Below are 56764 nucleotides of genomic sequence, written 5' to 3'. Positions count from 1 at the left end.
CCAGGCTGCAAAAGCGGAAGATACCAAAGTAATTATATTGAGTTCCAGCGCGGACAGTAAATTTTTGGCTCCTATCCTAACCGCGAAATTGACCGCAGGATATGTACCCAACGTAGTGGCCGCACCCGAAAGCACTTCACCTTTTATAGTAAAACGAACCGCTTTCAGTAACAAAGGGTTTGCCTTGACAGAGATTTCGTCAGATATAAAGATTATAGGTGTTTCCAGCAACGCTTTTGGAGTTGTTGAAAACAATGTATCTGCTTCGGTGGAAGATTTTGGCCCATCCTTGGGCGACAACGCCTTTGCCGTTAAATCGGTAGAAGTGGATCGTGTGGTCGGAAAAGCGACCATCGCCGATGCCGATATCGTTGTCTCAGGAGGTCGCGGACTCAAAGGACCTGAAAATTGGGGCATGATAGAAGAATTGGCCGATGTTTTGGGGGCTGCCACAGCATGCTCCAAACCAGTTTCGGATATGGGGTGGCGTCCGCACAGCGAGCACGTTGGCCAAACAGGTAAGCCGGTTGCGAGCAATCTGTACATTGCCATCGGAATTTCCGGAGCCATTCAGCATTTGGCAGGTATCAACGCTTCCAAGGTAAAAGTGGTCATCAACAACGACCCAGAAGCACCTTTCTTTAAGGCAGCGGATTACGGAATAGTCGGGGATGCCTTCGAGGTAGTGCCCGAACTCATCGAAAAATTAAAAGAATTTAAAGCCCAAAACGCTTAAATTTTGTTAATTTGCCCATTGCAAGGGGCTGTTCAGATAACTGGTAAAGCCACTTATTTGAACGGCCCTTTTGCTTTAGGAGGAGATATATGAGTTTAGTACGATTAAAAATAAAGGGAATATCATACAGCCAAACACAAAATGGCGCGTACGCCCTTATTTTAAATGAAGAAGAGGGAGACCGAAAACTCCCCATTGTTATTGGCGCATTTGAAGCACAGTCCATTGCCATTGCATTGGAAAAAGAGATAAAACCACCCAGACCCTTGACCCACGACTTGTTTAAAAACTTTGCGGACAGATTTCAGATTGTGGTCAAGCAGGTGATTATCCACAAATTGGTGGATGGCGTTTTTTATTCCAGTATTATTTGCGAGCGTGATAACAATGAGGAAATCATCGACGCCCGGACCAGCGATGCCATTGCGCTTGCACTCAGGTTTAACGCTCCTATTTTTACTTACAAGACCATTTTGGACAAAGCTGGAATCTTCCTAAAATTCTCTTCCAAAGAAAAAGAGGAGGGTGAGGACGATAGCATTATGGTCGATGAAATCCTTCAAGAAGGGGAAGCAGTAGAGATCGAATCTGGTTCCGACACCCATGGATACAGAGAAATGTCCCTTCAAGAACTCCATAAAGAATTAGATAAGGCAGTAGCCAGCGAAGACTACGAAAAGGCTGCCAAATTGAGGGATGAAATTTCCAAGCGCAAATAAACCATCAACGTACATGGCGAAAAAGACCCAAAGTTTACTGATACTTTTATTCCTTTGTTCGGTCGCTTTCGGCCAAAATTCGTTGCCCGCAGATTCACTTAACATTGCCATTGGCTCCACTATTACAGATAGCGTAGCCCAACAGGAAGCCACAGAAATCATACCCAACCAAGGGTTTACCATTACCACTTTGTTGCGTGGTGCTTTGGGTATGGCAGCGCTCATCTTTATTTCATTTTTGTTCAGTTCCAACCGAAAAGCCATTAATTGGAAAACGGTGGGCATAGGCCTATCCCTTCAAATATTGATAGCCATTGGGGTCCTCAAGGTTCGTTTTATACAATATTTGTTTGATCAAGTCGGAAGCATTTTTGTAAACATTTTGGACTTTACCCGGGCAGGTAGCCAGTTCTTGTTCGAAGGGCTCGTCGTGGACATGGACACCTTCGGTTATATTTTCGCCTTTCAGGTATTGCCTACCATCATATTTTTCTCGGCCCTAACCTCTGTTCTTTATTACTTGGGAGTGATTCAGGTTGTGGTAAAATGGATGGCATGGCTGCTTTCAAAAAGTTTGGGCATTTCTGGAGCGGAAAGCCTTTCCGTGGCAGGTAACATTTTTTTGGGTCAGACCGAGGCCCCATTGCTCATCAAGGCTTACTTGGAAAAAATGAACAAGTCCGAAATCCTTTTGGTGATGATTGGTGGAATGGCTACCGTGGCCGGAGCCGTTTTGGCCGCATACATTGGATTTTTGGGCGGTGATGACCCCGAACTACGCTTGGTATTCGCCAAGCACCTTTTGGCCGCATCGGTAATGGCTGCACCCGGCGCCATTGTCATTTCAAAAATATTATATCCCCAAACGGAAAAAGTAAATACCGATGTTGAGGTTTCCTCCGAAAAAATTGGTGCAAATATCTTGGATGCCATTGCCAACGGAACTACTGAAGGCTTAAAGCTCGCCTTGAACGTTGGGGCCATGCTCTTGGTTTTTGTGGCCTTTATTGCCATGATCAACGGTATTTTGGGTTGGGTCGGTGATATAACCACCTTTAATAATTGGATTGCCGCCAATTCCCCTTATACAGAATTTTCATTGGAAGCCATTCTAGGAACCGTTTTTGCCCCACTTATGTGGTTGATAGGGGTCGCCAACGAAGATATTATGCTCATGGGGCAGTTGCTTGGAATAAAATTGGCTGCAAGTGAGTTTGTGGGGTACATTCAATTGGCCGACCTTAAAAATGTGGCGAGCGGCGTGCATTTCACCTACAACAAATCCGTGATTATGGCCACGTATATGCTCTGTGGTTTTGCAAACTTCGCATCCATCGGCATTCAAATTGGTGGTATTGGCTCTTTGGCCCCGGGTCAGCGTAAGGTGTTATCCTCTTTTGGAATGAAGGCTGTTTTGGGCGGGTCGTTAGCTTCTTTATTGTCCGCTACCATTGCCGGGATGATTTTAGGATAGATAGGTGAAAGGCAAAAGGGAGAAAGGGAGAAAGGGCAAAGGTCTTTAAAAGAATCAGAAAAATTAAAACATAGAATTCAACCTCTGAATTTTTAAAATAGATAGTTATGAGAAATTTTAGAGAGTTGAACGTCTGGAAAGACGGACGAATTTTAGTGAAAGAAGTTTACACGCTTACCAAGTTCTTACCAGATTCCGAACGATTTGGTTTGATACCCCAGGTACAGAGAAGTGCAATTTCCATTCCTGCGAACATTGCGGAAGGCTGCGGCAAAGATTCTGAGAAGGATTTTGTCCGATTTCTTCAAATTAGTCTTGGATCAGCCTACGAATTGGAAACCCACTTAATTCTTTGTGAAGATTTAGAATTTCTTACTCCTGAAAGAGCAGAATCCACTATCAAAAACATTCAGAAACTCCAAAAAGGAATAGCGTCCCTGATCAAATACATAAAGTCAAGCCATTAGCCATATACCAACCCTTAACCCAAAGTCTTTTACCCTTCAACCTCTTTCAGTTAATAAACTTTTCATAAGTCTTTTGGATTTTAGTTTCAAAAACCTACCCATTAGAGTAATTTCGATGGATTGATTTTTTGTCACATCGGGCTGTCACCCTGAGCGCAGTCGAAGGGGTAGTCGAGATATCTTGGATTTCTCCTCATTTCATTCGTTCGAAATGACATAAGAAAACAGTCAAAAAATATAAAAAGACGTCAGTTTGAGTGAAATTCTGAAAATGGATTTTGTACCGAAAACTGATTTCTCGATACAATTTTCCGCTAGCGGAAAACCACTCGAAATGACATTAGTAACGGAACAGACAGCATGAAACAATACCACGACCTTCTAAAACACGTATTGGAGCACGGTAACCAAAAAGGGGACCGTACAGGAACAGGAACCTTGAGCGTTTTTGGTTATCAAATGCGGTTCGACCTCTCCGAGGGCTTCCCCATGGTGACCACCAAAAAATTGCACCTCAAATCCATTATCCACGAACTTTTGTGGTTTTTAAAAGGGGACACCAATGTCGCCTATCTGCAAGAGAACGGCGTGCGCATCTGGAACGAGTGGGCCGATGAAAACGGTGATTTGGGCCCTGTCTACGGGCACCAATGGCGCAATTGGAACAGCGAGGAAATTGACCAGATCAAGGAAGTGGTCGAGACTTTGAAGAACAATCCCAATAGCCGCAGAATGTTGGTTTCCGCCTGGAACCCAAGCGTTATGCCCGATACTTCGGTCTCGTTTGCGGAAAATGTGGCCAACGGTAAAGCTGCCCTCCCTCCTTGCCATGCTTTTTTCCAGTTTTATGTGGCCGATGGCAAACTTTCTTGCCAATTGTACCAGCGTAGTGCGGACATTTTTTTGGGCGTGCCCTTTAATATTGCCTCCTACGCCCTGTTTACTTTAATGATGGCCCAAGTTTGTGGTTACCAGCCCGGGGAGTTTATCCACACCTTTGGTGATGCGCATATTTACAACAACCACATGGAACAGGTGGAATTGCAGTTGAGCCGAGACCCACGCCCCTTGCCCACTATGCAACTGAACCCTGAAGTAAAGGACATTTTCTCTTTTACCTTTGACGATTTTGAACTGCAGAACTACGACCCGCATCCACATATTAAGGGGGTTGTGGCGGTGTGATTGTTTAAAAACCGACGATTAACTTGTTATAGCGATAAATAATAATTAATAATGATGAACCAGATAAACAATGTAATTGTAGACAACGGAATCCTGGAGCATATCATACAATGGAACTATTCACCAAGTCAGATAAGAAATTTTGCGAATAGAGCATTAGCTTTCGTTCCTGCAGATGTAGTACATGAAATAAATTCAAAAAAAATGACGGTATTGATTAAAACCGAATCTGATTATGGAAATGTAATATCCAAAACCATAATAGGAGCAAATAATGAGCTTTTGTTTAAATTTAACAATATCAATTGAAAATGAATTTTATAATAACAGTCAAAAAATCGAACGAAAGAATTGATAATGTTGTTTTGGAAAACACTACTGAAGTGGACTCAATTATCGAATTGGGTAAAAATAAATATCAGGTTAAAGAAATTATTATAGTAAATCCTGATGAGGGTATTATAGAGTTAAAATGTTGGAATATCACTAATTCAGGGAAAAGCCGTGATTTAACAACTACTTGGAACTGATTATTTCTTTCCCTGCTAGTGCAAGCCTTTGGCTCGTGGATACTAAACTTTACTTTAATAATGGAACAAGCGTGACGCCTTTCTGCCGACAAAGGCAGGCCTGCATCAACAATTAGGAAGTTTATAAGAAAAAATCGGTTATGAAAACACATTTAAAAATTTCAGTTTCTATTTTTTTGATTCTCTTCGCCAGTGACCGAATTGCCGCACAGGATGCCACAGAAGCCCATAAAGACTCATTAAATAAGACCATAGAAAACTATTACGAGTTGAACCTCAAAATATTTCAGGCAAACTCAACAATCGAGGATATTGATAGTGTCTTTCAGCTTTTTACAGATGATTTTGAATACGTCCATCCAAAATATGGCGGGACTTACACAAGAGAAGATCTGTACAACGGATATGTCAGGAACCAAAAAAATGGAGGTTACGACGGAACAGTCACGAATATAAAGATCATCAATAAAATCATCGGGCTGAACGCTGTAGTTATACAAAGAATGTTTGTGGAAAAAAAAGAGAATGGGATCAAGGAGGGAGAACCACAAATGACACTTTTCGAGTTCAAAAACGGAAAAATATCCCGGATTTTTGAATATTGGTAGTGAAACCTCTTCTAGCGCGAGCCTCTTGGCTCGTGACAATCACAACTCTTCAACACCGTACTTATACCCCGCAAAGCAGCGGCCACATTTTGGATTTCCCTTCTCAAAAAGACTCCTTCTTCCAAATAAAAAAGCATGTCAATTCCCAACTCCAATTCTTTGGCCAGATCTGAAGGAGATGCATAAGCATCTTTAAACAAGTCCAAAAATTTTCTCTCACTTTCGGTCATGGTTCAAATGTAATCAACTCAAATAAATAAAGTGTCATAACAAATTATGACTGTTCCATTCTTTTTGAAGCAATTAAAAAGTGTAAGTCCTACCAATTAGAGCAAACCTAATACCGAGTACAGCTACCACAAACGGAACTGGCAACCCCCCGCTAGCGCGAGCCTCTTGGCTCGTGCCGAGTACAGTAGTCAAAATGTTAAGTGGGTGGAACGAGCGTGACGCTCGTTCCAACAACAGGCTCCTTCCTCCACATAAAAACATTTATGCGTCATGCTGAACTGGTTTCAGCATACCATCAATCATGAAAAAAAGCATATGAGACCCTGAAACAAGTTCAGGGTGACGGTAAAATAGTTGATATACAAGCAGAAACAATTCTAATCAGTAAAATTGTACATTTGATTCAAATCAGTATAAACAAATAATTCACATGAAAACCACCGCTATCACCCTATTTGCCGCATTGTTATTTGCCAGTTGCGGCGAGCAACCCAAAAAAGAAACCACCGAAAAACAGGAAGAAGAAACTGTGAAAGAAACCGAAAAATCGGCAGCACCGCAATTACGCCACGTAGTATTGTTCAAATTTAAGGAGACATCCGCCGCTGAAGATATAAAACAAGTGGAAGAGGCATTCAATGCCCTACCTTCAAAAATTTCGGAAATAAAAGGATACGAATGGGGCACCAACAACAGCCCGGAGAATTTAAACAAAGGACTTACGCATTGCTATTTCTTGACCTTTGCCAGCGAAGAAGACCGAGACATCTATCTTACCCACCCCGACCATGTAGCGTTTGGCGACATTGCAGGCCCACATATTGCGGATGTAACCGTTGTGGATTATTGGGCGAAGTAATTTAAAAGATACATAATTTTAGTCAGCACAACCATTACGATGACATTTCGTCCTTTAATTGATGCAGCAACAATGAAATATTTCTTCGCCTACCTTTTTTGTGTTCTTCTCGGTCCAACCCAACTCTTATTTAGTCAAGACGGAAACACTATTGAACTTGGCAACACTTTATCGATACACTCGCAGATTCTCAATGAGGATCGCAAACTCTTAGTAAGCTTGCCCGATTCTTATCAAGACCGATCCAAAGCCAATTCAACTTATCCGATAATTATTTTATTGGATGGATTTGTCCACTTTAAAACCACTTCCGCCATTGTAGATTTTATGGGTTCACGTACCAATCGAAACTATTTGATGCCAGAAACTATTGTGGTTGCTATAGAAAATGTAGACCGCGAAAGGGATTTTACAGTTACCAAACTAAAGACCAAACGGCCAAACACGATGGGCGGAGGCAAAAATTTCCTCAATTTTATTGAAAAAGAATTGATTCCGTTCTTGGATGACAAATACCGAACAACTTCACACCGAACCTTAATCGGCCATTCCCTTGGAGGTTTGTTGACCATTAACGCCTATTTGGACGAAACCACGCTGTTTGACACCTATTTAGCCATAGACCCCAGCATTTGGTGGGACGAAACTGTTATGCTTGAAAAAGTAAGGACAACAACACAGAATTCTATCGGCAAAAAATTGTATTTAGCGACCGCTAACCAAGGAAAAGCCAATTATGAGCGAAACAAAAAGCGACATGATAGCTTTATAGCGTTTTTGCAGGAGCGTTGGGGTGAAAAACTAAAGATAAAGCAGGACTATTTTGAAAAAGAGGACCATCGTTCTGTTCCACTTCCAGCAATTTACGAAGGGTTAAAATATTTAAACAAGACAGTTGAGCAATAAGAGAAGTCCAATGCATGTAATTATAAGCAACCCACGTACCACATGACAATCTTATAAAAACTGTTATGCTATGAAAAAACTATTTTCCTTATTGTCCGTGCTGGTTATTGGATGTTCTTCAGACAATAGTGATGCCGAGGTATACATTCGACTATCCAATGTTAGCACCTACGATTATCAAAATATAACCGTGAACACTTCGACTGGGCCTTTGGACTATGACAACCTAGATTCTGGAGAAATTTCGGAATACCAAGTGGTTGCAAAAGCATATAGTTATGCCTTTGTTGAACTGGAAATAGCTGAAGAAACATACACGATTCAACCTATAGACTATGTTGGCGAATCAACCTTAAGCAGCGGTTATTATACCTATCAAACCGATGCCAATGATACTACGGAACAATATGGCCGACTCAGTATTTCTCTGGTAAAGGATTGATTACGGAGTAAAATCGAATTCCAAAAACGGCTAAGTTGAGAGAAAATCACCATCAGTTTTGGGGCCAACTGATGGCGTATCCAATGTTTTAAACCTCCAAAACGGCATTTTCGGTTCCAGCGTAGTCGTTCCACTGAAAACGATCGGCCTCGGAGTCGTTGACGTAATTGCCATCGATCAAATATCTGAATTCGTAGCTGTTTTCCACAGGTAGCTCAAACGTACCTTTAAAGGTTCCGTTCTTCAATTTCTTTAAGCTGCTTTTTTTGGGGTTCCACTTGTTGAAATCCCCAACTACCGCAACTGTTTTTGCCTCTTCCGCAGGAACTGAAAAAGTTACCTTGCAAACAGGCTTGCTCTTTAGGTATTGTTTCTTGATCGCCATGGTATCAATAGTTTAAATTAAGGACAAAACAACAGATAAAACCTCTTATTTACAATAAGTTACGCTCGATTTATCAAATTGATAAAATGCCCCTAACAATAGGGTTACTTTTACAAAAATAAGCACTGATATTTCCTGAAAAATGATTCAGATCATTCAGGGCCGTAATATTTTTGCAATGGCCTCGATTTCTTCTTCAGTATTGTAAAAATGAAAGCTTAAACGGATGCCTCCTCCCCTAGCGGATGCCACTACATTTTCTTCTGATAATTTATTGAAAAGTTTTTCATTGCCCTTAATATTGAAAATGGTACTGTGCTGCTTTCTTTTGGTGATGGCCGGTTCCAAAAGATCAAGATCGGAAAAGACGGACATGGCCTTTTTGGACAGTTTTTGCAATTGTACCTGCACATCTTCCTGACCAATTTCGTCCAAAAATTTAACGGCGAATTCCAAACTTCCGAAATTGAGTGAATCCAAATGGCCTGGCTCCAAAAATTTACAGAAGGTTATGCTGTTGCGTTTGGATGCATCGTTATCCACGGAACCGTTTCCTATTCCACGAAGCTCAAACTGATCCATCACTTCGTCTTTCACTAGGAAAAAGCCATTGCCATAACCGGCCAACATCCATTTATAGGCACTGGTTCCCAAGATATCGATTCCGGAATCTTTAAAATCAAAAGGTTCTGTGCCACAAAATTGGGTACCGTCGGCCAAAATAATCAGGTTGGGAAACTCTTTTTTCAGATCTTTCAAAAAATCAAAATCAATACGAACGCCATCCACCCATTGCACCAAACTGAGTGCCAGCACGTCCACATCGCCCTTTTTGACCTTGGCATATATGTTTTCCTCCATGTGCTCGTCCGCATCCACATAATCCCGCTTAAAATTTCGGGTCTCGAAGGGCCAATTTACGCTCGGGTAATCTTTATTTACGAGCAACACTTTTTTATCCTTGGGCAACCCTTCCAATAGCAGATTGAACCCCAAACTAAAATTTGGGACCAAGGCTACATTTTCCGGTTTACAATTGAAAAATTTCCCAACGGTTTTCTTGATTTCGGGCATGTGGGCAAAACCCTTCATTTTCATTTCGCTGCCACCGATCAGGTAATCGAGGTCGTGCCCTTGGCGCCATTCCATCAAATCTTCGCTCAACAGGCCTGCGGAGGCGGTATTGGCATAAACACATTGGTTAAGAACAGGGAATTTTTTTCTTAAGTTTTGCATGTCGGGATTTTTGGATACAATTCAGTTATCTTTGTTGATAAAGATAGCCATTCCATGTTGTCATTTGGTAAAAAGAAGAAGCCGGAAATAGATTTGGAGCAGCACGAACTTTTGGAAAATGCACAAAAACGCATCAAACAAAAGAAGAGACTGTTTTCCCACTTTGTGATTTTTTTGATCGGAAGTATTTTTTTGATTCTGGCCAATAAGGTGCTCAAATACGGTGAGCCTTACGATTGGTCCATTTGGATTGTTTGCGCATGGTCTTTTCTACTCACCTTGCACACCTTCAATGTTTTTGTAACCAACAAGTTTATGGGCCAAAATTGGGAACGCCAACAACGGGAACGATTGGTTAATCTTCAAAAAAAGCGCATTGGCGAAATCCAGAAAGAAATAGAAACGGACTTTCCGCTTTCCAAAATCAATAAAAAAAAAGATCAATGAAGCGATTGATCATTATTGCGGCGGCGGCCGAAAACAATGCCCTGGGCAAGGACAACGACTTGGTTTGGCACTTACCGGACGATTTTAAGCGTTTTAAAAGTTTGACCTCGGGGCACAAAATAATCATGGGCAGAAAAACCTTGGAGAGCTTTCCCAAACCTTTGCCGAACCGAACGCACATTGCCATTACCCGAGATGAAGATTATACGCCCAAGTTCCCATGTACCATTGTGCATTCCATTAGTGAAGCCATTGGTTTGGTAGAGGACAATGAAACGGCTTTTATTATTGGTGGCGGCAAAATTTACAAACAATCCATGGCCATTGCCACGGACATAGAGCTCACACGGGTGCACGGCACTTTTGAGGCCGATGCTTTTTTTCCTGAAATTGATGGGGACCAATGGGAATTGGTAAACGAGGAACATCATCCAAAGGATGATAGGCACAAATATGCATTTACGTATTTAACCTACCGAAGAAAGTAAGCTTGTTTGGATTCCCGTTTCACGGGAAAGACAGTTTCATTCTATTAGAAATCCAGGTAGGCAACTTGAGCAGTCGGTCGGTCAACCAAATCTTTTAGAACTTCAACATCGGCATTGGTGTAAAAGATATGCTCTGGGTCACCATCAAAATCTGAAAGTAGTTGGTGTTGCTCCAAAACGGCCTTGGTTTGACGTGCTACGGCTTCGCCTGAATCTATGATGTTGATATGCTCTGGCAATATATCCTTAAGTACGGGCATCAAGTACGGGTAATGGGTGCAACCAAGCACCAAACAATCTATATTTTGATCGAGCATGGGCTGCAAAAAGCCCTGCAGGAGCGTTTTTATCCCTTCGGATTGAATTTTACCGGCTTCAATGAGTTCCACCAGTCCTTTACCCTCTTGCTCCAACACAGTAATTCCTTCGGCGAAGAGTTTGGAAGTATTGTGAAACAAACTGCTGGAGAGCGTTCCTTTAGTGGCCAAAACCCCAACTTTATTGGTTTTGGTATGAAGGGCCGCAGGTTTGATCGCCGGCTCTATTCCAATAAAAGGAACATTGTAATGGGAACGGAGGTAATCTATGGCGTTTGTTGTGGCGGTATTACAGGCCACCAGAACAATTTTACAGCCTTGACCCAGTAAATACTCCGTGTTCTTGATGCTGAGCCTTAGAATCTCTTCTTTTGACTTTTCGCCATAAGGAGCATTGGCGCTATCGGCCAAGTAAATGGTTTTTTCCTTGGGAAGCATCTTTGCTACCTCTTTCCAAATGGATGTACCTCCTACTCCTGAGTCAAAAATTCCTATCGGTTTTGGCATACCTAAAAATAGTCCCTAAAATTATTATCGCATAAAAAAACCGCTTTTAATAAAAGCGGTTTTTTAAATATTGTAAAATCACGGTTTAGAAACCCAATTCTTGTTTTACTTCTTGCAAAAGGTCTGGACCTTTGGCTACAATCAAGCTCAAACCTGGGCTGGCATCGATTACGTAATCATACCCTTTGGCCGCTGCTACTTTTTCGATAGCTGCTTTTGCTTTATCAGAAATTGGTGCAAACAGCTCTTGTTGCTTTTTCTGCATTTCTTGCATGGCCGCTTGCTCAGCCTCTTGAATGTTTTTTTCAAACCCTTGAAGCTCTACCGCTCTTTGCTCGTTTTCTTCCCTTGTTTTGGAAGTGGCTTCGTTCTGGTACTGGGTATACTTGTTTTGAAGCTCTGTCATGGAGCTTTGAATGTCTGCTCTGTAGGTTTCTTGTAATTTCTTCAATTCAGCTTGTGCAGCCTTCATCTCCGGCATTTCAGACAATAGTTGCTGTACATTAATGTGTGCAACCTTGCTCTGTGCATTTACAAAACCTGTAGCCGCAACAAACAATACTAGGGCTACAGCAATCCTTTTTACATTTCTCATGATTCTCAACGTTACTTTTTTGACTTTAAATTTAGTGTTTCAATATAAATTATCCTATTGAATCCTTTTGTTGTTCTTGCGCTTTTTTTCGTTCTTCCAATTTGGCTTTCCGCTGGGCTTCACGCTCTTCCAATAATTTTTTTCTTCGTGCTTCGTATGCTTTCTTTCGCTCTTCGCGTTCCTTCAATTTTTCGGCCCTTCTTTCCTCTGCTGCCTTCTCTCTTTCGTTTTGGGCCTCGGCGGCTTGCTCCTGTCTTTCCTTTAGGGCATCACTGATCTGATCTTCCTCTTCTTGGAACTGCTCCAAACGGCTTTCCTGCTCTTGTTTTTTGTTGGATGCACTGATTTTTCTAGTGCGTCCTATCTCCCTTAAAACCAAGTCACTGATATCGTGTCTTTTTTCGGAGTACAACATTACAACATCTGCGGATTTATCAAAAATAAAATCGTATCTTTTATTGGCACCGATTTTTTGAACTTCGTTGAAAACTTGATCCTGTATCGGCTGTATTAAAAGTTGTTTTTGCAATACCAAATCCCCTTGCGGTCCAAAACGATCTTGTTGGTAGTCCAACATTTCCTTTTCCAGAATTTGGATTTCCTCTTCCCGCTCTAGAATGAGTTCATCGGTCAAAAGCACTTTTTCCGCCATCAAATCTTTTTTCATTTGATCAATAACGCTTTGCTTCAGCTCAATTTCTTGTTTCCATTTTTGAGCTTTGGCGTTTAATTGTTCGGTAGCATCCCTATACTCTTCCACATTTTCGAGGATATATTCCATATCCACGTACCCTATTCGCACTCCCCTTTGGGAGAACCCATAAAGGGACGACATCAAAACAACTAATGACAAAAGAACTTTGGTATTCATCTTTGATTCCGCATTTTACATAGAAAATATCGTGCCAAAATTACTAATTAATTTATAATGAATCATTTACAAATTAGCAATACACGATTTTCCATTGATTAAAACTGCTGCCCGATGATGAAGTGCGTTTGCCAGCCACTTGGCCCAACTGATCCTGGACGGGCATCGGTATCGAAGCCGTAACCAAAATCAATCCCCAAGAGTCCGAATGCCGGCATAAATATACGTAGCCCCACTCCGGCAGATCTTTTTAACTCAAACGGATTATAATCATTAAAATTGTTGAAGGCGTTACCAGCCTCTAAAAATGATAGTGCGTAAATAGATGCTGAAGGTTTTAAGGTCAATGGGTAACGCAATTCCAGTGAGAATTTATTGTAAATGGTTCCCCCATCCTGTTCCAACCTATTGGTAATGGCATTGGTACTGTACGGTGTAAGTGATTGGTTTTCGTAACCACGTAACTGCACCACGTCCCTACCATCTAAAGTAAAGTTTCCTAAACCATCTCCTCCCACATAAAAACGTTCAAAAGGAACATTTCCGATATCGTGGTTATAGGCTCCCAAAAATCCAAATTCGGCATTGGTTCGTAAAGTAAGCTTACCGACTATGGCTTGATACCAATCCCCTTTGAATTTTATCTTATAGTACTCTAACAATTTGAATCTTTCCTCTTCCATTCGCTCCAATTCCTCACGGAGTTGGTTAAACTCAAGCTGCTCTTCTGTTGTTGATGGTTCCCCAATTTCACGAAGCCTTACGTTTACATTGTCAATATCCTCTTTTAACGCTCCAAAATCCTTTCCACTGAACAGGGAATATGGAGGAGTGAACTTGGCCGTCAACTCAAAGTTGGAACCCGAGGTGGGGAAAATTCTACTGGGTCCTTGGGAACTTCTGGAAATACCAAAAGTGTAACTTAGGGAGTTGGAGCTGCCATTACCAAAATTAAAGAGTCCACTATTGTAATCGTTAAAATCGTACAGTTGATAGCTCAACGAGTGTGAAATGGTAAAGAAATCGTCCGGCCACTGTACTCTCTTGGCCAAACCGGCAGAAACACCAGTAATAGCGAAACCTCTAGATTTATCTACATCGAACCTTCCATTTTCGTCGTATTGCGTTCTAAACTGTTGTGTCCTGGAAACAGACAAATTAAACCTTACGGGCTTTTTGCCCCCCAACCACGGTTCGGAGAAATTTAAACTGTACACACGGAAAGTCCTACTGGCCTGCAAACGCAGGGCAAAGGTTTGTCCATCCCCCATGGGAACGGGTTTATAGGCTTCCTTGTTAAAAATGTTCTTTAAGGAGAAGTTACTAAAGGAAAGTCCTAAAGTACCTATGAAACCTCCGCCGCCAAAACCACCTTGAAGCTCAATTTGGCTGGAACCTGATTCCACCAGGCTATAATTTACATCAACAGTACCTGCATTGGGATCTGGATTTATAATATCCGGAACAATTTGTTCGGCATCAAAAAATCCGAGCTGGCCCAATTCCCTAATGGTCCTTACAATATTGGATTTACTATATTTTTGCCCTGGCCTTGTACGAATCTCCCTGTAGATTACGTGGTCGTTGGTCTTATCGTTACCTGAAACGGTAACGTGGTCCAAAAAGGTCTCTTTTCCCTCTATGATCCGTATTTCAAAATCAATGGTATCGTTTACAGCGGAAACTTCGACCGGGTTAATGCTTGAGAACAAATACCCATTGTTTTGGTAGAGGTTGGTCAAATCCTGTGCATCTGGGTCGGAATCGTCCGCAACGCGCTCCTTGAGCAGTACTCCATTATAGGTGTCCCCTTTTTTGATACCCAATACTTGGCTCAACATTCTATCGGTGTACACCGAGTTCCCCACGAAGTCAATATCACCAAAATAGTACTTATCGCCTTCTTCCACTTTAATGGTCAACTCAATGTTTTTCTCATCCAGTTTCACAAAAGTATCAGAGAGTACCCTTGCATCCCTATACCCTCTTTCGGCGTATGTGTCGATCAAGTTGTCAAGATCCTCCTCATAGTCCGCTTCAATGTATTTGGACTTTTTCCAAAACCGATAAAACTTTTTCTTCTTGGTGTTTTTAAGCGATTTCCTCAGCTTTTTGTTGGACAGCTTTTCGTTACCAACAAAGTTGATGTCCTTTATTTTAACCTTGTCGCCCTTGTTTACATTGATGACCATGTTCTGCACATTGGTCCCTGTAGTATCGGCAGTTGTGGCAATGCTTACCTTGGCGTTTAAAAAACCTTGCTTTTTATACTTGTTCTGAAGGTAATTTTTGGTATTGGCAATTAAGCTTTCGGTGATTTTTTTACCTTTTTTAAGGTCGGTATCGTCGATGATATCTTCCACCTTTCTTTTTTTAACACCATAGACCGTAACGTTGTTCAAAGTAGGCCGTTCGGTAATGCTAAGTTCCAAAAATATCTTGTCGTCTTCGATTTTGGTGTAGAACATTTCCACATTGCTGAACAAATCCAGGTTCCACAACTTTTTGATCACTGCGCTTATTTCATCGCCAGGCACCTTAATGGGTTGCCCAACACGTAAACCGGTATAACTCTTAACCGTTTGTTCGTTATAGCTTTGTAAACCCGTTACGGTTAAACCTCCCAAAATGTATTGTTTGCCCTCTTCGAAGTCGGTCTCCTGGGCAATACCGTGGGCTGAAAATAAAAATAATGGGATAATAAGGGTCGAAAGGATGAAATTTGTGATACCCTTAGTTAAGTTGTTCGCTCGTTTTTCCAAATCGTCGTTCTCTATTTTGGTAACTTAATATGGCCTCTACCAAATGGTTTTCTCTAAAGTCGGGCCAAAATACATCAATAAAATATAATTCGGCGTATGCTATCTGCCAAAGTAAAAAATTACTTATCCTGCATTCGCCACTTGTACGGATAAGCAGGTCTACATCAGGCAAAAAGTGCGCGTAAAGATGTGTATTTATAACTGTTTCATCAATATTTTCGGGGGAAATTATGTTATTTTTAACTTTGACCGCAATCTGCTGAACCGCAGTTTTTATCTCTTCACGAGAGCCATAGCTCAATGCCAGCGTTAGGGTCATTCCCGAATTATTTTCGGTTTTGGACATTACCTCGTTAAGTTCTTTATGGACTTTTGGGGGCAATGTTTCAATTTTTCCAATGGCCCTTAACCTAATATTATGCTTGTTCAAGGTCTTTAGCTCCCTTTTAAGGGCGTTGACCAAAAGCTTCATCAAGGTATCTATTTCGGTTTTGGGGCGGTTCCAATTTTCGGTGGAAAAGGCATAAAGCGTTAAGAATGGTATCTGGAGCTTTGCACAGCTCTCAACGGTTTGGTTTACCGATTCTACTCCGTTTTCATGTCCGAACATACGTATTTTGCCACGCTGCTTGGCCCATCTGCCATTACCATCCATAATAATGGCCACGTGCTGCGGTAGTTTTTCTTTGTCTACGTCCTCTAGTGTGTGCATTTTATTGAAAACAATCCTGGCAGGGTTTACGTCCAAAGGTATAGGTTAATGTTATACCTGAAAAAACGTACCAGTCGTCGCTCAATATGTTCCCGAATCGGAATTGCTCAAAATTGGAACCTTCTGGGTTACTTGCGTCCAAATTGTCCGTAAAAGTATATCTGGCCCCAATCTCGGCACCAAGAATCAAGAATTGATTTAAACGATACTTAGCCCCAACCGTCATTGGAATTGCAAAACTACCTTCTTTTTGGTTAATATCCTGCATCTGAAGGGCATCAATATAATTAAAATCGTATCTAAAGTAGGTTACACCCGTGTATAAGTAAGGCGTGAAGGCGGGTCCGAGCTTATGAAGATTATATTCCACAAAGTTAATTTCCAGTCCTGCGGAGAGTTCCAAAATGGAATTATCCACCACATATCCCCTTTGCTGCCTGGACTGCATATGGGATTTATTATCGTCAGCGGTAACCTCTCCATAAAGTACGCTGGCCCTCCACGCATAGCGTTTTCCCTTGTTCCATTTAAATATTCCGCCGAAGGCAGGGCCCGAGGGCAATATGTAATTGGTTCTTCCCACATCACCTATCATATTGGCGCCACCGGCAAACACCCCTATCTCGTAAGTTTGTGCACTCACCTTGATCACACAGCATAGAAAAACTGCCAAAACTATCCGCATACTATCCAAAAAGTTTCAAGAATTAAGAGTAAAGGAAGGTCAATAGATTTATATTTAAAGTTGCTTTCCCTTGTTAAACAGTTTTTCGCCCCTTTTATTGCTTTTGATTTTATCAATTCCGCCTATCTTCTCCCCAAAGTAATTTATTGCGCAATGTTTTCAAAAAGCTTTCGGATTTATACTCGATCATTTTGATGGTAAAGTCCGCTTTTTTGATTCGGATTTCCTTTCCATTGGGAATATCGGCTATGCGCGAATCCAAGGATACCAAATGGGTCTGTTCCCGACCTGAAACCTTCAATCTAATCTGTGTTTTATCGGAAATCACCAAGGGTCTCGCATTAAGGTTATGCGGTGCAATGGGCGTCAGCACCAAGGATTCCGCCGAAGGTGCAATAACCGGACCGCCACAGCTCAGGGAGTAGCCCGTTGAACCCGTTGGGGTGGAAACAATCAACCCATCGGACCAATAAGAGGTCAAATACTCATCATCAAGCCAGGTTTCCACGGTGATCATGGAGGTGGTATCCTTTCGGCTTACCGTAATTTCGTTAAGGGCAAAATTGATCCCATGGAACTCATCGAGATCAGAATTGAGCTCCACTTCCACCAAGGTTCGTTCCTCAATGGTATAGTGGCCGGCTTCAAATTCGGTGACGAGCTTGCGTACATTTTCTTTTTTGAAGGTGGACAAAAAACCCAATCGACCCGTGTTGACCCCAACAATGGGAATTCCGTAATCCTTTATATAGGTAACGGCCCGCAACATGGTGCCATCGCCGCCAAAGCTCACGAACATATCAAAGGAGGAGTCCAATCCTTTGGATTGGGTAAATGTTCCCTTTACTTGTTCTTTGGTAATAGTGGCCACCAGTTTATTAAAGTTCTCTTCAACATAGATAGAGGCATCCAACTTCTTCAATTCGTCCAAAAGCTCCATTACGCAAAGCTGGTCCTCTTTTTGAAAAGACTGACCGTATATGGCTACCTTCATACTTAAACGTTAAGATATTTTTCTAGATAATCGGAACGCTGCTTCAAATCTTCCAAGAACTGGTCGTCGCTGTTCCCGTAGACAATGGTGTAGTTATATCTTCTAAAAGTCTGCGCCACTTCGTTTAAACTTTGTGTGCCAACTTTTAAGGTAATCTCTATAATATCGTTCTCGGACGCTGTAATAAAGGCTCCCAACAATCGGGCATTGTTGCCCTCCACGATTTGGGCTATCTCACTAAAAGAATAATCCTTGATTCCAATGGACACCACCAAAATGGCGCCTGGTTCCCTAAAAAAAGGTGTATCGATAAACATATCCACCACATCTTCAAGATCGTAATACCCAATAATTAAACGGTCCGCATCCAAAACGGGCAATACATTGGCCTCGTTTCTCGAGAACATTTCCAGCACATCCAACCAAGCAGTTTCCTTGGTCACAAAAAAGCTCTCCATTTCCAACCGAAATTCATCAATCTTCTTTTTAGGTTCAAAACAAGCAAGGTCGTTCTCCGAGAGCAATCCCAAATATGTACCATTTTCGGTAACCCCAACATGGGAAAATGTAGTCTCTTCGAAAAACTTGATTACATCCTTCAAAGTTTCCGAAACCTCAAAAACGGGAACCGTGTTGATTATTTTATCTTGAATGTTCATAACACTTCTATTAGGTGCAAAATACTAATTTAAAATGGCAAAAGGCATGCCGAATTCTTATTTTTGACAATCTAAAAAAGAAGCACATGACAAAGTTGAGTGTCAACATAAATAAACTGGCTACATTACGAAATTCCAGAGGAGGCAACGTGCCCAACCTGATTACTTCCACCAAAGACATCGAATCTTTTGGTGCCCAGGGCATCACCATACATCCACGGCCCGATGAACGCCACATTCGCTACCAAGATGCCCGGGATTTAAAAAAGGTGGTGACCACGGAATTTAATATCGAGGGCAACCCTATTCCAAAGTTTATTGATTTAGTCCTTGAAGTAAAGCCTACACAAGTTACCTTGGTACCCGATGCCGAAGATGCCATAACTTCCAACGCTGGCTGGGACACCATAAAACACAAGGACTTTTTGGTGGACGTCATCAAAACTTTCAAAGAAAACGGCATCCGAACCTCCATTTTTGTGGATCCCGATGCAGCCATGGTGAAAGCAGCTGCGGAAACCGGTACCGACCGAGTGGAACTCTACACAGAAAGTTTTGCCCACGAATTTACCAAAGGCAACAAAGAAGAAGGCATTGCTCCTTTTGTTGAGGCGGCCAAAATGGCACACGAAGCTGGTCTTGGCCTTAATGCGGGTCACGATCTTAGCTTGGACAACATTAAATTTTTTAAGGAACACATTCCACACCTTTTGGAGGTTTCCATTGGGCACGCTTTAATCTGCGAGTCCATATATTTGGGGCTCGAAAATGTAGTGAACATGTACTTACACCGATTAAAATAATGGAGATACTACATTCAAAAATATTGGGCGAAGGACAACCTTTCATCATTTTACATGGATTTTTGGGCATGTCCGACAATTGGAAGACGCTTGGCTCCCAATATTCCGAAAATGGCTTCGAAGTCCATTTGATAGATCAACGGAACCACGGAAAAAGTTTTCATTCCGAAGCGTTCAATTACGATCTATTGAGTGATGATGTCATCAACTACATGGATCATCACAATTTGGAATCCGCATACGTGATGGGCCATTCCATGGGTGGCAAAACCGCCATGCAACTGGCCACTTCGCATCCAGAAAGGGTGACTAAATTAATTGTTGCCGATATTGCCCCAAAATATTATCCCCCGCATCACGATTTCATCTTCAACGGGCTCTCCCATTTGGATTTTAACCAAATTTCGGATAGACGTGAAGCGGATGAAGAGCTTTCCAAACATATCAAGGTAAAAGGGATTCGACAGTTCCTGCTCAAAAACCTTTATTGGGTGGAAAAAGAAAAGTTGGGGTTCCGCTTCAATTTTGATGTACTTAAAGAGCGTATGGAGGAAATTGGCGAAAACATAACCTCCAATGCCATTTATGACGGCCCTACCCTATTTTTGCGTGGCGACCGCTCGGAATACATCCAAGCCAACGACTTTGCCGAAATCAAAAGACACTTCCCCAATGCCCAAATTGAAACCATTGATAAGGCTGGACATTGGCTGCATGCAGAAAACCCAAAACAGTTTTACGAGAAGAGTTTCAAGTTTCTGAATTCTTAAAATTCACCCCTTTTTATTATGCATGCATAATTTTTTCATCCATTTAATTGTCTGTATGACAAATTTGATATAGATTTGGTTAGTTCTGGTTTTACCATTACAATTAACATAAACTAACTATTACAGATTATTTGATATGAAAAAGTTTTATGCCCTACTCCCATTTCTAGGCTTATTCTTGATTGCATGCGAAGATGATACCCCAATAACCGAAACACCGGGCCCAGAACCCGTAGAATACACCTCAGGATCTGCAGATTTCTCAAATTACGTAGCCGTAGGAAACTCATTGACCGCTGGTTTCTCGGACAATGCTTTGTTTGAAGACGGACAAAAAGCGTCTTTCCCAAACATGCTGGCAGCCAACTTTGCGCTCGCTGGTGGCGGAAGTTTTGAAATCCCTTTTATGGCGGATAATTTAGGTGGAATGACACTTGGAGGCACACCAATAGCAGGCAATAGATTGATCCTATCCTTTTTGGGCGAAAGTCCGAGTCCCGTTCCCGTTGAAGGACAAGGCGCAACAGATGTAGCCGTTAAATTACCCGGAACCTATAACAATATGGGTGTTCCCGGCTCCAAAAGTTATGAGTTGTTGGCCCCAGGATACGGCAGCGTAACAGGCGTGGCCAACGGAACAGCGAATCCATACTTTGCGCGGTTCTCATCTTCAGAATCGGCAACGGTAATTGGGGACGCTGCCGCACAGGGCGCAACATTTTTCACACTTTGGACAGGCTCCAACGATATTTTATTGTATGCCACAGGAGGAGGTACAGGAATTGACCAAACTGGCAACCTTGACCCAAGTACCTATTCCAGAAACGATATTACAGACCCTAATGTTTTTGCAGGCTCACTTGATGCTATGTTGCAAGCAATGACAGCAAATGGTGCTGATGGTGCCATTGCCAATTTGCCCAATGTAACAGACATACCTTACTTTACTACCGTACCTCACAACCCTATTCCTTTGGATGAGGCCACCGCTGCCTTTTTGAACAGCGCAGAAGCTTATGGTGCCTACAACGCTGGTTTGGCCCAATTGCAACAATTAAATATTATAACCGAAGAAGAGTTGGCAGAAAGAACCATCTCTTTTGCTCCTGGCGAAGGAAATGCAGTAGTGATCATTGATGAAGACCTAACGGATTTAACAGCATACAATCCTGCACTGACCAATATGAGGCAAGCTACTGAAGAAGACCTTTTGGTGCTTACCGCTAGAACACATATCGGCACACTTGCAGACCCGAACAACCCAACATCAATCAATGGAGTTGCCGTTCCTTTGGCAGATAAATGGGTGTTGACAACCGATGAGCAAGACCTTGTGGAAACAGCACTTGAATCATACAACCAAACCATTGCAGGTTTGGCCGCAGCTTACGACCTTGCCCTTGTGGATGCCAATGCATTGTTGAACGAATTAAAAGAAAATGGATTCCAACAGGCCGATGGAAGCATTGTAGATGCAACATTTGCCACAGGGGGTGGATTTTCTTTGGATGGTGTTCATCCGGCACCAAGAGGTTATGCCATTGTGGCCAATGCCTTTATTGAAGCCATCAACGCAAAATACAATTCTAATCTCCCTGGGGTTGATCCTTTGGATTACACCGGACTATATATTGACTAAACAAACATTATTTTCTTTATCTTAAAGGCACCGAAATTCGGTGCCTTTTTTATTTACAAAATCAATTGAACCTATGAAACTAATCCTAAGACTTTTACTTAATGCCCTAGCAGTTGTAATACTAAGTTACGTATTGCCCGGAGTGGGCGTAGATTCCATGTTTACCGCTATAATCGTGGCCGTAGTGCTCAGTCTGCTCAATTTTTTGGTGAAACCTATATTGATTATCCTTACCCTACCCATTACCATACTCACTTTAGGGCTCTTCCTCCTGGTAATCAATGCCATAATCATTCTTTTGGCAGCCAATTTAATTGACGGTTTCCATGTGGCCAGTTTTTGGTGGGCCATTCTATTTAGTCTGCTGCTCGCATTTTTACAAGCCATTTTACAATCCATTTCAAAAGAAGACCAATAGAAATCATTTTGTTTGAAAGTCAATGGTTTAAAAAGTTGTCAGCATCACAAAAAAGCGTTACTTTTGCATCCCATTTTTAGAAAGCAAATTAGGTAGGAAATGAATATAACCAAAGAGCAGATTGACGATCTTAATGCAGTTGTAAAGGTTGCCATAAGCAAAGAAGACTATCAAGACAAAGTAGAGAAAATCCTAAAGGATTATAGAAAACAAGCCAACATCCCGGGCTTTAGAAAAGGCCAGGTTCCGATGGGGCTTATCAAAAAGCAGTACGGCAAGGCTGTTTTGGTGGATGAAGTGAACAAACTGCTTCAAGACAATCTGAACAAATACCTTACCGAAGAAAAATTGGATGTTTTGGGTAACCCCCTTCCAAAACAACAAGACAATTTTGATTGGGACAAGGACAATCTCGACTTTGAATTTGAATTGGGATTGGCACCAAGCTTTGATGTCAATTTAAAGACAAAAAAAGCGGTGACCCAATATAAAATTGTGGCCGACAAAAAAATGATCGAGGAGCAAGTGGAACGTATTCAAAAGCAATACGGAAAATTGATTTCAAAGACCGAAGTGGGCAAAACCGATGAAGTAACCGGTTTCTTTGCCAACGAAGAAGAGGAAATCGATCACAAGGCCACCATCGAAATGGATAAGATCAAGAGCAAAAAAGCTGTTGATGCACTCGTTGGAAAAAAAGTCGGTGATACCGTTACCCTTTCCACAAAAGGACTTTTCAAGGAAGACTACCTCCTATCCGGCGCCTTGGGCATTGCCCGTGACAAAGCGGACGGCCTAAAAGTTGACGTTACCTTCACAATTGAAGAAATAAACGAGAGAGAACCAGCTGCTTTGGACCAAGAACTTTTTGATAAATTGTTCGGAGAAGGAAAAGTAACCTCCGAAAAAGAGTTGAAGGATAAAATCAAAGAAGATTCAGAAAAACAATTCGAACAACAATCCGATCAAAAATTGTTGAACGACATCACCGAAAAATTGATTGACGAAACCAAATTTGAACTTCCTTCCGAGTTCTTGAAAAAATGGATTCAGATCAGTGGGGAAAACCCATTGACCGAAGATGAGGCCAAAGAAGAGTTCGAAAAATCGGAAAAAGGACTTCGCTACCAATTGATCGAGGGTAAAATCATACAAGAAAACGAACTTCAGGTCCAGTTTGATGAATTGAAGGAATTCGCCAAAGGATTCATTAAATCGCAAATGGCCCAATATGGCCACATGGACCCCAAAGAAGAGGAATTGGAGAGTGTGGCAGCCAGAGTAATGAGCAATCAAGACGAGGTGAAAAGACTGTCCGAACAATTGATGAGCCAAAAACTTTTGGACCTTTACAAGGAAAAGGCCAACCTTAAGGTGAAGGAAGTATCTTATGACGACTTCATCAAGGAAGCATACAGCTAAGGCTTCGCTAAAAGAAAATTAAGTATCTTTACGGTGCCGGAAAGCTAATTTTTCGGCACCTTTTTTTTAAGATAAATCGAGTCAAATCCTATGGATTACGGAAAAGAATTTAAAAAATACGCCACCCAGCATCATGGCATAAACAGTATGTACTATGACAAGCTCATGAGTACCATGTACCCCATGAACATGACGCCAAACATTATCGAAGAAAGGCAAATGAACGCAGTTGCCATGGATGTTTTCTCCAGATTGATGATGGACAGGATTATTTTTATGGGCACGGGCATCAACGATCAAGTGGCCAATATTGTACAGGCACAGTTGCTCTTCTTGGAAAGCGCGGACGCCTCCAAGGATATTCAAATCTATATCAACTCCCCGGGCGGAAGTGTGTATGCAGGTTTGGGCATTTACGACACCATGCAGTTTATAAAGCCGGATGTAGCCACCATTTGTACCGGTATTGCGGCATCCATGGCGGCCGTGCTGCTTTGTGCGGGACACGAAGGCAAACGCAGTGGATTGCCCCATTCCAGGGTAATGATCCACCAACCGCTTTCCGGAGCGCAGGGTCAGGCCAGTGATATTGAAATTGCGGCCCAAGAAGTGCTTAAGATCAAAAATGAACTTTACGAAATCATTTCCAAGCATTCGGGCCAATCCTTCGATAAAGTATATGAAGACAGCGACCGCGATTTCTGGATGAAGGCTCCAGAGGCCAAAGCGTATGGAATGATCGACGAAATATTAGTGAGGGAAAAATAGAAATCCCTACAATTGATTAAAAAACAACCATTTAACGTAGAACAAATCCATTTTTTTTGCGTTATTGTTGGTTGAAGATTGAATTATATGGCAAAGGAAAATTTGGAATGTTCTTTCTGTGGTAGAAAAAAGCCGGAAACCAATTTATTGATCGCCGGACTTGATGCGCATATTTGCGATAGATGTATTGAGCAAGCCCATAGCATTGTAGCCGAAGAGTCCAAGCAATCAAAAAACCAAGATCTATCCTCCGAACTGGTCTTAAAAAAACCTATGGAGATCCATGATTTCTTGGACACATTCGTAATAGGACAAGAAAGAACCAAGAAGGTAATGTCCGTAGCAGTTTATAACCACTACAAAAGATTGTTGCAGCCCAAGGGCAAGGATGAGGATATCGAAATCCAAAAAAGCAATATTATTATGGTGGGGCAAACCGGAACCGGAAAAACCCTTATTGCCAAAACTATTGCCAAAATGCTCAATGTACCCCTTGCCATTGTTGATGCCACAGTTTTAACCGAGGCCGGTTACGTTGGTGAAGATGTGGAAAGTATTTTGACCCGCTTGCTACAAGCGGCAGACTACAATTTGGAAAAAGCGGAACGCGGTATTGTCTTTATTGATGAAATAGACAAAATCGCCCGAAAGAGCGATAACCCGTCCATTACCCGCGATGTATCCGGGGAAGGGGTTCAGCAAGGACTTTTAAAACTTTTGGAAGGTACCACCGTTAACGTTCCACCTAAAGGTGGCCGCAAACACCCCGACCAAAAATTCATAGAGGTAAATACCGAAAACATCCTTTTTGTTGCAGGTGGTGCCTTTGATGGTATAGAACGTATCATTACCAAACGTTTGAACATGCAAGCGGTAGGGTACAGTGCTTCCAAAGCAGAGGAAAACCTGGACCAAGAAAATATCCTTCAATATATCATCCCTAAGGACTTGAAGGAGTTTGGTCTTATCCCTGAAATTATCGGAAGGCTCCCTGTGCTCACCCATATGAACCCGTTGGATGCAAAAACGCTTCGTGCCATTTTAACGGAACCGAAAAATGCCATCATCAAGCAGTACGAAAAACTGTTTGCCATGGATGACATCAAGTTTACCATTACCGACCAGGCATTGGACTATATTGTTGAAAAAGCAGTGGAATACAAACTAGGGGCACGAGGTTTGCGCTCCCTGTGCGAAGCGGTCTTTACCGACGCCATGTTCTCCCTACCTAGTAGTGATGAAACAGAGTTTAAGGTAACAAAAGGATATGCCGAGAAAAAGCTCTCGTACGAAACAGTGAAAAAATTAAAAGCAGTCTCTTAATTTAGACTGCTTTTTTAGTAACATTCTCCAATAGCTCCAAACTAATCTCCGAGATAATTTTCTCATCGGAATAAAGGGTGTGCCCAAAATTGGGAACAATCCTTAGATTGGCACCAACACTTTTGGCCCACTTTAACCTGGGCTTGGACTTATCGCACTCACCGTAAATTAATTGCACATCGGTAGGCGCTGCTTGTTCTTCTGTTTCAATTCCAATAGCAGAAATAGCGGTAATTGTTTTTGCTGGCAAGCCCATTAACGAAGCTTTGTAAATAACCGTTGCTCCCATACCAAAAGCTAAATAATGCGCTGGTTGGGTTTCCTTTTTGATCAGGTTGGATACCGCCCTTTTAATTCCGTTTTCCTTAAAAGCCTTATCTATATTTTCTTCCGAGGAAATAGAAACATCAATATTGCCCAATTGTTGACAATCGTAAAAAACAATATCGTAGTACTGTTGAAGATAACCAAAATAAGAGGCTATCCAAAGTCCTTTTTTGGATCCCCATTTGTCTGAAATTATAACAAGTTTTTCTTCTGCCATGATTTTAATGGTTTTGTGTTTACAAAAAGATTTGATAGGGGGAATTTCATCAATAAACGTTGCAAATCCTCTTTTATTTGTTCAAAAGAAAAAATTCTACGGTGAACGGTTCAAATTTACGAAAACGTTTTCGTAAACCTCAGATGAATGTCGATTTTTTACGATAATCTACCCCTATTGGATATTCATTTGAAGAAGTTCCTCGATACAATTCCTCTCATTGGACAATCTTGGAATCTTGTGTTGGCCACCCAGCTTGTTCTGGGACTTGAGCCACTGATGGAACAAATTCTTACGAGCTACATGCACTTTGGGCATCTTTAAAGTGATATTGTTATAACGTTTTGCCTCGTAGTCCGAGTTCAGGGATTTAAGGGCATTGTCCAGCATTTCAGTAAAATAGGCAATACTCTCCGGTGGTTTTCTAAATTCTATCATCCACTCATGTGCGCCTTTTTCCTTGCCCGTCATAAAAATGGGGGCGGCGGTGTAATCCACTATCTCTGCCGCTGTCTTTAGGCAAACTTGTTTTAAGGCTTCCTCTGCATTTTCTATGATCAACTCTTCGCCAAATACATTGATATGGTGCTTGGTACGTCCGGTAATCTTGATTCGATATGGGTTTTTAGAGGTAAATCGTATGGTGTCACCAATTTTATATCGCCATAGGCCTGCATTGGTCGTGATGACCATGGCATAATTAACGCCCAGTTGAACGTCCCAAAGCGGAATGGCCTCTTCTCCTTCCCCATTGGAATCCATCGGGATAAACTCGTAGAAAATCCCATAGTCCAACATCAGTAAAAGCTCATCGGAATTGTTTTGATCCTGGATACCGAAGAACCCTTCGGATGCATTATAGGTTTCGTAATAATTGAACCTTTTTCTGGGCAAGAGTTTTTTATACTGGTTCTTATAGGGCGTAAAACTTACCCCTCCGTGAAAATACACCTCCAAATTTTCCCAAATCTCGAACAAGTGGTTTTTCCCTGTCTTCTCCAAAACCTGATTGAGCAATACCAACATCCAAGACGGCACGCCGACCAAACTGGTCACATTCTCACGGATGCTTTCCTCAATAATGGCCTCCAATTTAGACTCCCACTCGGTCATAAGGGAAACCTTGTTGCTCGGTGTACTGCTGTATTCGGCCCAAAGTGGCATATTATCGATCAATATGGCAGAGAGATCGCCAAAAAAAGTCCCGTTATCCTCGTAAAGTTCCTTGCTGCCGCCCAATCTTAAACTTTTCCCTGTAAATAATTGAGAGTTTTCATTGTTGTTGAGGTACAGGCACAACAAGTCCTTGCTCGATTTGTAATGGCAATCCTCCAAGGCCTCGGTACTTACGGGAATAAACTTGCTCTTTGCATTGGTGGTCCCGCTGCTTTTGGCAAACCATTTAATGGAAGTGGGCCAAAACAGGTTCTGCTCGCCCCTACGTGTACGCTCAATAAGCGGGGCAACATCTTCGTAGGTTACAATAGGCACCCTATTCCGGAATTCATCATACTTGGGCAAATCTTGAAATCCATATTGTTTCCCGATCATCGTATCTTTGGAAAAGTCCAAAAGCTGGTGCAGCACCTCATTCTGAACATCCAAAGGATACTTTAAAAAAAGCTCTATTTGATGGTAGCGCTTTCTCAATAACCAAGAAGCAATGGAGTTGAATAATGGTATTGGCATTTTAGGTATCTTTAACCAAAGAAACTAAGGTTGGTCCAACCGCTAAAATAGCTTTTCTAACACTCATTTTCAAATAAGATAAATACATTCATTTTAATATGCTATACGAAGGAGTACTGAGGAAGATGCGAACGGAAATCGGAAGTCCCATTCAATATTTTTTGGTTTTTGAGAACGACTTTATCAATATGAATCAAGGGCTGAACAAGGAACTTCAGATTGATTTTATCAAATTTCAATGCTTAAACTGTGGTGAGGACAAACCTATTTATCGGCAGGGGTTTTGCAAATCCTGTTTTTTTGAAACGCCCCGTGCCGGCGACTGGATCATGAAACCCGAACTGAGTACGGCCCATTTGGACAAGGAGGACCGTGACCTTGTGTTTGAAAAAAAGATGCAGCTACAGCCACACATTGTGTATTTGGCCAATTCCAGCAACATTAAAGTTGGGGTTACCCGTAAATCGCAGGTGCCAACCCGATGGATAGACCAAGGGGCTCACGAGGCCATCGAAATTGTAGAGGTTCCCAACCGTTATTTGGCAGGGATTACCGAGGTTGCCCTCAAAGACCATGTGAGCGACAAGACCAGCTGGCAAAAAATGCTCAAAAATGATATTGAGGATGTGGATTTGGTAGCGTGGCGCAACAAGTTAAAGGCAAGCATCCCAGATGAGGCCATTGCTTATTTTTTGGATGATAAAGAAGAGACCCATTTGGAGTTTCCCGTGCTGCAATATCCTGAAAAGGTAAAAAGCCTTAATTTGGACAAAACCCCAAGCTATAAAGGCGTGCTTAAGGGCATTAAGGGGCAATACCTCATTTTTGAGGACAATACAGTATTCAATGTTAGGGGTAGCGAGGGTTATTATGTAGGGATCGCCTTCAAATAATCCCAGACTTTCCAATTTGAATCCTTAATGTTCGGGAGATATACTTTCCCATTAAAAATAAATCCCTGATTATGGGTGTTTTACGATAAAAACACCTATTTTAAAGAAATATTTCGCTCCCACGTTGTTGATCATGGTTAGGTTTTTAGGGCGTCAACAATATGCCTTTACCATTCTAACCAACACCACCAACATGAAAAACTTTCCCAACGCCTTTGTTATCCTCCTAGGTGTAATTCTCCTGGTTTGGATACTCACTTACACCATACCGCAAGGGACTTACGAAAGAATAGTTGATTCGGAAACCGGTATTACTCGTGTGGTCAATGACTCGTACCAACAAATAGACACAGATAGCCCATCCTTTTTTGACCTTATAGTTTCCATACCTAAGGGAATAGCGGACCGTGCCGAACTAATTGTTCTCATTCTTTTGATCGGAGGCTGTTTTTATATTATTGAAAAAACAGAAACCTTTAATCAAGGATTGGCAAAACTGGTTTCATCTCTAAAGGGAAAAGAAAATTTGGCCCTTGTAATGCTTGCCGGGCTATTTACAGCAGGCGGAGCAACCATTGGTTTACAAGAAGAAGTAGTGGCCCTAGTCCCAATTTTGCTTTTGTTCGGTAAAAGTTTGGGCCACAACGCTTTTACCATGATTTTTGCCAGCTATGGTTCCACTGTAGTTGGTAGTTCCTTTGGTCCCTCTAACCCCTTTGGGGTTATCATTGCACAAAAAGAAGCTGCCTTACCTCTTTTGTCGGGGAGTTCTTTTCGACTCGTAGCACTCTTTATCGCCTTTGCCGTCTGGTCGGTTTACCTTCTCTATTACGCCAAAAGAAACAGGGTTGAAAAAGTAAAAATGGCCACGGAAAACACCTCGATGAATCTTCGCAACAAAATAATTCTATCGTTGTTGACCCTTACGTTTGCCTTTGTTGTTTTTGGAATAATCCGATTTGATTGGGGCTTTAGCGAAATGTCGGGCTGCTTTTTTGCACTAGGTATACTCTCTGGACTTATTGCGAAAATGGGGTGGAACAAAACTGGCGAAACCTATGTCGCAGGGATGAAAGAAATGGTTTTTGCCTGTATCATTATAGGATTGGCCAACAGCATTTCTATCCTGTTGAAAGATGGAATGATCATGGATACCATTGTTTATGGTTTATTTGGACCTTTGCAATACCTTCCTCCAGCGGCTTCTGGAGTTCTTATGATGGTTTCACACTCCCTTTTACATTTTCCTGTTCCCAGCTATTCCGGGCAAGCGGTTTTAACCATGCCCATATTGGTACCTCTTTCGGATTTAATAGGGTTATCTAGACAAGTTTGCGTGTTGGCCTTTCAATATGGGGCCATTATGTCCGATATGATCGTACCTACCAATGGTGCATTAATGGCCATAATAGCCATCGCCAAAATCCCATATGATAAATGGTTAAAATTTGCACTTAAACCCACTTTGCTCATGCTTTTGATTGGGGCGATTACCATTATAACAGCCGTTGTCTTAGGGTACAACTAATAGTCAAATTTTGTAGATTAGACACTCCTATTTAAATCCAATCATGCTCAAGTTTTTCAGAAAAATCAGAAAGGAATTGATTGCCAAGAAAAAAGTCAGCAATTACATTTTGTATGCCTTAGGCGAAATTGTTTTAGTGGTAATAGGTATTCTTATTGCCCTTGCCATAAACAATGCCAACGAGCTCAGCATAAAAAAGGAGAAGGAACAAATCTATCTTACAGGGCTTAGGGATGAGTTCGAAACCAGCCAAATCAAATTAAAAGAACTCATCTCTTTTAACAAACAAAGTTATGAGGATGCCAAAAAAATTGTAATCTACATGCAAAACACAGAGGCTTTACCGAACGAGCAGGAGCTTGCCAATTTGCTCTATAATGCCTTTGCATTTGATATATCTTTCAATCCCAACAATTCCCTATTGGAAGAAATGATCAATTCAGGAAGTTTAAAGGACATATCTAACCCACGCTTGCGGATTTTGCTAACCAACTGGATTTCTTTCATGGAGGATGTATCTAAACAGGAAATTATGCTTGATACGGAAAGGGACAAAATCATTGATATGTTTCGTAGCAAGGTAAATAGTATTAAAACCATTTACGACCTGACCGGTGTTTCTAGCGAACTGGGGCTTCCTGAAAGTTCTGAACAAACTAGCAACCGCAATCTACTATTATCAAAAGAGTTTGAGAACAATATGCTTATGTTCATCCTAACAAGTATAAAAACGGAGACAACTCATTACAATCCTTTAATGCAAAGTATAGATGAGATTCTGAAAACCATCGATACCGAAATAAAGGAATAAAAAGAAGCGGTTTAAAAAGTGACAAGATTTTTGCTTTGTCAGGTTGAGCGCAGTCGAAACCCAATGACTATTAGAACATTTTAAATTCTCGACTGCACTTAAACTGACAAATAACTGTCTTTTTAGTTTACCGTATCCTTTTTCTTTTTGCCGAGCAGTCCGCCCAAAATGGATTTGGCAGCATCTTTTACTTCGTCCTCCTTTTTGGCCTTTGTGCTATCCGTTGCAGATGTGTCCTTTTTGCCTCCCAATATATTCCCAATGGCTTCCTTAACCCCACCGGACTTGGTCGAAGTCGTATCGGTTTCATCTTTTTTAAAGGCATCGGATAAAAGGTCTTTTGCCTTGTCCTTGCCTTGGTTGATCAATTTTTGTTTTTGCATTTCCACCAACTTGGCAGTCAATGTTTTTACGCTCGACGTTAAATCGGTACTTACGGATGGATTGGTAAAATTACCTCCAATATTGGCAGTTACGGGCACGGTAACCTCACCCAGGCTGTCATCGTTCAATTGGGCAATCAATTTAGTCACCTCTGTACCCAAATATTTGGCAGGCACATTCAAAGTGGCCGAATAATTCATTTGCTTGTCGAACGAGTGGCTTCCATTTACATCAATGGCAATATCCTTGTAATTTAAGGTGAAGGGTTTCACTTTAACCGAACCATTGTCAAAAGTCAACGCAGTTTTAAGCCCGTCCAAATTAATTTCCTTGGTGTTTAAAAAACTAAGCTTACTGTCCAAAGCCGATACCAAAGGTGCTTTTTGGGTGTCTACCGTTGGATTTAGGAGCTCTGCCAAAAGGTTGCCCGAAATGGTGGCCAAGTTTGGCGTGAAATCATCTTGTAAGTTACCCGATATTTTTATGTCCGAATTGAGCTTTCCATTTATTGCACTGGCCAAAGGCGTCAATACTTTAAAAAGTTCCAATCCTGCAAAAGATTCTCCAACATTGAAATTGTTCATTCCAAGACTCATATCAAATGTTGAGGCCTCTTGCTTGGTCGATACAGACCCCGATAAGCCCAATGTGCCCCCGAACAAGTCCGAAGTAAGGTTTTTTACCGTCGCCGTTTCATCTTTGATGACCAAGGTTCCCTTTACATTTTTCAGGTTAAGGTTATCGTACACCACCGTATTGGCAACAGCCTCAATGGTACAATCCAAAAACGAGGGTATTTTGATGCGTTCCTCCCCGATTGGGGCCGATTTTTCTTCTTCTTCTGAACCTTCCGTTTCCACCGCTTCGGTTTCCTCGACCATAAAATCGTTCAGGGCAAACTTATTGGAAGCCAGTGTAAAGTTTCCCTCAATATTTTCATTGTTGAACATAAAGCCCAACAAATTGGTAAGGGTGCCCTTGGCATCAAAGTCCGTACCTCCCGTTTTACCAGTAAAGGAGTCTAGGGTAACTGTATTCGGGTTAAAGGTAACTGCCGCGGTGTTAATGGCAACAGGATTCTTAAGCTCCTCGGAAGCATATTCAAAACCAGATACCGATGCTTTTCCGCTGGTCTTGGTATTCTGGTACTGTTTTTTCTCCAAAGAAGCCATATCAAAGGCGGTGGTGACGTCGGCATTCAAGATCCCTTTGAGGTTATAATCGTCCGGCACGGGATAGGCCTTGGAAATATTCGCTAAGTTGATGCTTCCGTCCATGTGGGCATTTACCTTGGTATTGCCCATTAATTCGCGAATTTTTGCGTTCAAGTTGAATTTATCCTCATCAATAAGAAAGGACAACCTGTTAATGTTCACATAAGTGTCTTCGGTGATTCCCGTTTCGTTGTTGATTTCGGTATCGATATACACATTGCGCACTGATTTGGGCAAATCAGGGTACTTGAACGATGCATTTTCCGAGTTGATCGCAATTTTGAAGGTTGGAATATGTTCATCGTCCACCACACCTTTAAATTCACCACTCACCTCAAAATTTCCAGTGGTCTGTACGTTTTCAATATTTGAAGCGTAGGCTTCTGGTATCACCGCCAAAAAATTTTTGAAGTCCGATGATGGTGTCTCAAAAGTTATATCCACTTCTTGATTGTCTTCGTTGACCTTCACAAAACCATCGAACACCAAAGGCAATTGATTGATCATGGCCTTGTTTTCCAAAAAAGTGTATTTGTTCTCGCTCAAATCAATCCCGATGAGTGCATCCAAATTGATTTTGTTCTTGTTCAGATATTTGGTGCTATCCATTTCAAAGGACACCAAAGCATCGGTAAGGGTTTTTAATTCTGATTTTTCCAAGGAAAGGTCTCCGGTTCCCGAATGGTTCATTTCTGAAATGTCCAATTTTATTCCGCTGTCTAGGTCCTCATAAATAATCTCAGAATTGGTAATGGCATAGGAATCCATGTTCAGGGTAAAGTTGCTGCTGGTTTCTTCCGGTACTTCGGAAGTCGTTGTTTCGCTTTCTTTGGCGATGTCGTAATTGGCGTTGCCCTCCGCATCTGCTTTTATGTGCAATATGGCACCATCAATATTCAAAGTTTTGATGACAATGGGTTCATCTGCCGACTTGAACAGTTCCTTTATGGACATCGAGAGTTCAATTTCGGAGGATGCGAAAAGGGTATCGCCTTCAAACGGAGCCTTGTTGACCAAAGAGAGTTTGGTCAGTTCAACATTCGCATTTGGAAAACTTCTGAGAAGACTAAGGTCTGCCTTTTCGAAATCCAAGGTCGCGTTTATACTGTTGTTTACTTTTGTTTTGATGATTTCTTCAATTTTACCTTGAAGAAATAACGGGACAGCAATGATTATTGCTAGTAGGAAAAGTAGGGTTATTGCGGTAATTTTTAGGACTTTTTTCTTCATACTTGTATGTTTTACAACAAATTAAAGGAGAAGTTGTCAATCCAAAGAAATTTCTTCCCCTATTTTTAAGTTAAATCTTTTTCGCATTAGATATACGAAAAAATAGAGCAAAGGGGTGTCGAGCAGGGCAATCATCATCTTAAAAATAACACCGCTTATCAACAATCCATAGAATTTATCCCAAGGAAGCACACCAAAAATGCACAATAGCCCTACAACGGTAAAAGTATCTATAAACTGGGATGAAAAGGTTGAAAAATTGTTCCTGAGCCATAACATCCGACCATTTGTGAGCCGTTTCCAAAAGTGATAAATGGTAATATCGATGTATTGAGCTCCTAAATAAGCCAACATCGAAGCCAATACACCAAGGGGCGACAAACCAAATACAGTAGTAAAAGTCGCATCATCTACAGGTGATGTTGGTATAGCACTGGAATAATTGGCCAACAAAATGATGCCCATGGAGAAAATCGAAGCAAAAATACCTGCCGTTACCACCTGATTGGCTTTTTTTTGCCCGTAAATCTCGGAGACCAAATCGGTGATCAAAAAAGTGATGGGATAAGGTAAAATTCCCACCGAAAGTTCAAAAAGCGGCGCCCCGAAAACGGTAACATCCCCAAAGGGGTTCCAAGAGAAAAACTTTTGGAAGATAAGGTTGGACACTACCAAAGAGGTAATGAACAGTGCTCCGAGATACAGATATATGGAAAATGCTAACTTCTTGTCCTTTTGCGTCATATACGGTTTAAAAGTTCAATAAAGAACTATTATAATCGACTTATTTAATTTTTAGACTGAACGGCATCTTGGCCTGGACACCTTCTTGTTTGGTAAATTGCTTGAACTCCTTCAAAACTTCGTAGGCTTCCGTACCTATTTCCTCTTGTATGATGGACTCTCCCAATTTGGTCTTAACCGACCCAAAATCTTCCATAAACCGCTCAAAATCCGATTTGTATTTGGGGTATTTACGGACGCCATAATCTTTTAAGCCGACCATATCGGCAGCGGCGGCAATAGCATCGTCCAAACTACCGAGTTCGTCCACCAAGCCCAGTGCTTGGGCATCTACCCCGCTCCAAACCCTGCCTTGGGCGATTTCGTTTACGCGTTCCACAGGCATATTTCGGCCTTTGGATACGCGGTCCAAAAAGGTGTCATAAGTTTCCTCAATACTTTCTTGCATCACATTGCGAAAGGAATCGGTCATGGGTTCAAAAAAGGAATAATCTACAGAGTTTTTATTGGTGCCCACTTGCTCCGCATTTATCCCCATATTTTTTGCTAGCCCGTGAACGTTGGGAATGGTACCAAAAACACCTATAGATCCTGTAATCGTAGTAGGTTCGGCAAAAATCTTATCGCCTCCCACGCCGATATAATACCCACCGGAAGCCGCTACATTTCCAAAGGAAACCACCAAAGGCTTTTCTTTTTTGGCCAACTGCATTTCCCTCCAAATAATATCTGAGACCAAGGCACTGCCTCCCGGCGAATTTACACGCAGTACAATGGCTTTAACACGCTCATTGTTCACTGCTTTGTGCAAAGCATCCACAATAAGGTCTTGTCCTATGTAATCTTTTCCACCTTCTCCACCCAAAATTTCACCTTGGGCATAGATAACGGCTATCTTGTCCGCCCCTGTTCTGATGCTCTTTCTGTTGGCTTTCTGCACATAATCCCTAAGCCCCACGTAGTTTAGTTCGTCATCTTCCGACACCTCCATTTTTTCCCTGAGCAGTTCCTCGTACTCATCGTAATGCAAGGCTCCATCCAAGAGTCCCGAAGTCACCGCATACTCTGGTGTTCTTCCTCCAAGGGTATCGGCAATGATGTTCAAGTTTTGGGGCGTAATGTTTCGAGATTCCGAAATATCGTCCACGATAACGTTCCAAATAGAAGTGATCAATTCTTTGATCTGAGTACGGTTTTCTTCGCTCATGGTATCGGAAAGAAAGGGCTCCACGGCACTTTTGTACTTTCCGTGGCGGATGACTTCCATTTTAATCCCGGATTTTTCCTGAAGCTCTTTATAAAAAAGCACTTCGGTGGCCAGTCCCTTAAAATCCAAAACACCAACAGGGTTAATGTATACCTCATCGGCTGCACTGGCCAAGTAATAATCCCGCTGTGCATACACATCGGAATGTGCCATTACAAATTTTCCGCTCGATTTAAAATCCAACAGCGCTTTCCTAATTTCTTGGGTTTGGGCGACTCCTGCCATCAGATAACCTGTGGTAATGCTAATACCTTCGATATTGTCATCATTCTTGGCAACTTCGATAGCGTGCAGTATTTCATCCAAACCGAGTTCTTCACCACTAAAGGCAGCAAAGGGGTCGGTCTCATCTTTTCCTGTATAATCCAAAATAGGGGCGACAAAACTGAGTTCCAACACAGATTTCTTCTTTACCACAACACCATCGTCCACACTTCCCATTAGGGCCAAAAAGATGAAGAACATCCCCATCAATATTCCAAATGCCACCAAGCTCCCCAAAATTGAGGCCAGTAGGTTTCTTAAAAACTTCATTCAATAAAATTTAATACGCATCAAATATAACCAATGTAGTATTGTTTTGTTTACTTTGTTTATTCGATTATGGGCAGAAAGCAAAAGGTATATCTTTCATTGGGCAGTAATTTGGGAAATCGCCTTGCGAACCTCCAAAAAGCCATTTTTCGCATTGAACAGAGAGTGGGAAAAATCTTGGATATTTCCTCGGTTTATGAAAATCCTGCGATGGGTTTCGAGGGCGATCAATTTCTAAACATTGTAATATCGCTATTAACACCGTTCAACCCCGAGGAGTTGTTAAATGTTTTGTTGCAGATTGAAAAAGAGTTCGGCAGAATCCGTTCCGCAGAAGGTGGATATAGTTCGCGAACTTTGGATATCGATATTATTTATTTTGGATCAGAGGTCATAAATAATGATGATTTGGTGATTCCACATCCACAAATGCAGCACAGAAACTTTGTTTTAAAGCCTTTGGGAGATATAGCACCACAATTTTACCATCCTGTGCTGTACAAGGACACCCGAAATCTTTTACAGGAATGTAGGGACAAAAGCAGGCTCACCAAAACCAAGCACAAGCTTTTTAAAGATCGGTCAGGACTTTTTTCCCAATTGCAGCTTATTGCCATTGAAGGAAACATTGGCGCAGGAAAAACCACCTTGTCCAAAATGATCGCCAAAGATTTTAATGCCAAACTGGTGTTGGAACGTTTTGCGGACAACCCATTTCTCCCCAAATTTTATGAAGACCAAACACGCTATGCATTTCCTTTGGAAATGTCCTTTTTGGCGGACAGGTACCAGCAATTTATGGATGACACCTCACAGTTTGACCTCTTCAAAAATTTTATGGTGAGCGATTATGACATTTTTAAATCGTTGATCTTTGCCAAGATTACCTTACAAAAAGAGGAGTACAATCTATACCGAAAGGTCTTTAGCTTTATGTACAAAGAAGTAAGAAAGCCAGAAATATATCTCTACCTCTACCAAAATACCGAACGGTTGTTAGCCAACATAAAAAAAAGGGGGCGTGATTATGAACAGAACATAGACCCTGTTTACCTAGAAAAAATCAACCGAGGGTACCTTGATTTTATTAAGGGAAACCCCAATCAAAACAGTGTGATTGTGGATATGGGCGAGTTGGATTTTGTGCATAACCCAGCCGATTACGAATTCATTTTAAAAAAGCTGGAGGACAATATACTTTCGTTAAACATTTAAGAGAATTTTTGGAAAATGTTTGGATATAACGAATGGTTTTATTTTATTAGCATCCTCAATTCGGGAAACTAACTAACTCAGACTTTATATATGGCCCTGTTTTTCAGGGCCTCTTTATTTTTGGGCATTTAGTTTGGACCAAATGTCCCATACCACTACCCCCGTACTTACCGAGATGTTCAAAGAATGCTTAGTGCCGAACTGGGGGATTTCCAAAACAGTATCACTGGCAGTCACCACTTCCTGCGATACCCCTTTCACCTCATTTCCAAAAATCAAAGCTATCGTTTCATCTGGTTTAGCTTGGTAATCGTTGAGCATTACAGCATTTTCGGCCTGTTCCACCGAAACTATCTTTACACCCTTCTGCTTCAAGGCCCCAACAAGCTCCAAAGTATCTTTTTTATATTCCCAATCCACACTTTCGGTAGCGCCCAAAGCTGTTTTCCGAATATCTTTATGGGGTGGTGTGGCCGTAATGCCACAGAGATAAATTTTCTGTACCAAAAAAGCATCTGCAGTACGGAAGACGGAACCGATATTGTTCAAGCTACGAACATTGTCCAAAATGACGATGATAGGAGATTTTTCCGCATCCTTGAATCTGGCCACATCCAATCGGTCCAGCTCGTTATTTTCCAGTTTTCGACTCATTTTTTAAACATTGGGGCAAAAATATCAACAAAAATTTTTGATGGGCTATGAAAACAATATATTCGTTTCTATCCCACTTTTGGGCAAAAATAAGAGAATATTTCGCCTAAGGATTGTCATTCCTGTGAAAACAGGAATCCATCAAACTAAGATTCTATAGATTCCGCATCGTGCTTCGACTACGCTCAGCATCCGTGCGGAATGACAAAATGTTTAAAAATTTTGTTCGAATCCAAAGTTTATGCAATCCGATTTGGGACTTATAATTTTCAAAATAGATAACTAAATCGCTTTGGCAGCCAAGAAAAAAATAAAGAAAGTAACCCCGTTGATGCAGCAGTACAATGCCATTAAGGTAAAACACCCTGATGCCTTGCTACTGTTCCGTGTTGGGGATTTTTACGAAACCTTTGGAGAAGATGCGGTAAAGGCCGCCAAAATACTGGGCATTATACTTACACACAGGAACAATGGCGGCGATAAAACGGAATTGGCAGGTTTTCCGCACCATTCGCTGAACACCTATTTACCAAAATTGGTGAAGGCTGGACAGCGCGTTGCCATTTGCGACCAATTGGAAGACCCCAAACAGACCAAAAGCATTGTAAAACGAGGGGTTACCGAACTGGTTACGCCCGGGGTTGCGTTAAATGACGATATTCTGACCGCGAAGAGCAACAACTTTTTGTGCGCCGTTCATTTTGGGAGAAACAAATTGGGGGTTTCCTTTTTGGATATTTCCACAGGGGAATATCTAACGTCCGAAGGGTCGGTGGAACAGGTGGACAAACTGCTTCAAAATTTTTCACCGAACGAAGTCTTGGTATCCAAAAGCCATAAAAAGGATTTTGTGGAATGCTTTGGCAATCAATTCCACAGCTTCTTTTTGGAAGATTGGATTTTTCAGGAAGATTATGCCGAGGAGAGCTTGAACCATCATTTTGGGACAACAACACTAAAGGGTTTTGGCATAGACCATCTCAACCACGGGATTATTGCTTCGGGTGCGGTACTGCACTATCTGTCCGAAACACAGCACAGCCGATTACAACACATCAATAAAATACAGCGTATTGCGGAGGAGGAATATGTGTGGATGGACCGTTTCACCATTCGAAATCTGGAACTCTACCATTCCTCGCATCAAAATGCAGTGACCTTGCTGGACATAATTGACAAGACGATTTCCCCAATGGGCGGGCGACTGTTGAAAAGATGGTTGGCCCTCCCCTTAAAAAATGTTGAAAAAATCCAGCAACGGCATCAGGTTGTCTCTTATTTGAAGAATGAAGATGAACAACTGAACAAAATTCAAGGCTACATTAAACAAATGGGGGATTTGGAGCGATTGATATCCAAACTGGCCACAGGTAAAATCAACCCAAAAGAGGTGGTTCAGCTTAAAAATTCACTGGAAGCAGTCGTTCCCATCAAGCAATTGGCCCAAAACAGCACCAACGATTCCCTCAAAAATATCGGTGGGCGTTTGAACGACTGTGATGCCCTCCGCTCCAAAATCAAAGAAGTGCTCAACGAAGGGGCTCCTGTGAACATTGCCAAGGGCAACACCATTGCCCAAGGCTATTCCGAAGAGTTGGACGAATTACGTGGACTGGCTTTCTCCAGCAAAGATTACTTGGACAAAATGCTGGAGCGCGAAACCAAGGAAACAGGTATCACTTCACTAAAAATTGCATCCAACAACGTTTTTGGCTACTACATCGAGGTTAGAAACACCCATAAGGACAAAGTACCTGAAAGTTGGATACGCAAACAGACTTTGGTAAACGCAGAACGCTACATTACCGAGGAACTTAAAGAATACGAATCCAAGATTCTAGGCGCTGAAGAACGTATTTATCAATTGGAGCAACAACTGTTTGAGCAAGTATTGGTCTGGATGCAGGAACACATTGCTCCTGTACAGTTGAACGCTCAACTTATCGCGCAATTGGACTGCCTTTGCGGTTTTGCTCAACTGGCCAAGGAGAACAACTATGTGGCGCCTGTGGTGAATGATTCCACCGATATCGACATCAAAGAAGGGAGACACCCCGTTATTGAAAAGCAATTGCCCATTGGTGATGCCTATGTGACCAACGATGTACTCCTGAACCGTGAAGAGCAACAGATTATTATGATCACGGGGCCGAACATGAGTGGTAAATCGGCTCTGCTTCGACAAACCGCACTTATTGTCCTTTTGGCACAAATGGGAAGTTTTGTCCCTGCCACCGAGGCCAATTTGGGGGTGGTGGACAAAATATTTACGCGTGTGGGAGCTAGCGACAACATTTCGATGGGTGAATCGACCTTTATGGTGGAAATGAACGAAACGGCTTCGATTTTGAACAACCTTTCGGAGCGTAGTTTGGTGCTCTTGGATGAAATAGGTCGGGGTACCAGTACGTATGATGGTATTTCGATTGCTTGGGCCATTTCCGAATATCTGCACGAGCACCCTGCCAAGGCAAAGACCCTGTTCGCCACACATTATCACGAACTTAACGAGATGACCAATACGTTTTCCCGCATCAAAAACTACAATGTTTCGGTAAAGGAATTAGAGGACAATGTACTTTTCCTTCGAAAATTGGTACCTGGCGGAAGCGAGCACAGCTTTGGAATCCATGTGGCGAAAATGGCGGGAATGCCCCAACAAGTAATCCAAAAGGCGAACAAAATCCTTAAAAAACTGGAAAAATCGCACTCCAGCGAAGAGATGACGGATAAACTGCAAGCATCCCAGAGCGAGATGCAGCTCAGCTTTTTCAATTTGGACGACCCCCTGTTGGAAGAGATCAAAGAAGAAATATTGCACTTGGACATTGATACACTGACACCTGTGGAGGCTTTGATGAAATTAAACGAGATCAAACGACTCTTGGGCAAAAAGAAAAAGGCTTCTTCCTAAAAAAATTCTTTCATTTTAAAAGAAATATTATAAATTTGCATCCGCGCTTGGAAAGAGTGCAGCGTTCTTTAAAATGCGAAAATAGCTCAGTTGGTAGAGCATCACCTTGCCAAGGTGGAGGTCGCGGGTTCGAATCCCGTTTTTCGCTCGACTTCGACTCCGCTCAGTCACCACGGGTGGAGTTTTTTTTTACATAAAAGTCCTGTCATACCTACGGCAGACAAGCTCGAGTGGTGGAACCTGCCGGCAGGCAGGTTGGTAGACAGACTTTTAAAATAGAATTATGTTCTACACATACGCTTTAAATAGTTTAGAAAGAAACTATATTTATGTCGGAATCACTTCTGATATTGAAAGAAGAGTAAAAGAACATAACTTAGGTAAAAATAAAACGACAAGGCCTTACAGACCATTTGTTTTAATTTTTAAAAAAGAATTTAAAACAAGACTTGAAGCCAGAGTTGAAGAGAAAAAATTAAAATCTGGGTATGGAAAGGAATTCTTAAAGAATTTGATTCACAACCAGAAAAATCAAAATACTGAAAATTAAGTCCTGCTCGAGTGGTGGAATTGGTAGACACGCCGGACTTAAAATCCTGTGGGCATTATTGCCCGTGCGGGTTCAAGTCCCGCCTCGAGTACTTTTAAAATCCGTATTTAGCTAATTATCAGCTTTTTACGGATTTTTTATTTTAATTCTGTACGGTTTTTGTATTGTTAATCCATCTTGGATAAAATTACACATTGTTTATCCATAACACCCAATAAGTTGTAATTTAGAAGCTTAGCTATCTAATTAGCCTTAACCAAAGAATAGATTAATAATCACACCATGAATTTTAATGTACCTGATAAGATTTATAAATTTATAACCCTACTGGGAATACTTTTGATTGGGTACAGTTATTTTAACACCGACAAGGTTCAACAGAAATATTTCTTAGAGATTGATAAAAATAGAGCTTTAAAAGACTCTCTTCTTTTGAATGAAATGCGTTTGACATACAAGAGAGAACAGATTATCGACATAGCGAACGACCTTGCTAAACAACACCAAGTAGACAATCCAATAAATAGTTCCGACTCTTTACTTGTTTTTAACAGAGTTTTGAATGGGCCTAAACCTAACTTACAAGTAAGCGACTCATTAAATGGTCTATGGTTAGCTTACAAAAATCAAATATTCAAAAACAGGCTACTTTCAAAGAAAATAGAATTTTCAAATAATTATTTGGATGAGGAGGAGAGGTTAAAAAAATCATATTTTGAGACTAATGACACATGGGAAACCATAGGCATTATTTTTTTTGTTCTTGGTTTTCTGCTATGGGCTGCAGACAGTTCCCCTGATGAGGAGGATAAAAATCTAAAACAGCATGATAGAATATATACCTTTTGCCAAAGCTGTGGTAAAAGATTTAACTCGATGCTAAAATACGGGACCAATAAAGATAAAAGTTTGAATTACGCTTTTTGCGTGGAATGTTATAAGAAAGGTAAGTTTGCCAACCCTAAATTAACAAAAGGGGAGTTTCTTAATAAACAGCGTGAATTGATTAAGGATAAAAACTGGTTGACTAGAAAAATTCTTATCATTAGGTTTAAAAATCTAGAAAGATGGGATAGCAGTCTATAGGCCCTCTAAAAAGAATATTAAAGATAAAAAACGTATTTCCGTCTAAATCAACGGATATATTGATTTTAAAGCACCTTCCTTAAAAACTATTTCTACTTCAATACCCTCTGATGTTTTCGAAAGGACAATACCATTGTTAGGTTTAGAACCCTTTATTAAATCATATGCATTTTGACATTCCTGTAGTAGTTTTCCTCTCTGCCAAGTTCTAGGGAAAAAAGTACTAGAAGATCTTTTTTTAATCCACTTTTTAGTTGACGAATTGTAATATTCGAATTCTGCCTCAAAAACTCCCGTTTCATCATTCTCCTTTAAAACATTGATGATTTTAACCTTTAGCGGATCATAAAAATGTACCCCGGTAACAGACCCGTTTTTAACTCTACCTTTTGTACAATGTGAAAATAAGTCAATGGTTTCAATTTGGTATTCAGATCCGTGTGGTGTCGAAAACATTCCCGCAACAGTATGAATATGCTGCTCCTTTACAATTTGCTGTGCCCTCCTAGGGTTCGTTTGTTTTAGACGTAAGAATATCTTAGAGTTACGTTTAAGGTTTCTCAATGATTGAAAGGGCCCCTCCCCTTTCTCGAAAGCAATCTTTATATATGCCGGGATTTTAGTAATTGAAACACCGGATTTTAATCCTTGAGGGTTATTGTTGAACGTATCTTCAAAAATAAAGAATTGGTATTTCATTACATATAAAGTTAAATCAAACATCAATATAACCCGAATATAGAAATACGAAAATCAACAAAAGACTTCAAAACGTCACTTTCGTCACGAATCGTGACGGTTTCAAAAAAAAACGTCACTCAAAAAACCCAGTAATAACAAGGGACTCAAAAGGAAAGTGACGAAAGTGACGTTTTTTTTACAAACTTTTTCTGAGGAAAATTATAATTAGATAGAACATAGTAATATAAATCCCTAAATAGTTTTGCGAAATTTTCGTCACTTTCGTCACTTTTTGGCTGAAACCCCAGTAAACATAAGGGTTAAGAGGGTGACGTTTTTGAAAATTTTCGTCACTTTACCGTCACTTTTCGTGACGTTTTTGCTTTTTTACACTTGAAACCCTACTCTCAGGGCCTTAAAACCCCAATAAAATGATTTAGTGTTGAATTCATTCTATACCGGGCGCATCCATCCACGTTTAACACCCTCCCCCGGTCCCAACCCGTCCCATTTGTAAATTATTTCTTACTTTTATCTTAGCACGCTTGAAAACTGGTAATTTTATAATTGTGCTATTAAACCCTTGGAGATATTCTGAGGGTTTTCTTTTGTATCAATATAAGATCATGGTTTAACGCTGGTACACCAAAACACGGGACCAACTTTCCAAACTCTAGCCTCTCGCTATATCAAAATACCCCCTCCTAAAATTGGCACACTATTAGGGCTAAATACAACTACCGTACATTTTCTAAAATACCTTACCTATAAACCTTTGATTATTGGTTATTTGAAATTTTAAGAGTACTCCTATTTAGAGTACAATAGGTATTAAGCTGAGTTTTTTGCGAACCAACCTAAATAGCTGGTTTTTGCGGTCATCATAGTCGTCATAAATGTTAAAATTTTCAAGAATATTTTATGCAACTATTTAATATATAGTGTCTTGTAGTTGTAAAACGTTGTCAACCGCAAACCATATTACATTAATATTTACTCTTGGGCCAATTACCAAATCAATCAGCTACAATGGGAAATATGATACTGCAAAATCTTACTCAGGATGAACTCGAGGCTATCATTCAATCTAAACTAGAAGAACAATTTGCTAAGCTTACTAAGGAGCTTACTAGCAAAAGCGATAGCGAGGAGCTAATGACCCGGGATGATGCTTGTAAGTTCCTTAAAATCAATTCATCAACATTGTGGCATTGGACCAATAAAGGCAAGGTTAAGGCCTATGCGATTGGTTCACGTAGATTTTACAAAAGGAGTGAGCTCCTTGAATCCATTCAACCAGTACAACAATGAGCGATTTATTAAAAGACAACGAGGCTTTGATAGCCACACCGGACATACCCGAGTTTTTAGGCCGATCAATGGCTTATGTCCGCAAACTAATTAAGGAGAACGGTATCAATCCGGTAGGGATTGAGGGCCGCAAAAAATATTACTACAAAGATGAGCTCCGATATGCTGCATTTTAAAAATTGTTAATAAGCATTTACAAGATCCCGCTCTTTTTTGTGATATAAATATGAGACACAATCAGTAATAATCTTAAACATTCGATTACAACCATGAGCCCAAGAGAAAAACTCAAAACAATTAAAGACCCTGTAATAGTCCATTATGCAAGATCTCCTTTTGATGATCGTAGATATAATGAGGTGTGGGGATTATTTATATGGCACAATGATGATTTCATATCCTATAAAGTGGACTCCCTTGAAGAGGAAGCTGAGGTTATTTTTGCTTTCAAGGCTGAGGTGGAGATGTTGAAAGCTAAAGGAGGCACCGTAATCCATTGGAACCAAACAAGTAACGAGTTTGGACCAAAGCATATTGCAAATCGGTACTTTGATCTAACTGGAAGATACTTAGAGCTAGACTACGGCAAGGACGCTATAAACCTCGCCTATGAGCTCATCAAGATTTACGGGGATGATTATATGGACCATCCAAGATTAGACAAACTAGCTCAATTGAATGGCTGGGCATGGGGACGGGAGAGATACGAGCCCTGCCCACTTTTCGACATCAACCGCACCGCCTTAATAGTCAAAATCTTTTATGCTACCATAAACGGCACTCTCAAAACCATGAATTCTGAGTACCGGGAGCAGCTTTTAAGGACGGAGCTATTGGAGCAAATCAAAAGGGAGCTCCGCAATGCTGATGCCGAGGAAAAGGTGTTAACACGCAAGGAGGTAATTAAACAGCTAGACATTCATCCCAACACCTTAACAAACTGGGTCCGGGACAAAAAAATCCCATATACCCGAATAGGCCGCCGCCTATATTTTCTTAAATCTGAATTATTAAACCTTAAATATTAACCTTTAATTTTTTACACATGAGCGAGAACCAAACCGCAAGACAACTATTAGCCCAATACAAGGCAGAAGTACGAAAAAAGGCAGAGAGGGAGAGGGCAATAGCCAAATCCAAAACAGCCGAGGCCGAGAAAAAACGGGAGGCCCAAAGGGCCAAGAAAGCCAAGAAGCTAGCCGAAACCTTAACCAAGAATCTACCGGATGCCGATAAAAAATATAGAGCCACAAAACTCGATAAGAAAAAGTTAAGGCCATTCTTTCAGAGCATCATAGACCAAAGCCAACTAGCGGGTAAACTCAAATCCACAAAGGATCCTGATAGGTTCATGGCTGGGTTTACCAACAGTCAACCTAAAAACAAGCTGTACAACTTTCGGGAAAAGGATCATAGTGTCCTACTATAGGCCACCAAATCAAAAAGAAAAGCCCTTGCTGCGAACAGGGGCTTTTTGAATCATTCATCACAAGCGAGAAACCTACAATGAACAACCACAAACCTACTAAAAATATTGATGACCTCGAGAGCGAAATAGCAGTATTGACCGAGGCCACAACAGAACAACCTACAGCAAGAGAAATATTAAAAACCATTACCAATGAAGCCAAGCCAGTTGATTTCCAACTCCTAGCCTATCCAAAATTGACTGAATGGAGGGAGGAAATGACCCGACTAGATCAGAACAAAAAAGAGGACCAAGCTAGGTTAATTGAGCTGGGCAAGAAAATCAAGGATTGCAAGATCAACCGAAACCACTACCTCATCTATTCGATTGTAGAACTACAAAGGATTGCCGAGCTCAAAGGCTGGGTTCTCAGCAAAAGAGAGGGCGACCCTTATATTTACAATGGAAGATTTTGGGAGAAATTGGACGGGGAGGAATACAAATATTTCCTTGGCGAATTTTCTGTAAATATCGGAGTCCCCACCACAATGTCAAAGCACCATACTTTTAGGGATGAACTCTTTAAAGAGTTTATGAGTTTGAACTACCTAGACATTGCCGATTCGTTGGACAATCAGGTATTGATCAACTTGCAGAATGGATGCTACGAAATAGGAGACCAGGGGGGCAAGCTCAGGGAGTTTAGGCAAGAGGACTTTTTAACCTATCAACTATCGTTCGACTACGACCCTAAGGCCAAGGCCCCTTTATTTGAAAAATACCTAGAGCGTGTTTTACCATCCCCGGACCTCAGAAAAATATTCTTTGAAACCGTTGCTTACACGCTGACAAAAAACAAGCGTTGCAAGTTTGAAAAGATGGTAATATTCAAAGGAGAGGGGGCAAACGGGAAATCCGTAGCCTTGGAGCTCATTCAAGAGCTTTTAGGCCGTAAGAATGTCTCAAATTATAGCCTTGCGAGCTTGACCGATCAAAAAGGCTACCAAAGGGCCAATATTGGAAATAGGCTTGTAAATATTACCAGCGAGCTCTCAGGATCTTTGGAATCCGATTTTTTTAAGCAGTTGGCAAGCGGGGAACCCGTAGAGGCAAGGAAGCCATATATGGAGGCTTTTATTTTGCATGATTACGCCCGTTTCATTTTTGCGTGCAATGTTTTGCCGCAAGTTGAGCATACAGAGGGTTTTTTTAGACGTTTTCTAATAATTCCTTTTGACGTTACCATCCCGAGGGAGGAGAGGGACGTCGATTTAGTCAACAAAATTATTAAGGCCGGGGAACTCTCCGGGATTTTTAACCTTGTTTTGGAGGGATTGGAAAGGATATTAAGACAAAGGGGCTTTTCCCAATGCGTTGAGGTTGATGATATTGGCGAGCGTTACAAAAGGGAGAGCAATTCGGCCCTAATGTTCTTGGATGACGAGGGATATAGCACCTCCGATAAATACTATACCCGCATTGCTGAGCTTTACTCTAAATACATGAACTATTGTAGGGATGCTGGTACAAAGCCATTTTCCAAATTGAATTTTGGTAAAATGCTCGAGAAAAACGGGGTGCTGGTCAAGAAAATGAATGTTGGCAAAGTAGCCTATGTAGAACTTGAAAAAGACCTAGAGGATGCCAAATTTTAGGTATATACTGGATAGGTCCTCAAAAAAGTTTGTTTGCCCATCCTGCAATAAAAAGCGTTTTGTTCGCTATGTGGACCGTGAAACAGGCAATTATTTGGATGGAGATTACGGAAGATGCGACCGCTCCGATAACTGCGGATATTTCAAGAGCCCCAAACAGGATGAGATTTATTTCGGGATCAAATTCCTGAGCTTGATAGATTACAATTCCAAGGCCTACAGGCTAACGGATGAAAACTACAATATACATTTTGTCCCCAAATCCATGGTCCTCGAAACTGAGGGCCGTGAGGTTTGGATCAAAGAGTTTATTTTGAAAAATAGCGATATTGACTACTCAGCAGCTCAGAGCAAGGCCGTCAATGAGGAGGGCGGTTTTGTTTCTTTGACTGATTTTGAGCCGATCCCGGAACCGGAGCCGAGCTTTCACCAAAGGGAGGAGGTTTATGAGGTTCTAAATGCTGGGACGGATTGCAACCTTGCCAAATACCTTAAAACAAAATTTGATTCCGAGCTTGTGGATAGGGCCTTTAAAAGATATGGATCCGGTGCTACCAATCTATTTTGGGAAAACAGTACTTGCTTTTTACAGATGGACCGGGGCCAAAATATACGAGCTGGTAAAGTAATGCTTTATTCTGAAAATAACGGACATAGGGTTAAAGATCCCTATCCACATATCAATTGGCTACATAACAAAATCGTAAAGGAGGACGGGTTTAACCTTAGCCAATGCCTTTTTGGGCTGCATTTACTTGACAGCAAACCAGTTGCAATAGTTGAATCAGAAAAAACAGCTATTGTAATGAGTATTTTGAGCGATAATACAACTTGGATGGCCTGCGGATCCAAAACTGCAATCAATGAAAAAATGCTCGAGCCTTTAAAATCAAATAAGATAGTATTGTTCCCGGACAAAGGAAGTGCCGGGGAATGGCAGCAAAGAGCGGATGAACTTAGCTCGAAAGGTTTTAATATCCAAGTCAGTAGATTTTTAGAGAACAAAGTAGAATTGGAGAACGGTAAAGATATAGCCGATCTTTATTTAATGTAATTGACAATGAGCACGTATTTTGAGGATTGCGCTAGCATTTCGACCAAGTTTCTAAGGTCCAACGGTTTTTTTGAGCCCAACAGAGTAACGGACTGTACCCAAAAATTCATATCCAATAACGAGATCTACAAACTAACAATAGTGGCCTCTACAATGGAGGAGAAACCTTTATTGATATTCCATTACTCCTACAGAGGAGAAAATAAGAGGATGGAGATAGAGTTGATCCCAAGATATAACCATTTGGGAGGAGTGGGCTATAAATTCAAATGCCCGGAGACTGGCAAAGGCTGTTACAAGCTTTATTTTGTTGACGGGGTTGTTGCTTCAATAGGTCATTTTAAGCTCTTGTACCGTAGCCAAATCAAATCCCAAAGGATCAAGGATATGGATAAGGACTTTGGAATTATATTTAAAGCTGAACAAGCCCGCAAGGAGATCAATTCCTACCGTTTTAAAAAGTACCACGGGGGTAAAATGACCAAGAAGTACAAACGATGCCTAAAGGCCATTAGGGAAGCCGAGGGGGTTTCCATGCCGAATATTTTAGATTAGCTATTTTGTTTTTGTAGAATCAGTCGCTTGACTTTTAAACTGAGTTTGGATTTCCATAAGTTGATTGCTTACTTCATCAAGTTTTTGGCTTGTATTTTTATCCTCCACAACATTTACATGATATGGCATCTTTGGAGTAGTTGCAATTGAATAAATACCAAGTCCAGAGCTTGCTAATAATGCCATTGTTGCAATGATAATAGATATGTTCGACTGTTTCTTTGCACTTGCAGCCATTTTCCTAGACTCTTGTAGCTCTTGGTAGTCCAAGTATTGTTTAGCGGCTTGTCCATCAAGCCAGTACTTTTTTTCAAAATATGTTTTGATAGCTCTCGCATGTGGTTTGTATTCCTCTGCAAACTCCTCCCCTTGGTTGAGTTTCCAATACCATATTTTATTGTTTTCAATGTATTTGTTTTGTGCCTTACCCCCGCCATCTGAGAAATTTTGTAAAAACCACGAAATGAAAGAGGCTTCGGAACCATAGCTCTCAAATTTATAACCTAGGCTTTGATTGAGTTGTTTTAACAAATCAAAGTAGCTTATACCATCCTTTTCGCTTTCCAGACCGATCTCCATTGCCTTTATATATCTATTCATTAGTAACTGATTATCCATGCCTATTTCCTTTGTTCATTGGGAAGTTAAGATTTTGTAATTTAGGCACAAAACACTACCAATGCCTAAAGTTTTACTATCTGTTACTCTGTTTCTTTTTTCTTTTTACGCCAACTCCCAAAAAGTATATGAATTACCTGAGCCTATTAATGCCGTCGTTAGAGGTAAAGTATTTCTATATGAAGATCTTGGCTGGCCTCCGGTAAAGGTATTTGGAATCAAAGCGGGTGATACCGTTACGATAAAAGGTAAAGCGAAAAGTAATGGAAACTACTTAATCGACTATAAGGAATGTATTGATTGTGCCATACAAACATTTTTCATAGAACCAACGGCCAACAAAAGGATTGATTTAATTTTTGATGAAATAAAAGACAAGATCAAAAACAACAAAAGGGTTGCTAAAGAGAAATTGGATAGTCTAGCTGCAATCCGTGATAGCATCAATGCGATTAAGTTCTTAGAAGAGGAGAGGCAAATGATAGCTGAGTACAAATCATCCTGCCAATATGCAAGAAATGAAAAAGATGAGTTTACGGGAAAACTTCATAGATATACTGAAAAGTATTGTATTGAACAGGATCCCGGAAATTGGATTGGCCAATTTTGTATCCAGTTGAGGCGAATTGGAAACATTGACTATGCCATTTTCGAGCATTTTATAGATTTGGGTTGCACCAGTTCCTATGAAGCCAATAAGTCAGTTGTATTGGTGAAACTTGAAAATGACGATATTGTTAAGTTTTACCACTATGGTAAAACTGATTGCGGAAGCTTTAGATTAATCGGAAGATTAACCGAGGGGGATAAAAATAAACTTAAAAAATCGCCAATATCCATAATTAGGTTAGAGGGTACTGACTCCTATTTTGACGTTGAAGATATTGTTTACAAGGATATGTTTATTGATAAAATTGACTGTTTAGACAACTAAAAACCCCTCCAACAAAAAACCCAACCGGATAGGCTGGGTTTCTAATCAATTTAATGGGAAATCGTTAAAGCGAGAAAGGCCTTGGCTAGAGGCGCATCAGGGACAATAATAAGCATTGTGCTTAATACATTCAACCGAAAACAGGGCTTAATTTAAGTAGTTGCCAACCAAGCCAGTTGATAACTCTAACCCTAAGCTACTTTAGCGTAATCGTTTAGGATTTTGGACCATTCTATTAAAACCTCATCCGTATCATTGCAGCTATCGAACACAACTTTTAAAAGCGGCTTTATCTCCTCCCCTTTCTCAAATTCCACGACTGCGAGCTCTATCGCATCATCTAGGCCCGGCCACTCCTCGCTGGCAAAAGCCATATCTAATTTTCTTGCAATCATTTCCTCGATCCTTACTCTTGTAATTAAATTCATGTGTAGATTTTTTAGTTAAAGTATTCGTAAGCATCAAGGGCTATATCCTTATTGCTCTTTTTTATGTAGTTCAAAAATGTTTTTTCGGAGCTGTGCCCGGTTATATTGATCAAGTAGCTTGTGGGGACCTTTCCATAATAGTTTGTTGCGAACGATCTCCTCCCTATATGGCTGGAAACAAGCTCCCACTTTTCGTAAATATCGGCCACGTGCCTATAGGTCCCTTTTTTTTCTTTCGGGGTAATATTCACCCTTTTGGTGCCCTGTACCTCCTCATTTAACTCAGCTTTTTGACAAACCACCTTTATATAGTCGTTGTACTTTTGGTCCGAAATCGGCCGGGGAAACTCCCCTCCTCTTTTTTTGAGCACCTCCCGGGCCTCCCGGCTAAATGGAATCGTCATTAGCTTTTTGGTTTTCTGCTGCCTAAACTCCAAAAGATGCTTTCCGTTCTCTACCCGGATCATATCCTTGGTGAACCTCATAAAATCACTTACACGCTGCCCGGTATAGCAACTAATCAAGAGCCAATCCCTCGCATTGTCCAAATGTTCGTTTGGCAATTCGAGCCCTTTTATTTTTTCGATCTCCTCCGTGGCCAAATAAACGTGGTTGACCTCTTGCTTTTTAAGCCGTAGGCTATTTAACTGGTGATGCGTTTCAAGTCCCAAATAATGGGCGTGGAAACAAAGGGTTTTGATAGCTACCAGCTCCCTAGATTGGGTATTTTGAGAATACTGCTCCTTTTGGCTAAATTCTTGAAATGCCTGTTTGAAATCCTCGTTGATCTCCTTTATCAATATGTTTTTCCCCATATAAGCTTGGAGCCGTTGCATTTTGCGCTTGGTGACGTTCAGCCTACGGACCGCTTTGGCATCTAACTCGTTTTTGCGGTAGTCTTTATAGAAATCTATGTAACTGATCAAATCCTTTGGGATCCCCCGCTCAGAGTCCCCCGCTGGGTTGTAGAAACCCTCCAAGGTATTGACCAGCCAATCCTTATTTATGCTGCCAATATCGGTTTTATCAAACTCATCCAATACGTGGGCCTGTATTCGGGCCAATTCGGTATTAACTGCGTTATAGGTATTTCGTTGGTCCACGTCCCTAATATCCTTTAGGTTCCTTTGGTGGGTAGTCTCCCAATAATCCTTTGAGACTTTCAATTTGGTTTTCGCCCCTATTACATAATCCTTTTGATTGCGATAAAGCAACCGAATGGTTAAAAAGGATTCCGGGCGTTTGGATCTGTATAAAAAATTTACTGTTGCCATACAGTACAAATATAGAATAATTTGTATGATAATTGTACGGTTGACCGCAAACAAAAACAAAACCATGCAAACAAATGCAAAAGTATTAATTTCCTTAAACCTTTGTTTTTATTGGTATTTTTAAAGTATTATATAGTATTTAAAGCCTTTTATCCTATTTGTTATTTTGCAAAATAGTGTTCCCGCCTCGAGTACAACAAAAAAGCCCTTAAAAAAGGGCTTTTTTCTTTCTATCCACCAATTTAATTTCGCTTTCCTTCCACAACAATGCCTTTCCAACCCATCAATGCATCGTAAGTTCCCGATTCATTTTTAATAAACTCAAAAGATTCGGCAGCTTTTGGATCCTCAAAAAACACGGTCGGGGTTTCTGCTTGTAGCTCCCCTATTTCTTCTCCTTCTTGAAATATGACAAGATGATTGTCTTTGGCCTTCACCTCCAACACCAATCCATCAAAATCGGCAAAAGTATAGGAACCTTCATATTGTTGAAGCACTTCTGCATCCAAGGCTATAGCTTTTCTATTAATTTCCTTCGGATATTCCACAGGTTCGGATTTTAAAAGCCGTACCATATCATCTATCGTATCAAAAAAGGGCATTTCATCATAATTGGCCAAGAGTACAAAATCAAAGTCATTCTCCAAATCACTATAAACTTGGGCACGTATGCCTTTAGACCCTCCATCTTTGGCTATAATTCCATCCTCGTTTTTTAAAAACGAAGCATAGGGTTCCTGTTTTGCATGGTCAAGAAACTTTTTTAAATCATCAACGGTTGAAAACAACCGCGCCGTCCGGAATTCATCTTGCTGAATATTGTCCACATTCACCAGCACACTATCTTTGAGTATATGGTTTTGGGCCATATTTTTAATCCTATTTTCTTGGGTAAAAAAATGAGCACCGCTTGCATCCATCCCCAACGGTATGAAAATTTCGTCCATTACACATTGCGTAAAGGGTTTATCATAGGCTTTGGAAACAATGTTGTACAAAATCTCATAGCCTACGTTGGAATACTGGGCATCTGTACCGGGTGCAAACAAAAGATTCTCCTTTTTGGCCAGGTCAACAATTTCATCTGAAGTTAATTGGTATTCCTGCCCCTCTAAACCCGACAATTCCCTGGGCAGTCCGGAACGATGTTCAAGCAACATTTGCAGCGTAATTTCTTTCCCTTTGGGAAAGTCTTTAAAAAAAATGTCCAAGGTCTGGTCTATGGAAAGTTCTCCTTCTTGCTCCAATTTGGCCAACAAATAATAGGTCATCAATTTGGAAACGGAATGGATATCAAACTGTGTGCTATCGGTAATGTAAGTTGAACTTTGGGGGTAATCATTCAAATTATAGGCTTTTTTTAGGAGCAAGGTATCCTTTTTATAGACCAACACAACTCCGTTGAATTTTTTCAGTTCCGTAAGTTTGGAAAAATAAGTATCCACAGAATCCTTTACTGCTTTCATTTTTGATGAAAGCTGTACATCCCTTTTCCTGTCCTCAAGGCAACTTATGCACAGAAGCACCATCAAAACAATCAAATAATTCCTCATAATCAATTGGTTTGTGCAAAGAAGGCACAACCCTGGTGAAAATAATTGTAAAAATGGAAACCTACGGGTGCCGCAACAAAAACTCAGGTAAATTATTAAAAAACTGTAAGGGTGCAACCCCACAAACTTTTTTAAAGTCGTTGATAAAATGGGCTTGATCAAAATACCCGTAATCGTAGCTGAGCTGCGTAAGGGAAATATCAGGGTTTTTGGCCTTGAACTTGACCAAATCCAATATGCGAACGGTAATGATGAATTTTTTTAAGGTATACATCACTTCCTTTTTAAAAACTTTGCCCAAATATTGCCTCGATTTGTTAAAATGTTCACTCAGTTGGTTCACCGTTACTTTTCCCCGTTTTTCATAAATATAATTACAGAGTTCGCGCACGAGTTCCATTGCGGGTGTCAGCTCAAACATTTTACCCTGCATAAATTCCGTTGCCAACGAAAACTTATCGGAGAGCTTATCCGCTTTAAAAACATTATTGTAAAACCGCAACAAAGTTGCATCGGTATTCACGATAGCCACCACACCAGATTGTTGTAACGATGCAAAAAAATGAGCGTTTACCCAAGGTTGCAGCTTTATCGTAAAAAAAGTAAGTGAACCCGCTGCTTCAATTCGATACGGTGGCGTTACATTGTGAATGGTAAAAACCTTGCTGCGAATTACATCTTTTTGTGAGTCCTCACCATAATAAAAAGCACCCGAAGCCTCCTTGAAAAATACAAAGTCATAACAGCAATCATCAATTACGGGAATCTGCCCCGTGCCATGATTACCCGCAAGATGGATATAGTAACATTCCCTAAAAATTTGATAGCGGGATCCTTTGGGGTGATGGGCAGTTATCGTCATTGTCAATTAAACTATGTACAAAGTCATTATATTCCAATATATGAACTTTTTCAATTTAGTATATCCATCCAAAACACCCATCTGTCAATTCAAACAAGGCATACATCAATTACCTCTCTTTTAAGTAAATAGCAAAACTACCTTTGTCTTAAAAATTTATATTCTATGAAACTAATTAAACTTTTTAGCATTGCCATTCTTGCACTTGGCATAGCCATGGTCTCTTGTTCTGATGGTGAAGATGGAATCGATGGAAAAGATGGAATAAATGGTATCAAAGGACAAGACGGTCAAGATGGTGAAGATGGGCAAGATGGACAAGATGGTGAAGATGGACAAGACGGCGAAGATGGACAAGATGGTGCAGACGGACAAAATGGCGCTGATGGGCAAGATGGTGCCGATGGGCAAGATGGAGAAAATGGGGTAGGCTTTGATGAATTAACCCAATATGGATACATTACTCTTGAAATGGAGGGAAAGAGAGTGGATGATGTACTGTTCCAAGACTCCACATCGTTTAAGTTTACACCTATTGACCCTGCTGAATTACCAATCAACAATAATGTTAACTTTGGTGGCAACACTTATTTTTTCGATATAAGGCGTTTTCTTAGTGTCCCGGATAAAAACCAAGATGACACAAATTCTTTTGTAAAGATCATATTAGAGGTTACCGATTTAGGGGAAGATTCCGAAGACATAAGCCTTTTCGGTATTGAAATCAACGAATATGCAGTTGTGGGAGACGACAACAAATATTTTGTTGTGGACGGTACTTGGCCTTTTAATACCCCCGATGATGATGGTATAATCATGGATGTTGCCTACGACACCACCGCCAAACACCTGACCTTTTCATTCGCGTTCACCATTCCCGGAGCGGAAAATGTTACAGGCAACGACCTACATATATCAGGGGAAGTGGACATCATAGCTTTGGAAGCCTTATAACATCATCAACATAAATTAAAAAAGCCCTGCCTTTAAAAGGCCAGGGCTTTTTATTTTTTAGTGAAACCTTTATTATGTCAACAAATTGCCATCCTCGTCCCACTCTGCGATGATGCCACGCTTGCTCTGGTCCACGCACTTGGCGAGCCATTCCTCGTCGTAGCTTACCCCGTGCTGTTCCAGTACATCCTCCGGAACGCCGTCCCATACGTTCGGCTGGTTCCCTTTATAACCGATCTCCTCTATCCCGATCTTGCTCGTG

Annotated in this window: 59 protein-coding genes, 2 tRNA genes and 1 pseudogene (1 of these 62 cut by a window edge); 38 read left to right on the top strand and 24 right to left on the bottom strand. The window is 41.0% G+C overall.

Annotated features, from left to right (window positions below; translation table 11 throughout):
• From AC13CS_RS10215 to AC13CS_RS10180, 8 genes are all read left to right on the top strand, one after another.
• A protein-coding gene (locus tag AC13CS_RS10215) for an electron transfer flavoprotein subunit alpha/FixB family protein (protein WP_293167844.1) crosses the window boundary here: on the top strand, positions 1-736 show its 3' portion. The gene continues 233 nt to the left of window position 1, outside the view; only the last 736 of its 969 coding nucleotides appear in the window; its start codon lies beyond the left edge, outside the window; it ends in the stop codon at positions 734-736.
• Positions 737-825: 89 nt separating this feature from the next.
• Entirely contained in the window at positions 826-1455 is a 630-nt protein-coding gene (locus AC13CS_RS10210; RefSeq protein WP_163625262.1) for a bifunctional nuclease family protein, read from the top strand.
• A 13-nt stretch (positions 1456-1468) separates the two neighbouring features.
• Positions 1469-2929 carry a nucleoside transporter C-terminal domain-containing protein gene (locus tag AC13CS_RS10205; RefSeq protein ID WP_293167848.1) on the top strand — a complete coding sequence of 487 codons (1461 nt, stop codon included), beginning with the start codon at positions 1469-1471 and terminating at the stop codon, positions 2927-2929.
• Positions 2930-3036: 107 nt separating this feature from the next.
• Positions 3037-3396, top strand: coding sequence for a four helix bundle protein (locus AC13CS_RS10200; protein ID WP_293167850.1), 360 nt, complete (start codon positions 3037-3039; stop codon positions 3394-3396).
• A 360-nt stretch (positions 3397-3756) separates the two neighbouring features.
• On the top strand, positions 3757-4581 hold the full coding sequence (locus tag AC13CS_RS10195) for a thymidylate synthase (RefSeq protein ID WP_293167852.1): 825 nt from the start codon (positions 3757-3759) through the stop codon (positions 4579-4581).
• Positions 4582-4632: 51 nt separating this feature from the next.
• Entirely contained in the window at positions 4633-4890 is a 258-nt protein-coding gene (locus AC13CS_RS10190; protein ID WP_293167854.1) for a hypothetical protein, read from the top strand.
• 2 nt (positions 4891-4892) lie between these two features.
• Positions 4893-5111: a hypothetical protein gene (locus AC13CS_RS10185; protein ID WP_293167856.1), complete on the top strand. Its 219-nt coding sequence runs from the start codon at positions 4893-4895 to the stop codon at positions 5109-5111.
• 140 nt (positions 5112-5251) lie between these two features.
• Positions 5252-5719, top strand: coding sequence for a nuclear transport factor 2 family protein (locus tag AC13CS_RS10180; protein WP_293167858.1), 468 nt, complete (start codon positions 5252-5254; stop codon positions 5717-5719).
• An 11-nt stretch (positions 5720-5730) separates the two neighbouring features.
• Here the strand turns inward: AC13CS_RS10180 and AC13CS_RS10175 are convergent, their stop codons facing one another.
• Positions 5731-5949: a hypothetical protein gene (locus AC13CS_RS10175; RefSeq protein WP_293167860.1), complete on the bottom strand. Its 219-nt coding sequence runs from the start codon at positions 5947-5949 to the stop codon at positions 5731-5733.
• A gap of 431 nt (positions 5950-6380) precedes the next feature.
• Between AC13CS_RS10175 and AC13CS_RS10170 the strand changes: the two genes are divergently transcribed.
• The 3 genes from AC13CS_RS10170 to AC13CS_RS10160 all read left to right on the top strand — a co-directional run bounded on the left by AC13CS_RS10170 (position 6381) and on the right by AC13CS_RS10160 (position 8157).
• Positions 6381-6809, top strand: coding sequence for a Dabb family protein (locus AC13CS_RS10170; protein WP_293167862.1), 429 nt, complete (start codon positions 6381-6383; stop codon positions 6807-6809).
• A gap of 39 nt (positions 6810-6848) precedes the next feature.
• Positions 6849-7715, top strand: coding sequence for an alpha/beta hydrolase (locus tag AC13CS_RS10165; RefSeq protein WP_482888742.1), 867 nt, complete (start codon positions 6849-6851; stop codon positions 7713-7715).
• A 70-nt stretch (positions 7716-7785) separates the two neighbouring features.
• Complete coding sequence (locus tag AC13CS_RS10160; protein ID WP_293167866.1) at positions 7786-8157, top strand: hypothetical protein; 372 nt, start codon at positions 7786-7788, stop codon at positions 8155-8157.
• A gap of 88 nt (positions 8158-8245) precedes the next feature.
• On the opposite strand, the gene AC13CS_RS10155 is transcribed toward AC13CS_RS10160, so the two are convergent.
• Together AC13CS_RS10155 and AC13CS_RS10150 are read right to left on the bottom strand one after the other, a co-directional pair.
• On the bottom strand, positions 8246-8542 hold the full coding sequence (locus AC13CS_RS10155; protein WP_293167868.1) for an isoamylase early set domain-containing protein: 297 nt from the start codon (positions 8540-8542) through the stop codon (positions 8246-8248).
• A 156-nt stretch (positions 8543-8698) separates the two neighbouring features.
• Complete coding sequence (locus AC13CS_RS10150) at positions 8699-9778, bottom strand: aminotransferase class V-fold PLP-dependent enzyme (RefSeq protein WP_293167870.1); 1080 nt, start codon at positions 9776-9778, stop codon at positions 8699-8701.
• Positions 9779-9832: 54 nt separating this feature from the next.
• On the opposite strand from AC13CS_RS10150, the gene AC13CS_RS10145 reads away from it, so the two are divergent.
• Positions 9833-10225 (top strand): 2TM domain-containing protein, encoded by a 393-nt coding sequence (locus AC13CS_RS10145; protein ID WP_293167872.1) that lies wholly within the window; start codon positions 9833-9835, stop codon positions 10223-10225.
• Positions 10222-10713, top strand: a complete 492-nt coding sequence (locus AC13CS_RS10140; protein WP_293167874.1) for a dihydrofolate reductase — start codon at positions 10222-10224, stop codon at positions 10711-10713. Before AC13CS_RS10145 ends, AC13CS_RS10140 begins: the two co-directional genes overlap by 4 nt.
• A 44-nt stretch (positions 10714-10757) precedes the next feature.
• On the opposite strand, the gene murI is transcribed toward AC13CS_RS10140, so the two are convergent.
• The 8 genes from murI to AC13CS_RS10100 form a co-directional block, all read right to left on the bottom strand.
• Positions 10758-11537 (bottom strand): glutamate racemase, encoded by a 780-nt coding sequence (gene murI, locus AC13CS_RS10135; RefSeq protein ID WP_293167876.1) that lies wholly within the window; start codon positions 11535-11537, stop codon positions 10758-10760.
• An 85-nt stretch (positions 11538-11622) separates the two neighbouring features.
• Positions 11623-12132, bottom strand: coding sequence for an OmpH family outer membrane protein (locus AC13CS_RS10130; protein ID WP_293167878.1), 510 nt, complete (start codon positions 12130-12132; stop codon positions 11623-11625).
• Between the two features lie 49 nt (positions 12133-12181).
• Positions 12182-13003, bottom strand: coding sequence for an OmpH family outer membrane protein (locus AC13CS_RS10125; protein ID WP_293167880.1), 822 nt, complete (start codon positions 13001-13003; stop codon positions 12182-12184).
• Positions 13004-13101: 98 nt separating this feature from the next.
• Complete coding sequence (gene bamA, locus AC13CS_RS10120) at positions 13102-15765, bottom strand: outer membrane protein assembly factor BamA (protein ID WP_293167882.1); 2664 nt, start codon at positions 15763-15765, stop codon at positions 13102-13104.
• The gene (locus AC13CS_RS10115) at positions 15737-16477 is read right to left on the bottom strand and encodes an isoprenyl transferase (protein ID WP_293167884.1); all 741 of its coding nucleotides are present in this window, start codon (positions 16475-16477) and stop codon (positions 15737-15739) included. Before AC13CS_RS10115 ends, bamA begins: the two co-directional genes overlap by 29 nt.
• Position 16478: 1 nt before the next feature.
• A complete protein-coding gene (gene porG / locus AC13CS_RS10110; protein WP_293167886.1) occupies positions 16479-17162 on the bottom strand; it encodes a type IX secretion system protein PorG in 684 nt (227 codons plus the stop codon).
• 112 nt (positions 17163-17274) lie between these two features.
• Positions 17275-18156, bottom strand: coding sequence for an NAD kinase (locus tag AC13CS_RS10105; RefSeq protein ID WP_293167888.1), 882 nt, complete (start codon positions 18154-18156; stop codon positions 17275-17277).
• Between the two features lie 2 nt (positions 18157-18158).
• Positions 18159-18815 carry a CBS domain-containing protein gene (locus AC13CS_RS10100; protein ID WP_293167890.1) on the bottom strand — a complete coding sequence of 219 codons (657 nt, stop codon included), beginning with the start codon at positions 18813-18815 and terminating at the stop codon, positions 18159-18161.
• 86 nt (positions 18816-18901) lie between these two features.
• Between AC13CS_RS10100 and AC13CS_RS10095 the strand changes: the two genes are divergently transcribed.
• From AC13CS_RS10095 to clpX, 7 genes are all read left to right on the top strand, one after another.
• Complete coding sequence (locus AC13CS_RS10095) at positions 18902-19618, top strand: pyridoxine 5'-phosphate synthase (protein ID WP_293167892.1); 717 nt, start codon at positions 18902-18904, stop codon at positions 19616-19618.
• The gene (locus tag AC13CS_RS10090) at positions 19618-20388 is read left to right on the top strand and encodes an alpha/beta fold hydrolase (protein ID WP_293167894.1); all 771 of its coding nucleotides are present in this window, start codon (positions 19618-19620) and stop codon (positions 20386-20388) included. The genes AC13CS_RS10095 and AC13CS_RS10090 overlap by 1 nt, the downstream gene beginning before the upstream one ends.
• 136 nt (positions 20389-20524) lie before the next feature.
• Positions 20525-22027 carry an SGNH/GDSL hydrolase family protein gene (locus AC13CS_RS10085; RefSeq protein WP_293167896.1) on the top strand — a complete coding sequence of 501 codons (1503 nt, stop codon included), beginning with the start codon at positions 20525-20527 and terminating at the stop codon, positions 22025-22027.
• Between the two features lie 73 nt (positions 22028-22100).
• Positions 22101-22445 carry a phage holin family protein gene (locus AC13CS_RS10080; RefSeq protein WP_293167898.1) on the top strand — a complete coding sequence of 115 codons (345 nt, stop codon included), beginning with the start codon at positions 22101-22103 and terminating at the stop codon, positions 22443-22445.
• A 99-nt stretch (positions 22446-22544) separates the two neighbouring features.
• A complete protein-coding gene (gene tig, locus AC13CS_RS10075; RefSeq protein WP_293167900.1) occupies positions 22545-23867 on the top strand; it encodes a trigger factor in 1323 nt (440 codons plus the stop codon).
• A 90-nt stretch (positions 23868-23957) separates the two neighbouring features.
• Complete coding sequence (gene clpP / locus AC13CS_RS10070; RefSeq protein ID WP_014033236.1) at positions 23958-24635, top strand: ATP-dependent Clp endopeptidase proteolytic subunit ClpP; 678 nt, start codon at positions 23958-23960, stop codon at positions 24633-24635.
• Positions 24636-24722: 87 nt separating this feature from the next.
• Positions 24723-25958, top strand: a complete 1236-nt coding sequence (gene clpX / locus AC13CS_RS10065; protein ID WP_163625287.1) for an ATP-dependent Clp protease ATP-binding subunit ClpX — start codon at positions 24723-24725, stop codon at positions 25956-25958.
• A gap of 1 nt (position 25959) precedes the next feature.
• Here clpX and AC13CS_RS10060 read toward each other — a convergent pair whose 3' ends face one another.
• Both AC13CS_RS10060 and AC13CS_RS10055 read right to left on the bottom strand, forming a co-directional pair.
• Positions 25960-26502 (bottom strand): hypothetical protein, encoded by a 543-nt coding sequence (locus tag AC13CS_RS10060; RefSeq protein ID WP_293167904.1) that lies wholly within the window; start codon positions 26500-26502, stop codon positions 25960-25962.
• A 174-nt stretch (positions 26503-26676) separates the two neighbouring features.
• The gene (locus AC13CS_RS10055) at positions 26677-28191 is read right to left on the bottom strand and encodes a GH3 auxin-responsive promoter family protein (RefSeq protein WP_293167906.1); all 1515 of its coding nucleotides are present in this window, start codon (positions 28189-28191) and stop codon (positions 26677-26679) included.
• Positions 28192-28289: 98 nt separating this feature from the next.
• Between AC13CS_RS10055 and AC13CS_RS10050 the strand changes: the two genes are divergently transcribed.
• The 3 genes from AC13CS_RS10050 (at position 28290) to AC13CS_RS10040 (ending at position 31423) form a co-directional block, all read left to right on the top strand.
• Positions 28290-29084 carry a DUF2797 domain-containing protein gene (locus AC13CS_RS10050; RefSeq protein WP_293167908.1) on the top strand — a complete coding sequence of 265 codons (795 nt, stop codon included), beginning with the start codon at positions 28290-28292 and terminating at the stop codon, positions 29082-29084.
• Positions 29085-29277: 193 nt separating this feature from the next.
• Positions 29278-30612, top strand: coding sequence for a Na+/H+ antiporter NhaC family protein (locus AC13CS_RS10045; RefSeq protein WP_293167910.1), 1335 nt, complete (start codon positions 29278-29280; stop codon positions 30610-30612).
• Between the two features lie 43 nt (positions 30613-30655).
• Entirely contained in the window at positions 30656-31423 is a 768-nt protein-coding gene (locus AC13CS_RS10040) for a DUF6090 family protein (RefSeq protein WP_293167912.1), read from the top strand.
• Between the two features lie 122 nt (positions 31424-31545).
• Here AC13CS_RS10040 and AC13CS_RS10035 read toward each other — a convergent pair whose 3' ends face one another.
• The 3 genes from AC13CS_RS10035 to sppA are packed head-to-tail and all read right to left on the bottom strand — an operon-like array spanning position 31546 to position 36796.
• Complete coding sequence (locus AC13CS_RS10035) at positions 31546-34251, bottom strand: AsmA family protein (RefSeq protein ID WP_293167914.1); 2706 nt, start codon at positions 34249-34251, stop codon at positions 31546-31548.
• Positions 34252-34287: 36 nt separating this feature from the next.
• Positions 34288-34995, bottom strand: a complete 708-nt coding sequence (locus AC13CS_RS10030; RefSeq protein WP_293167916.1) for a queuosine precursor transporter — start codon at positions 34993-34995, stop codon at positions 34288-34290.
• 40 nt (positions 34996-35035) lie between these two features.
• Positions 35036-36796, bottom strand: a complete 1761-nt coding sequence (sppA, locus tag AC13CS_RS10025; RefSeq protein WP_293167918.1) for a signal peptide peptidase SppA — start codon at positions 36794-36796, stop codon at positions 35036-35038.
• A gap of 69 nt (positions 36797-36865) precedes the next feature.
• Between sppA and folK the strand changes: the two genes are divergently transcribed.
• On the top strand, positions 36866-38011 hold the full coding sequence (folK, locus tag AC13CS_RS10020; RefSeq protein ID WP_293167920.1) for a 2-amino-4-hydroxy-6-hydroxymethyldihydropteridine diphosphokinase: 1146 nt from the start codon (positions 36866-36868) through the stop codon (positions 38009-38011).
• 114 nt (positions 38012-38125) lie between these two features.
• On the opposite strand, the gene AC13CS_RS10015 is transcribed toward folK, so the two are convergent.
• Positions 38126-38665: an RNA methyltransferase gene (locus AC13CS_RS10015; RefSeq protein ID WP_293167922.1), complete on the bottom strand. Its 540-nt coding sequence runs from the start codon at positions 38663-38665 to the stop codon at positions 38126-38128.
• A 331-nt stretch (positions 38666-38996) separates the two neighbouring features.
• Between AC13CS_RS10015 and mutS the strand changes: the two genes are divergently transcribed.
• From mutS to AC13CS_RS09990, 5 genes are all read left to right on the top strand, one after another.
• Positions 38997-41579 carry a DNA mismatch repair protein MutS gene (mutS, locus tag AC13CS_RS10010; protein ID WP_293167999.1) on the top strand — a complete coding sequence of 861 codons (2583 nt, stop codon included), beginning with the start codon at positions 38997-38999 and terminating at the stop codon, positions 41577-41579.
• 75 nt (positions 41580-41654) lie between these two features.
• A tRNA-Gly gene (locus tag AC13CS_RS10005) sits at positions 41655-41727 on the top strand.
• Between the two features lie 135 nt (positions 41728-41862).
• Entirely contained in the window at positions 41863-42129 is a 267-nt protein-coding gene (locus tag AC13CS_RS10000) for a GIY-YIG nuclease family protein (RefSeq protein ID WP_293167924.1), read from the top strand.
• A gap of 5 nt (positions 42130-42134) precedes the next feature.
• Positions 42135-42220: transfer RNA gene (locus AC13CS_RS09995), tRNA-Leu, on the top strand.
• Between the two features lie 191 nt (positions 42221-42411).
• Positions 42412-43215, top strand: coding sequence for a zinc ribbon domain-containing protein (locus tag AC13CS_RS09990; protein WP_293167926.1), 804 nt, complete (start codon positions 42412-42414; stop codon positions 43213-43215).
• A gap of 42 nt (positions 43216-43257) precedes the next feature.
• On the opposite strand, the gene AC13CS_RS09985 is transcribed toward AC13CS_RS09990, so the two are convergent.
• Positions 43258-43914 (bottom strand): EndoU domain-containing protein, encoded by a 657-nt coding sequence (locus AC13CS_RS09985; protein ID WP_293167928.1) that lies wholly within the window; start codon positions 43912-43914, stop codon positions 43258-43260.
• Between the two features lie 1011 nt (positions 43915-44925).
• Here AC13CS_RS09985 and AC13CS_RS09980 point away from each other — a divergent pair.
• The 7 genes from AC13CS_RS09980 (at position 44926) to AC13CS_RS09950 (ending at position 49879) form a co-directional block, all read left to right on the top strand.
• Positions 44926-45207 carry a helix-turn-helix domain-containing protein gene (locus tag AC13CS_RS09980; protein WP_293167930.1) on the top strand — a complete coding sequence of 94 codons (282 nt, stop codon included), beginning with the start codon at positions 44926-44928 and terminating at the stop codon, positions 45205-45207.
• Positions 45204-45383, top strand: a complete 180-nt coding sequence (locus AC13CS_RS09975; RefSeq protein ID WP_293167932.1) for a hypothetical protein — start codon at positions 45204-45206, stop codon at positions 45381-45383. Before AC13CS_RS09980 ends, AC13CS_RS09975 begins: the two co-directional genes overlap by 4 nt.
• A gap of 93 nt (positions 45384-45476) precedes the next feature.
• On the top strand, positions 45477-46235 hold the full coding sequence (locus AC13CS_RS09970; protein ID WP_293167934.1) for a helix-turn-helix domain-containing protein: 759 nt from the start codon (positions 45477-45479) through the stop codon (positions 46233-46235).
• Positions 46236-46252: 17 nt separating this feature from the next.
• Positions 46253-46636 carry a hypothetical protein gene (locus tag AC13CS_RS09965; protein ID WP_293167936.1) on the top strand — a complete coding sequence of 128 codons (384 nt, stop codon included), beginning with the start codon at positions 46253-46255 and terminating at the stop codon, positions 46634-46636.
• A 77-nt stretch (positions 46637-46713) separates the two neighbouring features.
• Positions 46714-48270: a phage/plasmid primase, P4 family gene (locus AC13CS_RS09960; protein ID WP_293167938.1), complete on the top strand. Its 1557-nt coding sequence runs from the start codon at positions 46714-46716 to the stop codon at positions 48268-48270.
• Positions 48257-49324, top strand: coding sequence for a DUF6371 domain-containing protein (locus AC13CS_RS09955; protein ID WP_293167939.1), 1068 nt, complete (start codon positions 48257-48259; stop codon positions 49322-49324). Before AC13CS_RS09960 ends, AC13CS_RS09955 begins: the two co-directional genes overlap by 14 nt.
• Positions 49325-49330: 6 nt before the next feature.
• Positions 49331-49879, top strand: coding sequence for a hypothetical protein (locus AC13CS_RS09950; protein ID WP_293167940.1), 549 nt, complete (start codon positions 49331-49333; stop codon positions 49877-49879).
• Here the strand turns inward: AC13CS_RS09950 and AC13CS_RS09945 are convergent, their stop codons facing one another.
• The gene (locus tag AC13CS_RS09945) at positions 49880-50479 is read right to left on the bottom strand and encodes a hypothetical protein (protein ID WP_293167941.1); all 600 of its coding nucleotides are present in this window, start codon (positions 50477-50479) and stop codon (positions 49880-49882) included.
• Between the two features lie 79 nt (positions 50480-50558).
• On the opposite strand from AC13CS_RS09945, the gene AC13CS_RS09940 reads away from it, so the two are divergent.
• The gene (locus tag AC13CS_RS09940; protein ID WP_293167942.1) at positions 50559-51431 is read left to right on the top strand and encodes a hypothetical protein; all 873 of its coding nucleotides are present in this window, start codon (positions 50559-50561) and stop codon (positions 51429-51431) included.
• A gap of 191 nt (positions 51432-51622) precedes the next feature.
• Here the strand turns inward: AC13CS_RS09940 and AC13CS_RS09935 are convergent, their stop codons facing one another.
• The 4 genes from AC13CS_RS09935 to AC13CS_RS09920 all read right to left on the bottom strand — a co-directional run bounded on the left by AC13CS_RS09935 (position 51623) and on the right by AC13CS_RS09920 (position 55548).
• Positions 51623-51859 carry a hypothetical protein gene (locus AC13CS_RS09935; protein WP_293167944.1) on the bottom strand — a complete coding sequence of 79 codons (237 nt, stop codon included), beginning with the start codon at positions 51857-51859 and terminating at the stop codon, positions 51623-51625.
• Positions 51860-51870: 11 nt separating this feature from the next.
• The gene (locus tag AC13CS_RS09930) at positions 51871-53133 is read right to left on the bottom strand and encodes a site-specific integrase (RefSeq protein ID WP_293167946.1); all 1263 of its coding nucleotides are present in this window, start codon (positions 53131-53133) and stop codon (positions 51871-51873) included.
• Between the two features lie 242 nt (positions 53134-53375).
• A complete protein-coding gene (locus AC13CS_RS09925) occupies positions 53376-54686 on the bottom strand; it encodes a serine hydrolase domain-containing protein (protein ID WP_293167948.1) in 1311 nt (436 codons plus the stop codon).
• Positions 54687-54747: 61 nt separating this feature from the next.
• A complete protein-coding gene (locus tag AC13CS_RS09920; protein WP_293167950.1) occupies positions 54748-55548 on the bottom strand; it encodes a helix-turn-helix transcriptional regulator in 801 nt (266 codons plus the stop codon).
• Between the two features lie 165 nt (positions 55549-55713).
• On the opposite strand from AC13CS_RS09920, the gene AC13CS_RS09915 reads away from it, so the two are divergent.
• Entirely contained in the window at positions 55714-56502 is a 789-nt protein-coding gene (locus AC13CS_RS09915; protein ID WP_293167952.1) for a collagen-like domain-containing protein, read from the top strand.
• A gap of 72 nt (positions 56503-56574) precedes the next feature.
• Here the strand turns inward: AC13CS_RS09915 and AC13CS_RS09910 are convergent.
• Positions 56575-56764: pseudogene (locus AC13CS_RS09910) on the bottom strand (gluconate 2-dehydrogenase subunit 3 family protein); the annotation flags it as partial.

Source organism: Flagellimonas sp. B-3, from assembly GCF_056857835.1.
Note: the sequence above shows the minus strand (reverse complement) of the source record. Positions and strands in the feature narration are given on the sequence as shown.

Excerpts from the sequence above, each read along its gene's own strand:
- AC13CS_RS10210 (WP_163625262.1), top strand. The coding sequence starts at position 826 with ATGAGTTTAGTACGATTAAAAATAAAGGGAATATCATACAGCCAAACA.
- AC13CS_RS10205 (WP_293167848.1), top strand. The coding sequence starts at position 1,469 with ATGGCGAAAAAGACCCAAAGTTTACTGATACTTTTATTCCTTTGTTCG.
- AC13CS_RS10200 (WP_293167850.1), top strand. The coding sequence starts at position 3,037 with ATGAGAAATTTTAGAGAGTTGAACGTCTGGAAAGACGGACGAATTTTA.
- AC13CS_RS10195 (WP_293167852.1), top strand. The coding sequence starts at position 3,757 with ATGAAACAATACCACGACCTTCTAAAACACGTATTGGAGCACGGTAAC.
- AC13CS_RS10190 (WP_293167854.1), top strand. The coding sequence starts at position 4,633 with ATGATGAACCAGATAAACAATGTAATTGTAGACAACGGAATCCTGGAG.
- AC13CS_RS10185 (WP_293167856.1), top strand. The coding sequence starts at position 4,893 with ATGAATTTTATAATAACAGTCAAAAAATCGAACGAAAGAATTGATAAT.
- AC13CS_RS10180 (WP_293167858.1), top strand. The coding sequence starts at position 5,252 with ATGAAAACACATTTAAAAATTTCAGTTTCTATTTTTTTGATTCTCTTC.
- AC13CS_RS10175 (WP_293167860.1), bottom strand. The coding sequence starts at position 5,949 with ATGACCGAAAGTGAGAGAAAATTTTTGGACTTGTTTAAAGATGCTTAT.
- AC13CS_RS10170 (WP_293167862.1), top strand. The coding sequence starts at position 6,381 with ATGAAAACCACCGCTATCACCCTATTTGCCGCATTGTTATTTGCCAGT.
- AC13CS_RS10165 (WP_482888742.1), top strand. The coding sequence starts at position 6,849 with ATGACATTTCGTCCTTTAATTGATGCAGCAACAATGAAATATTTCTTC.
- AC13CS_RS10160 (WP_293167866.1), top strand. The coding sequence starts at position 7,786 with ATGAAAAAACTATTTTCCTTATTGTCCGTGCTGGTTATTGGATGTTCT.
- AC13CS_RS10155 (WP_293167868.1), bottom strand. The coding sequence starts at position 8,542 with ATGGCGATCAAGAAACAATACCTAAAGAGCAAGCCTGTTTGCAAGGTA.
- AC13CS_RS10150 (WP_293167870.1), bottom strand. The coding sequence starts at position 9,778 with ATGCAAAACTTAAGAAAAAAATTCCCTGTTCTTAACCAATGTGTTTAT.
- AC13CS_RS10145 (WP_293167872.1), top strand. The coding sequence starts at position 9,833 with ATGTTGTCATTTGGTAAAAAGAAGAAGCCGGAAATAGATTTGGAGCAG.
- AC13CS_RS10140 (WP_293167874.1), top strand. The coding sequence starts at position 10,222 with ATGAAGCGATTGATCATTATTGCGGCGGCGGCCGAAAACAATGCCCTG.
- murI (WP_293167876.1), bottom strand. The coding sequence starts at position 11,537 with ATGCCAAAACCGATAGGAATTTTTGACTCAGGAGTAGGAGGTACATCC.
- AC13CS_RS10130 (WP_293167878.1), bottom strand. The coding sequence starts at position 12,132 with ATGAGAAATGTAAAAAGGATTGCTGTAGCCCTAGTATTGTTTGTTGCG.
- AC13CS_RS10125 (WP_293167880.1), bottom strand. The coding sequence starts at position 13,003 with ATGAATACCAAAGTTCTTTTGTCATTAGTTGTTTTGATGTCGTCCCTT.
- AC13CS_RS10115 (WP_293167884.1), bottom strand. The coding sequence starts at position 16,477 with ATGCACACACTAGAGGACGTAGACAAAGAAAAACTACCGCAGCACGTG.
- porG (WP_293167886.1), bottom strand. The coding sequence starts at position 17,162 with ATGCGGATAGTTTTGGCAGTTTTTCTATGCTGTGTGATCAAGGTGAGT.
- AC13CS_RS10105 (WP_293167888.1), bottom strand. The coding sequence starts at position 18,156 with ATGAAGGTAGCCATATACGGTCAGTCTTTTCAAAAAGAGGACCAGCTT.
- AC13CS_RS10100 (WP_293167890.1), bottom strand. The coding sequence starts at position 18,815 with ATGAACATTCAAGATAAAATAATCAACACGGTTCCCGTTTTTGAGGTT.
- AC13CS_RS10095 (WP_293167892.1), top strand. The coding sequence starts at position 18,902 with ATGACAAAGTTGAGTGTCAACATAAATAAACTGGCTACATTACGAAAT.
- AC13CS_RS10090 (WP_293167894.1), top strand. The coding sequence starts at position 19,618 with ATGGAGATACTACATTCAAAAATATTGGGCGAAGGACAACCTTTCATC.
- AC13CS_RS10085 (WP_293167896.1), top strand. The coding sequence starts at position 20,525 with ATGAAAAAGTTTTATGCCCTACTCCCATTTCTAGGCTTATTCTTGATT.
- AC13CS_RS10080 (WP_293167898.1), top strand. The coding sequence starts at position 22,101 with ATGAAACTAATCCTAAGACTTTTACTTAATGCCCTAGCAGTTGTAATA.
- tig (WP_293167900.1), top strand. The coding sequence starts at position 22,545 with ATGAATATAACCAAAGAGCAGATTGACGATCTTAATGCAGTTGTAAAG.
- clpP (WP_014033236.1), top strand. The coding sequence starts at position 23,958 with ATGGATTACGGAAAAGAATTTAAAAAATACGCCACCCAGCATCATGGC.
- clpX (WP_163625287.1), top strand. The coding sequence starts at position 24,723 with ATGGCAAAGGAAAATTTGGAATGTTCTTTCTGTGGTAGAAAAAAGCCG.
- AC13CS_RS10060 (WP_293167904.1), bottom strand. The coding sequence starts at position 26,502 with ATGGCAGAAGAAAAACTTGTTATAATTTCAGACAAATGGGGATCCAAA.
- AC13CS_RS10055 (WP_293167906.1), bottom strand. The coding sequence starts at position 28,191 with ATGCCAATACCATTATTCAACTCCATTGCTTCTTGGTTATTGAGAAAG.
- AC13CS_RS10050 (WP_293167908.1), top strand. The coding sequence starts at position 28,290 with ATGCTATACGAAGGAGTACTGAGGAAGATGCGAACGGAAATCGGAAGT.
- AC13CS_RS10045 (WP_293167910.1), top strand. The coding sequence starts at position 29,278 with ATGAAAAACTTTCCCAACGCCTTTGTTATCCTCCTAGGTGTAATTCTC.
- AC13CS_RS10040 (WP_293167912.1), top strand. The coding sequence starts at position 30,656 with ATGCTCAAGTTTTTCAGAAAAATCAGAAAGGAATTGATTGCCAAGAAA.
- AC13CS_RS10035 (WP_293167914.1), bottom strand. The coding sequence starts at position 34,251 with ATGAAGAAAAAAGTCCTAAAAATTACCGCAATAACCCTACTTTTCCTA.
- AC13CS_RS10030 (WP_293167916.1), bottom strand. The coding sequence starts at position 34,995 with ATGACGCAAAAGGACAAGAAGTTAGCATTTTCCATATATCTGTATCTC.
- sppA (WP_293167918.1), bottom strand. The coding sequence starts at position 36,796 with ATGAAGTTTTTAAGAAACCTACTGGCCTCAATTTTGGGGAGCTTGGTG.
- folK (WP_293167920.1), top strand. The coding sequence starts at position 36,866 with ATGGGCAGAAAGCAAAAGGTATATCTTTCATTGGGCAGTAATTTGGGA.
- AC13CS_RS10015 (WP_293167922.1), bottom strand. The coding sequence starts at position 38,665 with ATGAGTCGAAAACTGGAAAATAACGAGCTGGACCGATTGGATGTGGCC.
- mutS (WP_293167999.1), top strand. The coding sequence starts at position 38,997 with ATGCAGCAGTACAATGCCATTAAGGTAAAACACCCTGATGCCTTGCTA.
- AC13CS_RS10000 (WP_293167924.1), top strand. The coding sequence starts at position 41,863 with ATGTTCTACACATACGCTTTAAATAGTTTAGAAAGAAACTATATTTAT.
- AC13CS_RS09990 (WP_293167926.1), top strand. The coding sequence starts at position 42,412 with ATGAATTTTAATGTACCTGATAAGATTTATAAATTTATAACCCTACTG.
- AC13CS_RS09985 (WP_293167928.1), bottom strand. The coding sequence starts at position 43,914 with ATGAAATACCAATTCTTTATTTTTGAAGATACGTTCAACAATAACCCT.
- AC13CS_RS09980 (WP_293167930.1), top strand. The coding sequence starts at position 44,926 with ATGGGAAATATGATACTGCAAAATCTTACTCAGGATGAACTCGAGGCT.
- AC13CS_RS09975 (WP_293167932.1), top strand. The coding sequence starts at position 45,204 with ATGAGCGATTTATTAAAAGACAACGAGGCTTTGATAGCCACACCGGAC.
- AC13CS_RS09970 (WP_293167934.1), top strand. The coding sequence starts at position 45,477 with ATGAGCCCAAGAGAAAAACTCAAAACAATTAAAGACCCTGTAATAGTC.
- AC13CS_RS09965 (WP_293167936.1), top strand. The coding sequence starts at position 46,253 with ATGAGCGAGAACCAAACCGCAAGACAACTATTAGCCCAATACAAGGCA.
- AC13CS_RS09960 (WP_293167938.1), top strand. The coding sequence starts at position 46,714 with ATGAACAACCACAAACCTACTAAAAATATTGATGACCTCGAGAGCGAA.
- AC13CS_RS09955 (WP_293167939.1), top strand. The coding sequence starts at position 48,257 with ATGCCAAATTTTAGGTATATACTGGATAGGTCCTCAAAAAAGTTTGTT.
- AC13CS_RS09950 (WP_293167940.1), top strand. The coding sequence starts at position 49,331 with ATGAGCACGTATTTTGAGGATTGCGCTAGCATTTCGACCAAGTTTCTA.
- AC13CS_RS09945 (WP_293167941.1), bottom strand. The coding sequence starts at position 50,479 with ATGAATAGATATATAAAGGCAATGGAGATCGGTCTGGAAAGCGAAAAG.
- AC13CS_RS09940 (WP_293167942.1), top strand. The coding sequence starts at position 50,559 with ATGCCTAAAGTTTTACTATCTGTTACTCTGTTTCTTTTTTCTTTTTAC.
- AC13CS_RS09935 (WP_293167944.1), bottom strand. The coding sequence starts at position 51,859 with ATGAATTTAATTACAAGAGTAAGGATCGAGGAAATGATTGCAAGAAAA.
- AC13CS_RS09930 (WP_293167946.1), bottom strand. The coding sequence starts at position 53,133 with ATGGCAACAGTAAATTTTTTATACAGATCCAAACGCCCGGAATCCTTT.
- AC13CS_RS09925 (WP_293167948.1), bottom strand. The coding sequence starts at position 54,686 with ATGAGGAATTATTTGATTGTTTTGATGGTGCTTCTGTGCATAAGTTGC.
- AC13CS_RS09920 (WP_293167950.1), bottom strand. The coding sequence starts at position 55,548 with ATGACGATAACTGCCCATCACCCCAAAGGATCCCGCTATCAAATTTTT.
- AC13CS_RS09915 (WP_293167952.1), top strand. The coding sequence starts at position 55,714 with ATGAAACTAATTAAACTTTTTAGCATTGCCATTCTTGCACTTGGCATA.